Genomic DNA, 57671 nt, shown 5'->3' with positions numbered 1-57671 from the left:
TTAATATCACTGACATCATCAAAATGGCACCATCAATAAATACTAAATTAACAGCATTAAGCATATAACTAAAATTATGAATTCCCAGTATTTTACTAATTATAAAAATCAATCGTTCAAGGTATAACAAGCCTAAATTGTTCGGATTAATCGAAAAATACCAGTTACTTCTTACCCCCATTGCCGCTGCTCTTACAATTCCAGCATCGTACCCTGTCTGAAAAGAAAAAAATCGAATCAAAATCAATTGATATACGATTACCAAAGCCCAAAAAAGCCAGGCTTTATGCGTTAAAAGACTCAATTTTTTGAATTCTTTTAACACAATATCATGTTCTCTCGCAAAAATAGTAATTATACCGGCGATAAAGAATAACCACGCCACTACGAGGCCGAACTGCTGTGTATCTGTAAAATTCTTAGACGCAAAAGTGCCCGCCAATATTAATATAAACAACCCCAAAATAGTAATATCAATTGCATTTCTAATCCTATTTCTCATATTACATTCACCACCCAATTCTCATCATTTCACGCTTTATTCTGACGCCTTGCAAATCCAACTTTAAATAATCCACCAAGAAGGCGGTAAGACTCTTCCGCCACCAAGGTCGCCATTAATAAAAAGATTGGCAGAAATTGAATTAAATACCGACTTCGACCACCTTCAAACATAAGTAAAAAAAGCATTCCGCCGATAATTGCTAGTCGAAATAGCTGAACTACCATTTGCCGATTACGCCAGCTGAAGAAAATCATTCCCAGCCAAATAACCCACCAAAACTGTGCTAAAAATCGAAAATCGCCAATATGAGTTCCATACAAATAAACAAACTGTCGGAGGCTGCCAGCAAAGCCACGGTGTGCTGGATGAGTCACACCATCATTAATAAAATGACCTTCTTTAACCCAGGCAAAGGTGCCATCCGCAGTATTATTGCGTTGCTTTTTCAGTAAAAACTTTCCGTATCCCAAGACCCCCATTTTCTTCATTCGCGATACTAGCATGTTCCTTGAGTACGCTACACGAGCTTCTTTCGTAGGTAATTCGGCCATTATCAATGCATCATGGGCATTATATCCACCTTCTCCAGATACTCCCATACTCATAAAATGAATCGCCGGAATTGCCCGTTGACGATTAACAACAACGTAGTTCTGATTATTTAAATAATAGTTACCTCCAAAATACGCGCCTCCCAATGTCAGCAAAACAATCATTGGGATCATCATCCGAAATGTTAAAATTCGATCGATTCCGTGATTAATCCTTTGAATTGTAAGTTGTCTGAACGTAAATAATTTGATTGTATGATTTTGAATCCAATATAATATTTCAATCAAAATTATTGCAATTACTGGAATAATCGCAGAAGGTTTCATAAAATACGCACCAGCAATTGACAGACCTAACAAAAATGCTACAAAGTATGCTGACCTAAATCGTAAATGACCAAAGCGCAAACTAAAATAGCAAAACATGTAACAAGATACTAAAGGCAATACCCAAGTATCCGTATAGGGCACAATAATCATCGGGAAAATCGAAAGCCATATTGCATGAATATAAATGCCTAATGCCGTCTTTTGTCGATCTATAATGCGAATTGAAATAATATTTAGTAATGCTGAAAGATCAACGACGATCATGGTTACCAAATCCATTGCTAACCATGAAGTACTATGTAAGAGCTGTGCCACTCCATGTAATATCAATAGTAACGGTAAGTTATTAGGATTAATACTGAAATAGGCTTGAAGTTGACTATTCTGGGGTTCTATTAATCCCAGATGAATTGCACCAACATCAAACCCAATCGCTGGATGAACACATATTATAAACAGCAATTGCCATGCCATTACCACGCCCATTAATAAGCTCGCTGTTAACAGTTGATGCTGTACAAAAATCCGCCACGCTATGTGACGGATTTTTGGATAAACAATGATTGCAACGACAATCGTGACGACAAAAATCAAGAACATCGTGGTTACAATAGTCGTTCCCGCACCTGTTGTTAAATTATCACCAACAATTAAATTAGGAAATGTGACTGCACAAATAAACGTGATACCAAACAAAAAATTAAAAAGATATAAAATGCCCCGATTGCTAATGCGAAACAACTTCTTATTCACGGTAAAAAACTCCCCAACCAATCAAATTAAAATCTTTTACTTCCGAGTTTCTTTGACTCGCTGTAAATCCTCTTTGAAAACAGATCGGACACTTCCAACTTCATCATCAAATTTTTTCGTGTTCCAAACAGCCATCTCCGTCATCGTATTTAAAATTCCAACGAATCGAATAAATGCAACAACAAAATTATAGATTGGTAATGTCAACGCTACCCAAGCAAGTCGCGTATAAAAGCGTCGTTCTTCTGTAAAATCACGCAATAACATCCGCACACATACATAATTAAATAGTGCGACAACCACATAGAGGATATAAATAATAAAGTATGACATTGCCATCATAATGACTGAATATCGAAAAAAAAGTAACGCAATACTGGCAAAAATCCAAATCATCTTAGGAAACAAAAATGTATGATCAATAATCATGCGTCGAATTAAGAAATTACTAAAGAAATTTTTTAATTCAATATGCTTTGAATATTCCTGCGAAACTTCAATTTCTCCTCGTTGCCATCGCTGACGTTGTGTATATAATTGCGACAATCGATTAATTGGCTCAATATAAAAAATTGCATCCGAACAAATAACAACCTTTCGTTTTAGTTTTTCACGAATTTGAAAGGTCATATCGGTATCTTCGCCAACCGTTGAAGTGCTATACATAAATGTGTTGAGTAATGCTTCTTTTCTAAAGGCTGAAAAGGCACCAGACATTGTAAACATTTGGTTACTATCGGACTCGATCACTCTGCCAGACAAAAACGCCTGTGCATATTCAAAATATTCGTTTTTATTCAGTATTTTTCTAAAAAATCCCTTTTGAGTCTTAATTTGTTCCTTTTGAGTTAATATTGTGCCAGTCATCGCTGCTGCATCATAGTCATTTTCAAAACGTAGCACCATATTCATCAGTGCGTGCGATTCGAGGACACCATCGCTGTCTATGTTAAATATGTAAGTCCCAATGCTTTCATATATCGCCGAGTTAAGTGCTTTAGCCTTTCCTTGCTCGGTATGAATCAACTGCATATGCATATCACTAAAATGCGAGTGAGCACGGCTGAACACTTCAAAACTACTATCTGTACTCTGATTATCTGCCAAGATCACCTGCACTAACTCCGTTGGATACGTAGAATCATGAATTGATTGAATACAACGATACAGCGTATCCTCGGAATTGTAGACGGGGACAATTACAGAAATAAATGGCATTTTATCAGGCATCTCTAATTTTTTGTGTCGCAAATTTTTCAAAAAGAGTCTAAAAATCGAAAAAAAAGCCGGTATAATTTCAACCACGATTGGAATTAAAGCCCAAGTAAGCCAGAATCCCATTTTAAATAATGTTAAATTTAACCAGTATTCCATATTGATTTTTTACTCCCTTCTAAATCGAATCCTATGCATTCGCGCTTTAAAATTATTATATAAGCTATGCGAAATTTGTGAGTAAGTAAAAACGTTATAATACAATACGATCACTAAAACATAAAATACCATTCGTCCTATAACTGAATGAGCCAAAAAGAATAGATTGCCACCACCAAAATGTGTGATTGTAATCACAGTCATCAGACGAATGACATTTGCCAAATAAATCCATAAAATTCCCCATAAAACAAAGAAAACTTTCTCAAATTTGTTAAATAGTGGGTAAAAGACCGCCAAACTTATAAACGCAGTAGTTTCAATAATCCCTGAACATTCATAATCAATCGACATCATGACTGGGGATGTCGGATTACTAATGCTCACTAACCCATATTTGGGCATAATCGTGCTCATATGAGTAAGTCCACCCAACCATCCAATGCCATGAAGAACGGCATGTGTAAAAAACCAAACCCAGTATGGATCACTTAACGCAATTAAGATGAAAAATAGGCCCCCGCTTCCAACAATAAAGAAAAAAGCGGATAACTTTGACCGCTTTAAAACAGACAAAACATATAGCCATATAATTGTCCCAACTATAATGTATACGTTCATGGTTTTGTCACCGTATATCTCTTTTTCTTCAATTTATCACCCGTCAATCCCGTCATTTTGATAACTGACATAGATGCGATCACAAAACCAGCACCCGCTAGTACGACGGGGCCAGTGCTTCCACCAGTTGTCTCCAATGTGCCATCCCAAATAGCGCCATGACTAATCTTAATTGTCTGATCACTAGTATCGGAAAGTCCCTGCAAGCCAGATATGGGAATATCAAATTCAAGTTGTTGACTTGCATCTCCAGTACTGTCCATTAATTTTTGATAAATTTCGGCCTGACCACCGGCAACCTTGTAGTAAGACCCATCACTATTGTCATAGACCCAGATATCAGCCGTTACATTATCTCCCGATTTAATTGAATCAACATCGATCGCAGTTTCTGTTCCAGGATACACTAAATTCACTGTAAATGTTTTACCACCGACATTTAATTGGTAGTTACCGGGTTGCACCCTGTAATAACCACCTTGATGTACCTCAGAAGTATCCGGAGCCATATTCAGATAAAAGTAGATACTCTTACTATCCGCTACCAAAGCCCCTTCTTTATGATTATAGGTATCACCATTTGAATACAAATTCGACTTAGTTAAATTTGCCCAGTCATCATAATCTCCATCAATCTTAATATCAAGTTTCCCAGAAGCATTATTGTTTTCAGCCAGACTCGTTTCGGTGTTAGCATCATCTGTTGACGATTGACCAAGTGCTTGCGAAATAGCGCCACTTCCTTGAAGTGCACTAGATAAATTCGTATTAATTGTATCACCAGACTCATCACTTACGGCCGCACTATTAAATGCAGTCGATAAATCAATATTCTCTGACGTTGCATCTGGGCCACCTAATTGATTATTTGAAAAAACGACCGTCTTAACTGCAGAAGCCGCTCCAAGATCAGAAAATGATACATTCATTTTAATCGTATATGTACTGCCAGTTACCGTAATTACAGCTGTTCCAACAATGGCAGAAGTTCCATTTGATTCAACTTGTACCGTTTTTGTTTGTCCATCACTAAGATTACTAACATTTTCACTCAAAGATAAGTCATATGTTTTTTCACCAATTTTAACAGTATATCCATTATTGGGAATCCACCAACTGCTAGTTGCATAGATATAGACATTGTTAGCATCATTAGCACAAGCATATGTCTGACCGTTATTACCGTTTTGTTTATCAACACTATTCCAATAATCATCACTATTAGTAAATGTCTTGTCAGTTGAGCTCGACGATGAACTACTGCTTAGTACACCACTTGCAGAACTGCTCAAAAGCGCCTGCAGTGAACTCTCAGAAGAATTATTACTTACAGAATTATCGGACGAACTTGAAATGGCATTATTGGTTGACGAACTACTGGTTGAAACTTTTTTATTCGAAGAACTGCTCGACGATACATTATCTGAGCTTGAACTAGAACTAGAACTTGAACTTGAACTTGAACTTGAATCTAATGTTCCGTCACTATCAGCATGAATAGCTGGTGTAGCTATCGACACCACCCCCAAGCATGCCATTAGCATTATTAGTGAATTTTTCATATTACTCCCCTTACAAATCTTTTGATAACCAAGAATATCTATCTGTTAAATTCAGCCTACTTTTTACGCCATTATACATTTATAACAAATAACAGTAAATACGCTGCCACCCTTTGTCATATTTCCGTAACTATGTGCTTACTTCTATATAATACATGTGCTACATTAATTTCGATATACTTTAACGTTATTTTCTAATTTTATGTAAGAAAAAAGAGAGTCCAAGTGGATTCTCTTTTTTGAATGTATCTATTTTTCAGAAATTGAAGCAATTCCTGGTAATGTCTTACCTTCAAGATATTCAAGTGAAGCACCACCACCGGTTGAAATGTGAGTGAGGCTATCAGCAACGCCTAATTGTTGAACGGCAGCAGTTGAATCTCCACCACCAACAATGGTTGTTGCATCGCTTAAAGTACCCAAGAATTTACCAATTTCAAGTGTTCCGTTGGCAAAGTTGCTCATTTCGAACACACCCATTGGTCCGTTCCAAACAACCGTCTTAGCATCCTTCAAAACATCTTTAAACAAGTCAACTGACTTAGGTCCAATATCAAGGGCCATGTAGCCATCAGGAATATCATTATCCACGATCTTGCTTTCAGCATCGTTATTGAATTCCTTCGCAATCACAGAATCGATTGGCAATACTAACTTATCGCCGGCCTTTTCCATGATTTCCTTGGCTAAATCAATTTTGTCTTCTTCGACCAATGAGTTCCCAATCTTAATACCCTTAGCAGCGTAGAAAGTATAAGTCATTCCACCACCAACGATCACTTTATCAGCCTTGCTGAGTAAGTTGTTGATTACACCAATCTTATCAGAAACCTTTGCACCACCAAGAATGGCAACAAATGGGTGAACTGGGTTATCAACGGCGTTACCGATAAACTTGATTTCCTTTTCCATTAAGAAACCAGCAGCGGCTTGGTCCATGTTTGAAGCAATTCCCACGTTTGATGCGTGTGAACGATGAGCAGTTCCAAAGGCGTCGTTAACAAAAACGTCGCCAAGTGATGCCCAGTATTTGCCCAATTCAGGATCATTCTTTGATTCACGCTTAACATTCTCACCATCAACAACGTCTTCATAACGAGTATTTTCCATCACCAATACATCGCCATTGTTCATGTTATCGATAGCATCTTCAAGCTGTTTGCCTTCTGTTACAGGAACAAAAGTCACTGGCTTATCGAGAAGGTTTGAAAGACGTTCAGCAACTGGACGCATTGATAATGCAGGCTTGTCTTCTTCCTTCTTGATCCGGCCAAGATGTGATAACAGGATGGCACGGCCACCATGTTCCATTACATACTTGATTGTTGGGAGTGCAGCAACGATTCGGTTATCGTTACCAATCACACCGTCTTTGATTGGCACATTGAAATCAACGCGCATTAAAACTTTTTTGCCTTCTAATTCAAGGTCTTCAACAGTTAATTTAGCCATTGTATCTCTCCTATAATTAATCGATGTTTGATATTAAAAAAGTGAGAGGAGTTCTCCTCCTCCCACCTAGGTGAAACTAATCTAAATTAAAGTGTAGCAAAGTGTAACAAAGTACGGATCATGTTACTTGTGAAGCCGTATTCGTTGTCATACCAAGCAACAGTCTTAACTAATTGAGTGTCCCCAACAGTTGTAACTTCTGTTTGTGAAGGATCGAATACTGAGCCGTGTGTGTTACCAATGATATCGCTTGATACGATTTCATCTTCAGTGTAACCAAAGGCATCGTTGCTGTCTGAAGCCTTCTTCATTGAAGCATTGATTTCATCAACAGTAACCTTCTTGTCCATAACTGAAACTAATTCAGTCAATGAACCGTCAACAACAGCAACACGTTGTGCGTGTCCTTGTAACTTACCGTTCAATTCTGGGATAACTAAGCCAATAGCCTTAGCAGCACCAGTTGAATGAGGAATAGTGTTGACACTAGCTGTACGGTTGTTACGCATCTTCTTGCCACGAGGTCCATCAAGAATCATTTGAGTTGATGTGAAGGCGTGGATAGTCGTCATAGTACCAGCTTTGATACCAAAGTCTTTGTTCAAAAAGTATGCCATTGGTGCCAAGCAGTTAGTTGTGCATGAACCAGCAGAAACAATCTTGTCGTCTGAATCAAGGATGTCTAAGTTAACACCTGGAACAACGGTCTTGATGTCACCAGCTGGTGCAGAAATCAAGACACGCTTTGCGCCGGCGTTAAGGTGAGCTTGTGACTTTTCTTTTGAAGTGTAGAAACCAGTACATTCAAGGACAAAGTCAACGCCGTCATTCTTAACCCAAGGAATATCGTTAGCATCGCGTTCTGCGTAAACTGGGTATTCTTTTCCGTCAACAACGATTCCATTATCAGTGGCGCTAACTTCGCCAGGGAAGGCACCGTGTGTTGAGTCATACTTGAGTAAGTATGCCAACATTGAAGGTGTTGTTAAGTCGTTGATTGCGACCACTTCAATATCATTTGACTCTGCGCCCAATTCGTGGATGCGGCGGAAAGCTAAACGACCAATACGGCCGAAACCATTAATACCAATTTTTACAGTCATACTGCAATTTCCTCCTTTAGGAAAATAAGTTTTAGTTTAAAAACGTACTTGTTAAGTATATCACGTCATCACAAAATATAACAGGTGCAGCCAAAAAAATCCATAAACTACTCACCAACAATATCCGTACGGCGTTCCAACAGCAAGTACAATTAACACCACGTATATAATATATGAAAAAACGGCATTAGTAAAATATATTACTCAAATTTGGCAAAATTATCGTTCAAATTATAATTTTTAGTTACTTTATTGGAATTTTATTGGCTTAGTGTAATTTAACTCTTGTATTTTCATGTATTATTCGGTATCATATTACTTTGTTAGGCGCCCTTAGTGTAATGGATCGCACGTGAGATTCCGGTTCTTGAGATCGGGGTTCGACTCCCCGGGGGCGCATCAAAAGTTTTGCAAGCCATATGCTTCGGCATATGGCTTTTTTGTACACTCGAAACAAAAAAACATGCTGACAACTTTCGTATCCGTTATCAGCATGTTCTGCTTTAATCTGCTTGATAGGTAATTTGATCAAAATTATCATTTTGATGTTGTTTAACGAACGCGGTCGCCTCGCGATTAATCCGCTTCAAATCGACGCCCTGTTGTCGGGCCGCAAAGAGGCACCCACAATAGCATTGCCGATAAACATCATATTCCGCACACATTTGAACGGAGCGACGATACCCACCCCGTTTTTTAAAATCGCTTGGTAAATAAGAAACATCATACATATGTTGAACATCGAGTCCTAATCGATTAATGATCTGGGCATTTTTATGGGGACTGATGGTGAGTGCACTGCCGAAGTAATCAAACTGCCATTCTTGGGCCTTCTGAGCCACGCGATCAAGTCGATAATTGTAACACAGTTGACACCGTGCACCACCCTCTGGTGCGTCTTTTAAATCACGAACAACTTCCAACCACTTGCTAGGTTCATATGTCGCACTGACAAACGTCACCTGGTTCCCAGTTTGCGCATTAAAATCTGTAATAAATTGCTCCTGAACCAACTTGCGCCGCTCGTACTCCATTCGTGGATGAATATTAGGATTATCATAGTACACCGTTACATCCGCAAACTGCGTTAAATATTCCAACGTATACGTACTACATGGTGCACAACAACTGTGGAGTAATATTTTGGGTCGCCGCGCTTCATCTTGCCATTTTTGAACTAATTTTTGCAAGACCAGATCATAATTGATTTTCTGTCCCTTTTCAAACATCCCCTGAATTTGCTCGTATTCAAGCACACTATCATCTCCCAAGTTCAACTTTAATTTTAATTATACACGATCGCTAAACACCTATCTAACCCATCGCGTAACTAAAAGCACAAATCACCAAATTATTCTGGACTTTTTCAAATGATGATCGCTAACCGTAAAAAACCCAGTTTTCAATTACTTGGGTTGTTCATGGTCACTATAATACTCGGGCCGTGCTGACGTCACGGGGTGTTGTGCCAACCACTCACAAATTTCATCCGCTAATCGGTCACTCATTGGTGCTGAGGCCGCAATTTGATTTTGTGTAATTTGATTGACATGCACCCCCGCCAAAATCGTGGCACTTCCAATCAGGTGGGCTTGAATGCGTTGCGCAATTCGGCGAGAAATAAAATCATCCTTGTGAAACCGGCCATCGTGACTCGGGTACCGAACGGTTTCAATTTTAGTCTGTTTTGTCAGTGTAGTTACGACCCCAATATGCGGATTATCGCCACCCGTTACTGTAATTAACAGATCCGTGCCAATTTGGCGTAAATCAGCAGTGATCGTGTAATTTTCCTGGGTCGTTGTAAATCGTGCAGTCGCCATACAATCATCCTCCATACTTATGCGTTTAGGCTTTCAGTAACTTTCATTTGTATAAAATCGGCGGAAACTTGTAACTTAGCAAGTTCATCTTTCGTTAAGTCTAACTGAACGGGTGCAACAATCCCATCAGCGCCAATAATGGCTGGGTACGATAAGTATGTCGCATATTCAGGACGAAAATTTGAAACAACTAATTGACTATGCGCGTCCGTTAAAATCGCATTCATCAATCGAACTGCCGCAGTTGCAATCCCGTAGTTCGTATATTTTTTGGCATGGAAGACCCGATCGCCACCTAAAATCGATTCTTGCTTGATTAATTCCAAGTCAAGTCTCCGCATCTGTGCAACTTGCGTCATCGGGCGCCCTAAAACACGGACCGTTGACCAAGCAGTAAATTGCGAATTGCCGTGTTCGCCGAGGTTGTATCCGGTAATTGATCGTGGATCAAGGCCCAAAGTTGTCGAAACGGCCCGCTTCATACGTGCAGAATCCAATAATGTCCCGGTGCCAATCACGTGCTTTTGTGGCAACCCAGTTACTTCTTGAAAAATAGAAGTAATCACATCCACTGGATTCGAGATAACAATCATTTTTCCGTGAAATCCACTCGCCTTAATCTTCTCGGCAACAGAACGGGCAGCCTGTCGCGTAAACGGCAATTCCGCAAACCGATCATCATCAGTATTATCTTGCAATTGAATGTTACCCACTGCAGAGATAACAATATCGGCATCTGCAAGTGCAACGTAGTCATTAACCTTAATCTTGGTATAGTGCGGTAAATTCGCCATAGCATCCTGAAAATCAGTAGCTTCAGCGATCACCTTCGCCTCATTGGTATCAATTAGTACGAGTTCATCCGCAAAATGGTCAGCAATAATATAGTGTGCAACCGTCGCGCCAACGTGTCCAATTCCAATAATTGCAACTTTTCTTGGCATCCTCAACATCCCTTCAAGTTCAATTAACTTCTATTTTTTAAAATCAGAGGTATTTCTCAATTTTTTCTAACAAAAAAGCCCTTCACCGAGGTGAAAGGCATAAACATCATTACTTAGCAGGTTTTTGCTTTGCCCATGCTCGTAATGCTTCAATTTTCTTTTCTTTTTTGGCGCGATCGTACTTAGGAGCTACCGGACGGCGTCCTTGTACACCATGTGGATGTGCTTTACGCATATGAATATGCCTCCTTCTACTTCCTCTTCATTAATAATCAACATTCCAATTATATCGGTCTGCCCTCGATAAATCAACCTTTTTTAAAATCCAGCGTCATTCTCATCGAATTATGATCTATACCAATTTATAAATTATATTTTAAATTTGTTTAATCAAAAGGCTTTACAATGTATACCAATATCATTATAATGAATCTGTTGTTAAGTTACTGATCCTTAACGAAAACCATGGGAGGTGCACGATGTCAGAAAATGATACCAGTTCACTCAACCAGTTAGACGCTTTGAAAGACTTTTATGCACATGATGATCGCGAAGAGCTCGATCAATGCAGTGTTCAAAAAGAACTATCTTGGTTAAGCGAATCACTCAATCAATAAATTAAACACTAAAGTATAGCAACCTACGCTTATCATCTTGACTGGATTACGCAGCGTACCGATTATTTTAAAGTTGCTATGCTTTTTTTGTGCCCTCATATGGTAGACGGCACTCAAATCCATTATAATCTAGACGAGGTCATCATGTTTCATCTGTGATGCGCGAGATTTGAGATAAATCATTTGACCTTTATTGACCAACGCGTTAAACTACATTTACACGTTTAGCAAACGTCCTAATCAAGTGCTAAAAGGAGGCAACATTTATGAATTTAGTACCAACAGTCATTGAACAGTCATCACGTGGTGAACGCGCCTACGATATCTATTCACGACTATTAAAAGATCGTATCATCATGCTTTCTGGTCCAATTGAAGATGACATGGCGAACTCAATCGTCGCACAACTTCTCTTCTTGGATGCCCAAGACTCAACTAAGGACATTTATCTCTACATTAACTCTCCTGGTGGTGTTGTCACATCTGGGATGGCCATTTACGATACCATGAACTTCATTAAATCAGATGTTCAAACAATCGTGATTGGTATGGCCGCTTCGATGGCCAGTGTCTTGGTTTCTTCAGGAGCCAAAGGCAAACGTTTTGGGTTGCCACACTCACAAGTTCTCATTCACCAACCATCTGGTGGTGCCCAAGGACAACAAACTGAAATTGAAATTGCTGCAACTGAAATTTTGAAGACTCGTAAGATGATCAACCAAATTTTAGCTGACAATTCCGGTCAATCAGTTGAAAAACTACAAGAAGATACTGAACGTGATCACTATTTAACTGCTCAAGAAGCCGTTGATTATGGATTACTTGATGGTATCATGTCAAGTAACGACCTTAAAAAATAATGATCACCATCTAAATAAGCCACGACTCTCCAAAAGAGTCATGGCTTATTTTTTAGGCTGAAATTTCCGCATTTGGATCCGTACGTAACTTCTCAGCATAGGCATTAATTTTTCTCAATCGATGGTTAACACCAGACTTGGAAATGGGACCTCCAGGAATCAGTTCCCCCAGTTCCTTTAGGCTCACTTCTTGGTGTTGCAGTCGCGTCTCGGCAATCTCCCGCAGCTTAGGAGGAAGGACCCCCAACCCAACTGTTGAATCAATTAACTGAATGTTTTCAATCTGCTTATTTGAAGCCGTCGCAACTTTGTCCATATTGGCATTTTCACAGTTCACCAGTCGGTTAACCGAATTACGCATATCCCGCATAATCCGCACATCCTCAAACCGGAGCATGCCGCTCGTTGCTCCAATTAGTGACAGAAAATCGGCAATCTTTTCGGCTTCCTTGAGGTAGACAATAAACCCGCTGCGCCGGCTCGTTACCCGCGCATTCAGATTATACTTGTTCATCATTTCCGCAATCATCGTATTATGTTCTTCATATAATGAATAGATTTCGAGATGGTATCGTGACGTTTCCGGATTATTAACAGACCCGCCAGCTAAAAATGCGCCCCGCAAATACGAGCGAATCATGCCATCGTCACTGAGCAATTCAAGCGGTACATGCTCCTTAATCTGTAATCCTTGCAAGATTCCCAAATCATCGAGAATCTCAGCCGCATCATACCGCAGCCGTACCACGTACAGATTGTTCTTCTTTAATTTCATTTTTCGCCGCACCACCAGCTCACTTTCAGCCTGGTAAAAATCTTTCAACAATTGATAGATTCGACGGGCAATGGCTGGATTCTCGGTTTGTACATTCAATACTAACTGATGATTAGCAATATTTAGGCTGCCGTTCATCCGAATAAGGGCCATCAACTCGGCTTTGGCGTTGTTGAGATGGACTTGCAGCCCCGTTAGTTCTTTTTTAACTTCACTTGCGTATGACATCTCATCATCCCCTAATCATGCGATTGTTGGAGTCGGTTCATGAGTTCTTCAACGACTTTTTCGCTGTCATGAAACGCCCCATTATCCTGTAACTTCAAAAAATTAGTTGAAATTACGCATACATCTTGTTTTCGTAATCCTTGAAAATCATGGCGAACAGGCTTAGATAGTTCATTCCACCGCTGAAAATCCATGTAATCTTCAGGGACCGGTTCGGTATTGACTAAAATCGTATTCACAAAATTATGACCGAGATGACGATTTAAAATACGTACATGATCGGCATCAGATAGGTTATCTGTTTCACCCTTTTGCGTCATGATATTACAAATATAAATGACTTCCGCCTTAGTCTGACAAACTGCTCGACCCACATTTTCAATCATCAAATTCGGTAAAATGCTGGTAAAGAGACTACCGGGTCCAATTACAATTTGGTCAGCGTTCATAATGGCCTCAATTACTTCTGGCACGGCTGCCGGTTGGTGCCCATCCTGATCATCAGATGGTGTTACCCACACACGCTCGATCGGCTTATGCGCCGCGGTAATTTCAGATTCACCACTCAACGTCGTTCCATCCTTGAACTCGGCATTGAGTACTAGAGGTTCATTCGTCACCGGATAGACGTGGCCTTGAATATTCATCATCTGTGAAAGTTCTTGAACCGCCCCAAAAATTCCGGAATGCATCTCAGACAAAGCCGCAATTATCAAATTTCCAATGGCGTGGCCCGCTAAAAACTTATCAGAACTTTCAAACCGGTACTGAAAAACATCTAATTCTAGTTGCGGCAAGTCAGACAACGCAACTAACACGTTCCGAATATCTCCAGGTGGTACCACGTTAATATAATTTCGTAGAATTCCGGATGAGCCACCGTCATCAGCGACCGTCACAACGGCCGTGATATCGACGTTTTTATTGTGTAACCCCCGTAAGATGACGGGGAGACCTGTCCCACCACCGATCACAACGACTCGGGGTTGTCTTCTTTTATTTTTCATGACCGGTTGGTAGTCTCCTTTCTCTTTGCAACGTCCCGGTGGGTAACGTTTACGACGTATTGCTCACGAACGTCCTGTGCAATTTGATTGGCAATTGCAACCGACCGGTGTTGACCACCCGTACAGCCAATTGCGATTGTAAGATTTGTTTTTCCTTCCTTAACATAGCCCGGAAGGATATTCAAAATTAAACTCTTAAATTGATCGTAAAATTGTTGTGCGCGGGGCTGTGCAAAAACATAATCACGCACTGGCTGATCTTCACCCGTCAACGCCTTTAACTCGGGGATATAATACGGATTTGGCAAAAAGCGGACGTCCATCACAATATCCGCATCAAGCGGTAGCCCATACTTAAACCCAAACGACATCACTTCCACATGAAATGTCGTCGCATGATCCTGATTAAAAAACTCCCCGATTCGTTGTCGCAAGCTTCGTGGTGTCAGATTGGACGTATCAATTGTGATCGTTGCCCGATCCCGGATCTCACTCAACATATCACGTTCTTTGATAATGCCTGATAAGACCCGTCCCTGTGGTGCCAGTGGGTGTGCCCGCCGCGTTTCTTTATATCGTGAAACGAGTTCTTCATCACTTGCTTCAAGAAATAAGATCTGTAACGCCGTATCGGGTCGATTCTTCAACTTATCCAACGTTGGCACTACCAAGTCATAGAATCCTTTTGAACGAAGATCCATAACGAGTGCGACCTTCGAAATATCCCCATCTTCTTCAATAATGTCTAAGAACCGTACCATCAAATTCGGCAACATGTTATCCACAACAAAATAACCTAAATCTTCAAAACTTTGCACAGCGACGGTTTTACCGGCACCACTCATTCCCGTTACAATTACGACTTGTAGTTTTTTTGCCACAATTTTGCCTCCCGAATTAACTCATTCGTTCCATTGTATCATACCAGGCGTGTCATTTCTCATTAACACCCATTTAAATCAAAAAAAACAATCTAAGATTAGTTCTGATATGAAATGATAGTAATCATTTCATATCAGAACTTTTTGTTTACACTGAAAATGAAGTTAAAACCGTCCATACTCTCTGGGACTTCGAGTTCGTAATATAAAATGGTTTTCGTCATTTTCAACGCATAAATATGATTTAAGATTGAGGGCCCTAGAGGTCGTGTATAGGAAATGATATGTCGTGTTGAATGTGATGAGTAATAACTTCAAATTTTTTAAAGGAAGCGATATTTTGTCAGATGTAATTGCACTAGATGTTTCAAAAAATCATAGCTATGTTGTCTGGTATCGAAACAAGCAGTGTATGGATGAGTTCGATTGTCTTCATAATCAGGTTGGGTTTAAACACCTTAAAGCTGTTACAGATTCTGCAGATAATCCGGCAGTGTATTTTGAAGCAACCGGGGTTTATTCGCGTCCAGTAGTTCGTTTTTGCCAGGACAACCATTTACCTTATACTCAACTTAATCCATTGGAGCTACACCTTCGGTCTGAAAATTTACGACGCGTAAAAACAGATCAACTGGACGCTCATAAAATTGCCCGTTCGGTCACGGAAAATAATTATCGTCAAACTGAAATATGGTCTAGAGATTACCGACAGCTTCGTGAACTGACACGGTTTTGCGATCAGATTACTAACGATATAAAACTAGCGCAAGGCAAACTATACACTGCGCTTGAACAAACCTTTCCTGAAGAAGAACAGTTATTTAAGAATAAAATTTCCAAACTAGCTTTAAATGTGATTCTTCTGTTTCCACATCCTGATTCCGTACATGGGCTTTCACGGACAAAATTAAAAAACAAATTGATGTCGCAGACTGATAAACGGCTATCGAAAACCAAAGGTTTGAAATATGCCGAAAAATTAATAACATTCGCGCAAATTAGCTATCCAGCCTCTGACATCAATAGTATTCAAGTACAAGAAGTTCGGTACTATTGTCGGCAGTTAATTGATTTAATTAAACAAAAAGAGATATTAATTGATCAGATGCGGATGTTATCTGATCCTTTACCGGCATATCAAATTTTTATTTCGATGCCCGGTATTGGGCCGCTATCGGCATCCCAACTATTAGGTGAGTTAGGTGACATTACCCGATTCGACGACGCCAACCAACTTAATGCCTATATTGGAATTGATTTGAATCGTTACCAGTCAGGTCAATATCAACGTCAAGACCACATTAATAAACGTGGTAATCCTCATGCGAGAGCGCTTGTTTACTTGATAGTTCGTAATATGATTCGACAACAGGCTTCGGCGCCTAACCATATCGTTGATTACTATTACAGACTAAAAAAACGACCTATCCCCAAAAGAGATAAGGTCGCCATAGTTGCCTGTATGAACAGGACACTGAAGTGCCTCTATGCCATGACAATGGCTGGCACTAAGTACGTCTACGCGTACACGGACTCGAAGTCCAATAATGTTCAGGAGTAATAGATACTCCACAGTTGCATAATAGCTCATTCTTCAATATTTTTAAAGAATAATATTGAGGTTTATTTGGTATATGCAATTTTCAAAACTATCCAGCAATTTACCCACAGTATGATCTACGACGTTAAGGCGATACTGAAATTCAAAATAGGCTCTTGACTAATCGTAGGAAATGAGAGTGGGCAAAAAGGCGTTTTGACTTCGAGCATAGCCTAGAAATCCGAATGATTCGTACTTTGAATCGTTTGGTTTTCGTAGCTAAGCGGAGAAGTCAGCCTTTTTTCCCCGATTTCGGCTATTAAAGTTCGGAGACAGAAAGAGGCTGGGAGTTTTTCCCCAGCCTCTATGACTCGAAATCGTTTTAGTTGTGCTCATTAATTAATTGCTGTGCCCGTACTAAATTTTGTTTAATTTGTGCAAACCCGGTTCCACCGAGTGAGTTACGTCGCTCAACAGCAACCTTACTCTCCAGATCATGATACACATCTTCTTCAATCAGTGGTGAAATTTTTTGATATTCAGCCAACGTGATGTCTTGCAATCGTTTACCAGTCTGCAAGCCTTCTAGCACTAACTTACCAACAATTTCATGCGCTTGCCGAAATGGAATCCCCTTGCTGGCCAAGTAATCGGCTAACTCAGTGGCGTTAGAAAAATCATTTTGTGTCGCCTGCTCCATCTTTTCCTTATGGATATGCGCGGTTGCCAACATTTCCGCAAAGATTTTCAGACTGGGCATAACGGTCTTAACTGTATCAAAAACGCCTTCCTTATCCTCTTGCAAATCCTTATTATAGGCCAGTGGTAACGACTTCATAACCGTTAACAGCCCCATCAGGTTTCCAATCACCCGACCACTCTTACCACGAATTAACTCTGCCATATCAGGATTCTTCTTTTGCGGCATAATTGAACTACCTGTCGAATACTGATCGGATAATTCTAAATAGTTAAACTCATAACTACACCAAAGGATAATCTCCTCACAAAACCGCGACAGATGCATCATCATAATGGCCGAATTACTCAGAAATTCGAGCGCAAAATCACGATCAGATACCGCGTCTAAACTGTTGTGATAGACATCGCCAAAGCCCAATTCTTGTGCACTAAATTCTCGATCAATTGGAAACGTCGTACCAGCTAAGGCAGCTGCCCCCAACGGTAAAATATCAGTATGTTTTAAATTGAACTGGAACCGCTCAACATCTCGCTGGAACATATCAAAATAGGCTAACAAGTAGTGTGCATACGAAATTGGTTGTGCATGCTGTAAATGCGTGTATCCGGGCATAATGGTTTCCACATTATCTTTTGCCAGGTCAACCAATACCTGCTGTAAATGCGTTAATTCATGAATTACCTGAGGAATTTGGTTCTTGACGTAGAGATGAAAATCAGTTGCCACTTGATCATTTCGACTTCGCGCGGTGTGTAACTTACCAGCAACGGGGCCAATTTGGTCAGTTAGAATCTTTTCCAGATTCAAATGAATATCTTCATTTTCAACCGAAAATTCTAGTTTGCCCGCGTGTAATTGTTGCACAAGGCTCTCCAAACCAGCCACAATTTTATCAGCATCCGCTGCTGATAAAATACCAGTTTGCTTGAGCATCTTAACGTGTGCCAATGATCCTTGTAAGTCTTCATCAGCTAATTCTTGATCAAATGGAATTGACGCACCAAATTCGTCAACCCAGTGAGCGGCTTTTTGGGTAAACCGACCACCCCATAATTTCTCAGTACTCATAGATTAAATGCCGTCCTTTTCCTGTTTTGCCTTCTCTTGAACCTGCGCGTAAACCTGTGTTGGTAGGCCCCAAAGCTTAATAAAGCCAACAGCAGCTTGTTGATCAAATTCATCGGCAGACGTGTACGTTGCCAAATTCTTATTATAAAGTGAATTTGCCGATTTCCGTCCTTGCGTAATGACATTGCCCTTGAAGAGTTTCAAACGAACGGTTCCATTCACAACCTTTTGGGTATCCTTTAGGAACGCAATCATGGCTGACATGAGCGGTGAGAACCATAATGCATTGTAAATGGTGTCCGCCAGCTTTTGTTCGATAATGGGCTTAAAGTGCGCTAAATCCCGTTCGAATGTCAGATCTTCCAAATCTTTATGAGCGTGCATCAATACGGCTGCCGCTGGTGCCTCATAGACTTCACGAGACTTGATGCCAACTAACCGGTTTTCAATGTGATCAATTCGTCCAATACCGTGCTTGCCAGCTAATGCCTCGATCTTAATAATTAAATCAGATAAGGCATACTTTGTCCCATTCAGCGCAACTGGCACACCCTGTTCAAAATCAATTGTAATTTCATCGGGTTCGTCAGGTGTATTTTCGAGCGCATTGGTCAAATCAAATGCATCTTCTGGTGCAGCAGCCCAAGGATCTTCTAGGACGCCACATTCATTGGCACGTCCCCACAGGTTTTGATCAATTGAGTATGGGCTATCCAAATCGATCGGAACGGGTACATTGTGTTCCTTCGCATATTCGATTTCTTCTTCCCGTGACCAGTGCCAGTCACGAATCGGTGCTTCAATTTTTAATTCCGGTGCTAAAGCATGAATGGCGACTTCAAAACGAACCTGATCGTTTCCTTTTCCAGTACAGCCATGGGCCACTGCCGTAGCCCCCTCCTGCTTCGCAATTTCTACCAACTTCTTTGAAATCAATGGCCGTGATAGTGCTGAAAGCAATGGATAAATGCCTTCGTATAACGTATGACCTTGAAGTGCGATTAATGCATATTCATTCGCAAATTCTTCACGTGCGTCGATCACATACGCTTTGGTTGCGCCAACTTTCAACGCTTTATCATGAACGAAACCGTAATCTTTGCCTTTTTCACCGACATTGATACAAACTGCTACAACGTCATAACCCTTGTCCTTCAACCATGGAATCGCTACTGATGTATCTAACCCGCCTGAATAGGCTAAAACTACTTTTTCATTTGCCATAATTACTTGCTCCCTTATTCGTCATTTATTATGTTTCATATATTAGCATTGGTTTCATTAAAAAGCAAGTATTTATACACTATTTACAATAAAAAAGTTATTTTTATTCAGTTAACAGGATGAATTGAATTTTATTTTGAATAAAATCGCAAAAAAATACCGCGAAAACGAATGTTTTCACGGCTTCTTTGGCTATTCCTATTTATACAAGGACCCGTTTAAATGGATCTGAAGAAATTTTTTCTGACAAAATCTTCTTTGCCCATTCCTGTGCGGAAAATAGTGAATGGTCACGATAGTTACCACAGCTCTCGATCGTTGTTCCTTGAACATCTGACCACTTAGCAGTGGAAATAAATTCAAGTGACGATTTCAGCGCTTTAGCAACTTCCGTGGTATCATGCTCACCCCACATAATTAAATGGAACCCTGTCCGGCAACCGAATGGTGAGCAGTCAATTACGCCATCCATCCGATCCCGCAACAATCCAGCAAGCATATGTTCAATGGTGTGCAGTCCTGCAGTAGGAATCGCATTTTCATTTGGTTGGACTAATCGTAAATCAAAGTTTGAAATTTTATCACCCTGTGGGCCTTCTTCAACCGTGATTAATCGTACGTATGGTGCTAATACCTTTGTATGATCTAACTGAAAGCTTTCTACCTTTGCCAAAATAATCACTCCTTAAAATATTTTACGTGACTCATTCTACCACTATTGAGACTCACAATCATGATTTTACCTGTCGCTGCTTATCCCGTTCCAAAATTGGTTTAAGATATTGGCCTGTGTAACTTTCACTCACTTCACCAACAGTTTCCGGCGTTCCAGTGGCCACAATTTGCCCGCCGCCTGCACCGCCTTCCGGTCCTAAATCGATCAACCAGTCTGCCGATTTGATGACATCCAAGTTATGTTCAATGACAAGCACCGTGTTACCGGCGTCGACTAGTCGCTGCAAAACGTCCAGCAAACGCCGAATATCATCCGTGTGAAGGCCCGTCGTTGGTTCATCTAAGATATAAAAACTTTTACCGGTAGACTGTTTGTGCAGTTCGGACGCCAATTTCATGCGTTGTGCTTCCCCACCGGATAGTGTGGTGGCCGGTTGTCCCATTTTGACATAGCCCAGTCCCACATCAACAATCGTTTGCAACTTACGCGTAATTTTTGGAATGGCCGAGAAAAATTCCAATGCCTCTTTAACCGTCATATCAAGGACGTCGGCAATATTTTTACCCTTATATTCCACTTCCAGCGTTTCTGAATTATAGCGTTTGCCATTACAAACCTCACAGGGAACGTAAACATCGGGTAGAAAGTTCATTTCAATCTTCAAAATGCCATCCCCGTGACAGGCTTCACAGCGTCCGCCCTTCACATTAAAACTAAATCGGCCCTTTGAATACCCGCGCATTTTGGCAGCATTGGTTTGTGCAAAGAGTCCCCGTATATCATCAAAAACGCCAGTATACGTTGCCGGATTACTGCGTGGTGTCCGACCAATTGGTGCCTGATCAATATCAATTACTTTTTCGATGTTTTCAACACCGCGAATAGTCTTGTACTTACCAGGTTTCTCAGAATTATGATTCAATTTTTGTGCTAGAACCCGTTTAAGAATCGAGTTGACCAGGGTTGACTTACCTGATCCAGATACCCCAGTAACCGCCACAAACTTACCTAATGGAAAATCAACGGTAATTCCCTTTAGGTTATTTTCCGCCGCACCAGTTAATGTTAATTTCTTGCCATTTCCCGCTCGTCTTGTTTCAGGGACTTCGATAAATTTCTTCCCTGATAAATACTGACCCGTTAGTGACTTACGCGATCTGGCCACCTGTTTCGGCGTTCCGGCAGCCATTACTTGACCACCATTATCGCCCGCACCAGGACCGATATCAACGATATAATCCGCGGCCCGCATCGTATCTTCATCATGTTCAACGATAATTAAGGTGTTCCCCAAATCACGCATTTTCTTTAACGATGCAATCAGACGATCATTATCTCGTTGATGTAACCCAATTGAAGGTTCATCTAAGATGTACATCACCCCTGATAAATTTGACCCAATTTGGGTAGCCAACCGAATTCGTTGTGCTTCACCACCGGATAAAGTTCTAGCCGAACGACTCAGCGTCAGATATTCGAGACCCACGTTTTGTAAAAACTCTAATCGATCTACGATTTCCTTGATGATAGGTCGAGCAATGACTTCATTTTGTTCCGATAATGTGACCTGTTTAAAGAAGGGGAGTTCGTCACTCACTGGTTCGTCAGAGATCTGGCCAATATGCAATCCGTCAATTTTGACACTTAGGGCCTGCCGATTGAGCCGGTATCCATGACAAGTTTGACAAGTTAACTCAGTCATATATTTCCGCATTTGATCGCGAGTGAAATCCGAGTTGGTTTCCTTATAACGTCGTTCAACGTTATTCACAACACCTTCAAAAGTGGCATCCACATCACGAACCCCGCCAAATTCATTTTCATAGTGAAAATGAAAGGGTGTTTCACCGTTCCCATACAGTACCATTGATTGTTGTTTTTGTGGCAGATCTTCAAATGGTGTATCCATGTCAATGTCATTTTGCTCAGCAAATTGGCGGAGCATTTCAGGATAATACTGTGACGAAATCGGATTCCAAGGTAGTAAAGCCCCTTCGTTAAGGGTCTTATTACGATCAGGAATCACGAGATCTTCGTCCACTTCCAACTTCATCCCCAGGCCTTCACATTCAGGACAAGCGCCTAATGGTGCATTGAATGAAAACAACCGCGGTTCCATTTCACCAACCGTAAATCCACAAATTGGGCAGGCATAATGCTCCGAAAAGGCCAGGGAATCTCCGCCAATAATATCAGCAGTCGCATATCCATCACTTAACCGCAAGGCCGCTTCAAATGAATCGAATAGCCGCGACCGAATCCCAGATTTCACCACGATCCGATCAATCACAATATCAACACTATGCTTTTGATTTTTATTAAGTTCTGGTACCTCATCAATGTCGTAAATCTCACCATCAACTCGAACCCGAATAAAACCCTCACGTTTAATTTTTTCGAAATTCTTCTTTTGACCGCCCTTTTTATCTCGGACGATTGGTGACAGTATTTGTAGCTTAGTTCGTTCGGGTAGCTCTAGGACCCGATCGACCATTTGTTCTGGTGACTGACTCGTAATCGGAGTGCCATCATTAGGACAGATTGGCGTTCCAACCCGTGCCCAAAGCAATCGCAGATAATCGTTGATTTCGGTAACCGTTCCAACCGTCGAACGCGGATTTTTGGATGTCGTTTTTTGATCAATCGAGATCGCTGGTGACAAACCGTCAATCGAATCGACATCCGGTTTATCCATTTGCCCCAGAAATTGACGCGCATACGCAGACAGACTCTCAACGTACCGTCGTTGTCCCTCCGCATACAATGTATCAAACGCCAACGAACTCTTACCAGAGCCGGATAAGCCCGTTACCACAACCAATTTATTTTTCGGAATCGTCACATCAATATTTTGTAGATTATGTGCACGAGCCCCGTGAATTTTAATTTTGTCGTTAATTGCCAATCGATTTTTCCTCCTGATGTTGAATCAGTTTTACCATTAATCCATCTGTGTCTTCAGTTCCATCACCGTGTCTCGAAGAGTGGCTGCTTGTTCAAAATCCAGCCGTTTAGCAGCCGCCTTCATCTGCTCTTCAAGTTGGTGCACCATTTCCTTTTGGTCATCCTTAGCCATATCGGCAAAGTCCTGTTCCGTAAAGTCATCCTTTTGACCACTATCATCGGTTTCTTTGGTAACCGTAATCGCCTCACGAATGTCCTTCTTAATGGTGTGCGGCGTAATATGATGGTCCTGGTTGTACTGCTCTTGAATTTCACGCCGACGCTGGGTTTCATCCATCGCCGCCTGCATCGAATCCGTAACATGATCTGCGTACATAATCACGTGCCCATTTTCATTTCGGGCTGCCCGTCCAATTGTTTGAATCAGCGACCGTTCATTACGCAAGAAGCCTTCCTTATCCGCATCTAAGATTGCAACTAAGGATACCTCAGGAACATCTAACCCTTCCCGCAACAGATTAATTCCAACCAAGACATCAAATTTGCCAAGACGTAAGTCACGGATAATCTCAGTTCGTTCCAACGTCTTAATGTCACTATGCAGGTACTTGACCTTGAGCCCCAGATCCTTTAAGTAATCACTTAAATCCTCAGACATTTTTTTAGTCAATGTCGTAATAAAGACCCGTTCATTACGCTCAATACGCGCATTAATTTCACCAACTAAATCATCAATTTGTCCCATCACCGGCCGAACCTCGATCGTAGGATCCAATAAACCGGTTGGTCGAATAATTTGTTGCACAACATGATCCGTTTGCTCTTCTTCGTACGGACCAGGAGTGGCCGACATGTAGATGATTTGATTAACATGTTGCTCAAACTCTTTCAACTTTAGCGGCCGGTTATCCAACGCACTTGGTAAGCGAAATCCATAGTCTACCAACATTTGCTTTCGTGATCGGTCACCGTTGTACATGCCTCGAACCTGTGGCATCGTTTGATGGGATTCATCAACAATCATCAAAAAATCCTTTGGAAAGAAGTCCAGTAGTGTATATGGTGGTTCACCAGGCTGGCGCCCATCCATATGCCGAGAATAGTTTTCAATTCCTGATGTATATCCCATTTCACGAAGCATTTCAATATCGTATGTTGTTCGCTGTTTAAGGCGTTGGGCTTCCAATAGCTTTCCAGAATCGTTTAATACTTTTAGACGATCTTCTAGTTCCGCTTCAATTCCGTCAATCGCCTGCTCCATCATATCTTCATTTGTCATGAAGTGAGTGGCTGGGAAAATTGAGACGTGGTCACGATCACCGATGACTTCACCCGTTAAGGCATCTACTTCTCGAATTCGGTCAATCTCATCCCCAAAGAATTCGATTCGAAGGGCCCGCTCATCTCGCGAGGCGGGAAAGACTTCCACAACATCCCCATGTACACGGAAGCGGCCCCGTTGAAAATCAATATCATTCCGTTCAAATTGAATATCAACTAAATCAGTGAGTAGCTGATTACGCTCAATTTCCATACCGACCCGTAATGACAAAACATGATCCCGATATTCACGTGGATCCCCTAACCCAAAAATACTGGAAACTGACGCCACGACAATCACATCGTTACGTTCCAAAAGAGAGCTCGTCGCGGAATGCCGTAGTTTATCAATTTCATCGTTAATTGAAGAATCTTTTTCAATATACGTATCACTTGAAGGAACATAGGCCTCGGGTTGATAGTAATCATAGTAACTCACAAAGTATTCAACGGCATTATTCGGGAAAAATTGCTTAAATTCACCGTATAGTTGTCCAGCTAATGTTTTATTATGCGACAAAATCAAAGTCGGTCGATTAACATTTTTGATAACGTTAGAAATTGTAAATGTTTTTCCCGTCCCAGTTGCACCAAGCAAGATTTGAGACTTAGTCCCATCCTCAAGTCCCTTTGTTAATTCCTCAATTGCTTTCGGCTGATCACCGGTTGGCTGATAGGGTGAAACTAAATCAAACTTACGATCTGGTTGACGATAAATCACAACTGTTACCTCCTCATTGCGCGACACTAGCATAGCAAAAGAAACGGTCCTGTCATTCAATCAACACTTTGAAACCGTCTCTATTTTTTTAATTATTTTAATCGTTCACATGTCCATTCATACTATCACACGAACATGCATTCGTCTAGTCACTTGCTTACTTTGCTTGATTTTCAACAATTTGGTTCGTGATCGATCGCAACTGATCCCGATCACCGGCACTGTCTTCAATCAAATCAGGCAAAATTTCATGCAAGTAATATTGCACACTCGCTAATTCACGAAAATCCATCATTGTTTTTAGACTTTCACGATAAATATCAACGTACACCGTTTCTGGATTGCCCTTTTGAATTTCACCAAAGGATTCGTACATTAAATCAATTTTATCAGCTACCGATAAAATTTTTCCTTCCAGTGTGTCATCTTTACTTTCGGAAAAGCGCCGGCGATAGGCCGCTTGAAACTCGGCGGGAATATCATCTTCAATGAAATTTTCAGTCATTGATTCTTCTACATCGGCTAACATTTGGCGTAATTCCGGTGTTGCATACTTAACCGGTGTTTTGATGTCGCCAATAAACCGTTCAGTGTAATCATGATTCAGTGCTTTTTCGTACAATGCTCGCCAATCAACGGTATGCCCCGCATTCTCTTCAATATCTCCGAGCATCTGGGCTGCTTGGGCGACCTTAAACGAGTGTGCCGCTACCGTATGCTTTTCTAACTTAAAGTATCCGGGTGCCCGGTTCATCATTTCCAAATTACTTAAACTTTTTAAATATTGATGCATCCCCATTATAAATTCCTCCCAGATACACAAATGTCTGGGACACCATTATCCCAGACATCTCATGTAATTATTATGCAATAAATTGAGTGAGTGCTGCTTCAAAGTCGGCTAATTTTTGGTTAGCAGCCGCCAATGAATCGGCATTCGTCCCAACATAAAACTTCAATTTAGGTTCCGTACCGGATGGCCGAATTGCAATCCAGGTTCCGTCATCCAAGATGTACTTCAACACATTAGCCACCGGTAAGGACAATTCGGTCGTCTTACCATTAGTCGTAGTGGTTTGCTGACTAAAGTCTTCGGTCGTCACCACTTGATGACCAGCAAAGGCGGTTGGCGCTTCTTCCCGGAATTTCTTCATCAAGGTTTTAATCTTCTCGGGACCACCAACACCCTCGTACAACTGTGAAATTGTCTTTTCACGGAAATAACCATATTCCTTAAATAACTCTTGCAGCCCATCGTACAACGTCTTGCCCTGGTGGCGGTAGTAGGCTGCCACTTCAGCTAACAAGACCAAAGACTGAATGGCATCCTTATCATGTGCAAATGGTTTAACCAAGTAACCGTAACTTTCCTCAAAGCCAAACATGTAGGTGTGTTCTCCGGTCGCCTCAAAATGCTCAATTTGTTGGGCAATGTACTTGAAACCTGTTAACACATTGATCATTTCAACACCGTAGCTATTAGCAATCTTAGTGGCAAATTCAGTTGAAACGATCGACTTTACTACAGCAGCATTGGCTGGTAAATCGCCCGCCTGTTTGTGTGCCTCCAAAATGTAGTGTAACAGGACAGAAGCAATTTGGTTGCCAGTTAACAGTTGATACTCACCGTTTGGTTGGCGAACAGCCGTCCCCAAACGATCCGCATCGGGATCAGTGGCGATTAAAACATCAGCGTCAACTTGCTTACCAAGCGCAATCGCCAAGTCAAATGCAGCTGCATCCTCTGGATTAGGTTTCGTAACCGTTGGAAAGTCGCCATCAGGCTTAGCTTGCTGTGGTACGATCTCATAATTCGTGAAACCAGCATTTTGCAATGCCTTTTCACCCAACATTTGTCCAGTTCCGTGCAATGGTGTAAAGACCAGCTTCATATCCTTGCCCTCTTCACGGGCTAGGTCGGCATTAATGGTGACCGTCTTGACGTTTTCTAAGTAGGCTTGATCAATATCGTCACCAATAATAGTCATGGTTTGGTCAGCCTTCAATTGTGCTTCGTCTGCCACCGGAATAGCAAACAAATCCGTGGCTTTCCGAACATAACTTGTAATTAAATCTGATTCCTTCGGTGGCATTTGACCACCATCTTCGCCATAGATCTTATACCCGTTATATTCCTTTGGGTTATGGCTAGCAGTAATCATGATACCAGCATACGTCTTCAGATGACGAACTGTGAAGGACAACTCTGGTGTTGGGCGTAAGCCTTCAAACACAAAGCTCTTAATACCATGTTGGCCCAGTACCCGTGCTGCTTCATGGGCAAACTCCTGTGAGTGGTGCCGTGAATCGAAACTAATTGCAACACCGCGATCTTTCACCTGCTGATCCAACGTGTCCATAAAACTGGCAAGCCCTTCAGTTGCCTGGCGCACTGTGTAGATATTCATTCGATTAATACCAGGACCAAGTAATCCCCGCATTCCTGCCGTACCAAACGATAATGGTGCGTAAAAAGCGTCTTCTAACCGATCATCCTGACCAGCTAGTTGATCGAGTTCCTGCTTTAATCCAGCTTCAAGATTTGATTCGTTTAACCAAGTTTGATAAGTTTCTTTCCAACTCACAACTAGTTTCCCCCATCCGTTTCTTTTATCTCTCTCAGTATACCGCACTCTATTTTTAGGTGAAAGGAAAACCAAAAAATAGCTCCGGTAAGTTTTTACCGGAGCTACTTGTATTTCTTATGCACGCGCTGTTTGTGCTTTTAAGCTTTCAATGTAGTTGAAAACACCCTGTCCAGCGACACCACCGTCGCCAACAGCCGTTGTAATTTGACGCAACTTTTTATCACGAACATCCCCAATTGCAAAGATGCCAGGAACCTTAGTTGCCATCTGAGTATCCGTTTCAATCCAGCCTTGATCGTCTAAAATGCCTAAGTTTTGGAATGGTGTGGTCATTGGTAATACACCAACATAAATGAAGACGCCGCTCGCATCAAGTTGCGTTTCTTCACCAGTTTGGTTGTTCTTAACTTTGACGCCGGTCACCTTTTGCTCGTCACCCTCAATGGCAACAACATTACTATTCCAAACAAAATCCATCTTATCGTTGGAAAATGCCCGATCTTGAATAATCTTCTGAGCACGTAATTGATCGCGCCGGTGAATAACCGTTACCTTATCCGCAAGTTGGGTCAAATAAAGGCCTTCTTCGATCGCGGAATCACCACCACCAACAACGATCACATGTTTATTTTTGAAAAAGGCACCGTCGCAGACCGCGCAGTACGAAACGCCACGGCCACCGTACTGTTCCTCGCCATCGACACCGAGCTTCTTATATTCTGAACCCGTACCAATAATGATAGCCTTCGTTTCGTACGTTTCCATATCGGTGGTTACCATCTTGGTTGCACCATGGTCTTCGATTTTTTCCACCGTTCCAAAGGCGTATTCGGCCCCAAACTGCGTGGCACTATCATACATTTCCTTCGATAAATCAGGTCCTAAAATTGATTTGAAACCAGGATAGTTTTCGATTGCTGCCGTGTTATTCATTTGACCGCCATACACACCCCGATCAAGCATTAATACTGATAAGTTTGCACGTGACGCATATAGTGCCGCTGTCATTCCACCGGGGCCTGCCCCAATCACAATGACGTCATAATTTTTGGCCATAATTCAAGCCCTCCTCATTAATTTCGATAATGCGTATAAGATACACTGAAACAGCTCGTTTGTCTAATGTTTTGTTTCAAAAAGTAAGTGAATGTCCTTCATTCGTTCTCACAAACAAAAAGGCGTTTCGCGAACTCGAAACACCGTTTAGTTTACTGATTATTTTGATCCTCATCAACCAACCGGGCACTCAATTGTTTGAGATACTCACGTAATTGATCCTTAACTTCAGGGTGTTTTAACCCGTATTCGATGTTCGTTTGAATCCACCCAAACTTGTTGCCAACGTCATAGCGGGCACCCTTAAACTCGCGGGCAAAAACCCGTTGCGTCTTATTTAGCGTATTAATGGCATCTGTCAGTTGAATTTCGCCACCCTTGCCCGGCGCCGTCTTTTCCAGCACATCAAAAATTTCGGGCGTCAGCAAATAGCGGCCAATAATGGCCAGATCACTGGGTGCATCAGCCGGATTCGGTTTTTCAACAAAGTTAGCAACATTGTAAAGACCGGGTTTAAAAACGTTAGTCGGATTAATGACACCATATTTTGCGGTATCTTCATGTGGCACCTTCATAACGGCCAGCGTGGAGGCCCCAGTATCACGATAACTATCCATCAGTTGGCGTGTAAGTGGTACCTTATCTTCCATCAGATCATCCCCAAGCATCACTACGAAGGGTTCGTCACCAATAAACGCCTTAGCAGTTAGTACAGCATCCCCCAAACCGCGTGGATGAGATTGCCGAATGAAATATAAATTAATATCCGTTGTTTCCTGCACCATTTTAAGCATGGCATCTTTACGCTTTTGTTCCAAGTTGGATTCCAACTCAGGATTAGAATCAAAATGATCTTCGATTGAGCGCTTGCTCTTTCCGTCAACAACCACAATATCTTCGATTCCCGATTTACGCGCCTCTTCAACAATAAATTGAATTGTCGGCTTATCTACAATTGGTAGCATTTCTTTGGCAAGTGCCTTAGTTGCTGGTAAAAAACGGGTTCCAAGTCCAGCAGCTGGAATAACGGCCTTTCTTACTTTTTTCATCGTGTTGCTAATTCCTTTCGTCTCTTATAAGTCGATATCCTATTCAACTTCAGAAGTTACTTCACGTTGCATTAATCCGTTAATCGCCGTTTTGACGTCGGCTCCCTCATACAAAACCTGATAAATGGCCTCCGTAATTGGCATTGAAACGTTACGTTGCCGGCTCAGTTCGTAGGCTGCTTTAGTTGTATAGACCCCTTCAATGACCATTCCCATGTCATCCATCACTTCTTTAAGTGATTTTCCCTGACCAAGTTGGTTGCCAGCTCGCCAATTCCGCGAGTTCACGCTCGTCGCGGTCACAATTAAATCTCCAACACCTGATAATCCGATGAAGGTAAATGGATTAGCGCCAAAAGCCACCCCTAAGCGCCGAATTTCTGTTAATCCACGCGTAATTAGTGCGGCCTTCGCATTGTCATGGTAGCCTAACCCATTAATAATGCCGGCCCCAATCGCAATAATGTTTTTCAGCGCTGCGCCAAATTCGGCACCGATAACATCGTCATTTGTGTATACTCGGAAATAATCGTTACTAAATAGTTGTTGCACCTTTTCAGCACCGGCAACATCATTGCAGGCCGCTGTGACAGAAGTCAGGTCCCGTCGAGCAACGTCTTCAGCGTGGCTTGGCCCTGATAGAACAACAATGCCAGAGCGGTTTTCTGCTTGAATCTCTTCAGCAAGCATCTCTGATGGACGTTTATAAGTCTGTTGCTCCAGCCCCTTAGTTGCATGCACAATCAATGACTTCTGGCCCAGTTCGTTTAATAGTTGGCCGAGTCGGCCTCCGACCTCTCGAATTGCTTTAGTTGGTACCACAACCAATACCACGTCGGCACCCGCGACTGCCGATTTCATGTCACTAGTAGCTTTCAAGGCTGTCGAATAGGTAAAATCTTTGATGTACCGAGGGTTTACGTGCTCTTCGTTCAATTGACGTACTTGCTCTTCCTTATGTGACCAGAGCATCACGTCGTGACCATTTTCTGCTAATAAATTGGCTAAGATACTCCCCCAGGAGCCGGCCCCTAGCACTGCTACTTTTTCCGTCATAATGACTTAATCCCCTTTCACAACCTTCAACGATTTATCTTGGCACTATCTAAATACCATGGGTGAGACCGTGTTTTGCGACGAACACCCCATATGATGATGGCACCAACAAACAGCACCACCGATAATAACTGTGAAACCCGTAATGTATTGCCAATCATCAAGCTATCCGTCCGCATTCCTTCAATAAAGAAGCGGCCTGCCGAATACCAAATCAAGTACGTGAGGAAAATCTCTCCACGCTTGAAAAGATGTTTACGATGGCGGATCAACATAATCACAATAAAGCCCAGGAGGTCCCAGCATGATTCGTATAAAAATGTGGGAATTCGATAATGCCCACCAATATACATTTGATTAATAATTAAATTTGGTAAATGTAGGCTCATCAAGAACGCCTTACTGGTAATTTTACCGAAGGCTTCTTGATTCATAAAGTTCCCCCACCGGCCCATTGCTTGAGCCAAAATAACCGTTGGTGCAACCACATCTAGCATAGTCCACATCGAAATATGATTGTACCGGCAGAAGAAATACATCACCGCAAACGCACCGATAAGCGAGCCATAGATGGCAATACCACCATCCCAGACGGCAATAATTTCACCGGTGTGTTGTGAATAATAAGGCCACTCAAAAATGACATAGTACGCCCGTGCACTGATAATTGCGATCGGCAACGCCCACAAAATGTAATCATAAAAATGATCAGGATCAATGCCTCGACGCTGTCCTTCACGAACGGACAACGTCAATGCCACCAACACGGCGCAGGCAATAATCACACCGTACCAATGAATTTCGATTGGTCCTAACCGAAGTGCGATCGGGTTCAGAGCAGCCACCACAGTATTTGAAAGCATAAAAAGTTAGTCCTTCTTCGAATTTTCTTGAATCAACCGATTCAGATTATCATCAAATGTTTCGGTTGCGTCATATCCCATCGTTTGAGCACGATAGTTCATGGCCGCCGATTCAATGATAATTGCTAAGTTTCGACCAGTTTTAACTGGAATTGCGACACGTGGTACCACCACGTCTAAAATTTGTTGGGTATCTCCCCGATCACCGAGACGGTCAAACTGAACATCAGGCGCCCAAGTTTCTAGGTGCACGATAAGATCGACATCGTCTTCTTGCATAACCGCGCCCGCACCATATAGGGTCATGACATCGATGATCCCGATCCCACGAATTTCCATCAAGTGCTCCAAAATAGCGGGTGCCGATCCGACCAGTGTTTGTTCATCCTGTGCATAAACTTCAACTCGGTCATCTGCAACTAGTCGGTGCCCCCGTCGAACTAATTCCAGCGCAGTTTCGCTTTTCCCGACACCAGAATCACCGGTGATCAGTACGCCAACCCCGTTAATATCGACCAGAACCCCGTGGACAGATTCCCGCTTAGCCAGCTTACCACTCAGGTAAAATGTCATATTACTTAAAATTCTGGAAGAAGTTAACTTGGTCCCTAAAATAGGAATTTTGGTTTCTTCAGCCGCTTGCTTCAGCTCTTCAGGCACTGGTAAATCGGTCGACACCACGAAGGTTGGTGTTTCTGGTGCACACATTTTACGCATGACCATCAGTAATTCATCGTGAGTCATATTTTTGGCAAATGACGTCTCCGTAATTCCTAACAACTGAATTCGTGGTGCTGGATAATACTTAAAATATCCCGTGAGTTCGAGTCCAGGACGTGAGATATCGCTAGTAGTCACCGGGCGATCCAGATAATCCTCACCCTGTAGTACCTTCATGCGTACGTTTTTTACTAAGTCTGCTACCGTTACTGAATTTGCCAAAATAATCTCCTCCTTACCAACCACCTAGCTAGCCACGTCGGTTAACAAAATGACTGGAAATAATTGCATTACATACTGAAATGATAATTGCGACAATAATTGACACGCCAAATGACGAAAAATGAAAATTATTAGCGCCCACAAAGTACGATGTTAATTGCAACATAACTGCATTAAGAATAATACTAAATAGCCCCAGTGTCATTACCGTGATGGGCAGTGACAGTAGAAACAAAATCGGCCGTACTAGTGCGTTCAAGACGGCTAATACAAGACTTGCCAAAAAGGCCGCCCCGATTCCGGTGACATAAAATGCACCGCTTTGAGATAGGAACCCTGCAATTGCAATGAATAGCACCGTGTTGACGCAGATTCTCGTCCAAAACCCCATTAATTACTTATCCTCCTTATCGTCGTTTTCATCTACATCGTGCAGAACTTTCCGTCCCGACTGCCCCTTATCGGGCGTCGATTGATGATTACCAAAATTTGAAAAGAAGCTTGTCCAACTTGTTTTATTGGGATCCGCAGGCATTAAAATGGCCAGTAGAAGATACACTAAAATCCCTGGAAATCCACGTAGTAGTACGGCTAATATCACAAAAGCGACCCGCAGGTAGTTTGCATTGATTCCAAAATAGTCACCTAGGCCACCCATGACGCCCGCAATCATTCGATTACTTGCTGAGCGGGTTAACCGCTTTTTTTGTCTTGATCCCATACTTATTCCACCTTTAATTTACTAGGTTTATCTTACTGTTTTACCGTCACAAAGGCAACCGAAAGCGATATTTTTAAATTGATCTCAACTATTTGTAACTGGTCTTGAAAACAAAAAGATCGTTATTTTTTTCAAAATAGGCGACCTTTAAATTAATTATTCTGGATTTTTTTGACTCAACCGCCATTGAAGGTAAGCATCAATGAACGGATCTAAATTACCATCCATTACGGCATTTCCATCATGGGTCTCGTAATTCGTTCGGTGATCCTTAACCATCGTGTAAGGATGAAAGACGTATGACCGAATCTGTGATCCCCACCCAATATCCATCTGTTCTCCTTGAATTGCCGCCCGCTGTTTAGCTTTCTTTTCTTCCTCTAACTGGTACAACTTAGATTTCAACATGTTCATTGCGGTCTCCCGGTTTTGCAACTGTGACCGTTGAGCCTGTGACGAAACCACAATTCCCGTTGGTAAATGAGTGATCCGGACAGCTGACGACGTCTTGTTTATGTGTTGACCACCCGCCCCACTGGAACGAAAAACATCTACCCGCAAATCGTCACTGTTGACTTCAATCTCCGTCGTGTTATCCAATTCTGGCATCACATCCACAGAAGCAAACGAGGTATGGCGTCGACCGGCCGCATCAAATGGTGAAATTCGAACTAGCCGATGAACCCCCTTCTCCGAGCGCAAGTATCCGTACGCATTGTGCCCATTGACAAGGACCGTTACACTTTTAATTCCGGCTTCATCACCAGCCTCATAATCAGCGACTTCAACTTGAAATTGGTGTTGTCCAGCCCAACGTGTATACATCCGCAGCAACATTTCACCCCAGTCCTGCGATTCGGTTCCACCAGCACCGGGGTGAATTTCTAAAATCGCATTGTTGGCATCATAGGGTTCGTCCAGCAGCTGTTCCAGTCGGTACTGCTCCAACTGCTCACCCACCCGTTCAAGATCATGGTCAAACTGTCGTTGCATGTCTTCATCGGGTTCCTCTTGGAGTAGGCTTAATGTCACTTCTAGATCTTCAACGCCATCACTAAGGTGAACAAAATTATCCCGCTTAGCCTTTAATTGATTCGTCGTTTCGATCAGTTGTTGTGCTTTTTCACCATTATCCCAAAACCCAGGCTCAGCCATTTGTGCTTCGCTTTCGGCAATTCGTTCATCTAACGCATCGAGGTCAAAGCGACCTCCCGAAGTTAGCAACTTCTTGTTGCATGTCTTCTATTGTTTTTTTGACTTCACTCAGTTCCATAATTTCCTCCATTTAAAGCAACAAAAAGGCGTAGAAAGATTCCTCCCCCTATGCCTCTTTATTCAAACTACCGTGCAACATTTTGTCGAATTTCCGACTTCATAAACAGGCGGGTAGCTTCGTACTCAATATCTGCAATCATTTCTTCAAACATGTGGAATCCAGCAGTTTGATATTCAACTAGCGGATTTAGTTGGCCATATCCACGTAGTCCAACCGACTGCCGGAATTGATCCATTGCGTCGATGTGATCGGTCCAATGTGAATCAACCACCCGCAAAACAACTACTTTTTCAAACTCCAGCATTTGGGCCGGATCATAAAGCTGTTTTTGCTTCTCGGCATAGATCTTCTCCGCAAAGCCCATCATCTTATCAAGCATTTCATCACGAGAAAGACCCTTCAAATCATTTTCGGTCAACTCACCGGGTTTGGTTAATACCGCTTCTGCAAACGCAATAATATCAACCAAGTTCCATTCTGCTTGGCTCCCCAGCGTATGCATGTCAATCGTCCGCTTGATTGTCCGCTTCACCATCGGCATCAGAACGTCTTTCAAGGATTGCTTTTCAGTAATTACCTGTTGCCGTTCCTTGTAAATAATTTCACGCTGCTCACGCATAACATCATCATATTGTAAAACATTCTTCCGAGAATCATAGTTATTTCCTTCAACCCGTTTTTGAGCTGATTCCACTTGCCGGGAAAGAAGGCGACTCTTAATGACCGCATCCTCATCGTCAACGTTCATGCGTTCCAAGAAGGCTTTAATCCGATCGCCACCAAAGCGACGCATCAAATCATCCTCTAAAGACAGGTAGAATTGTGAAATTCCCGGATCCCCTTGACGGCCAGAACGGCCACGCAGTTGGTTATCAATTCGTCGTGATTCATGACGTTCAGTCCCAATCACGGCTAATCCGCCGGCTTCAACCACGCCAGGGCCTAATTTAATATCAGTTCCCCGACCAGCCATGTTGGTGGCAATTGTAACGGCACCCTTTTGACCGGCATTTTTAACAATTTCGGCTTCTCGAGCATGGTTCTTGGCATTCAAAACAACGTGAGGAATATTTTCTTCGTCCAACAAGTTGGCCAAATATTCTGACGTTTCCACGGCTACGGTCCCCACTAAAATCGGTTGTCCCTTTTCATGAAGATCTTTAATCCGCTTCGTAACAGCCGCGAACTTACTCTTTAAGGTTGGATAAAGCAGATCCGGTTCATCCACCCGCGCAACCGGCTTGTTAGTCGGAATAGCAATCGTTTCCATGTTGTAAATTTCACGAAATTCTTCTTGTTCCGTTTTCGCGGTCCCCGTCATCCCGGCCAGCTTCTTATACATCCGGAATAAGTTTTGATAGGTAATGTTCGCCATCGTTTTGTTTTCTTCTTGAATTTCAACGTGTTCCTTGGCTTCAATCGCCTGATGTAATCCATCGGAGAAACGACGGCCTTCCATGATCCGTCCGGTAAACGAATCCACAATCAAAACTTCCCCATTTGAAACCACATAATCCTTGTCAGCAAGCATGATGTAATTAGCGCGGAGGGCTTGATCTAAATGGTGGGTTAAAGCCGTATTATCAGTATCGTATAGGTTTTGCAGATTGAAATACTTTTCGCCCTTTTCAATCCCCTTATCGGTTAATGAAACCGTCTTTGACTCCCAATCAATCTTATAGTCGTCTTCTTCTTTTAATGTTTTAACAAACCGATCAGTTCGTTGGTACAACTGTGACGTTCCCGTTCCGGGACCGGAAATGATCAGTGGTGTCCGGGCTTCATCAATCAAAATGGAGTCCACTTCATCGATGATCGCAAAGTTAAGATCCCGTTGTACCTGATCTTCTTTATAAACAGCCATATTATCACGAAGGTAGTCGAACCCGATTTCACTATTGGTGGAATACGTAATATCACAGGCATACGCCGCACGTTTTTCATCTGGTGTACTTTCGGCAAGGTTAACGCCGACACTACAGCCCAACCAATTGTATAGTTCCCCCATTTCGGTTGCATCCCGTTGTGATAAGTATTCATTCACGGTAATGACGTGGGCGCCTTTGCCACTAATTGCGTTCAAATAGATCGGCATCGTCGCCGTCAGGGTTTTCCCTTCACCGGTTTTCATTTCAGCAATGTTACCTTCATGTAGCACAATGCCCCCCATGATCTGCACATGGAAGGGATACAAGCCTAAGACACGCTTAGCACCTTCCCGACTAGCTGCAAATGCTTCTGGTAAGAGGTCATCTAACGTTTCTCCTTGCTGGTAACGTTGACGAAATTCATCTGTTTTTGCTTGTAACTGTTCATCGCTCAATTTTGCCATCTGGTCAGCAAATGCTTCAACCTTGTTGGCAATTTTATTGATGCGGCGTAATTCATGGCGATCGCTTTCGATCCATTTTTTAAGTATGTTTGCCATCTATTAATCCCTTCTACACAGTTCGTATCTCTTAAAATAGCTCATATGACGCTTGATTTTAATTTATTTTACAGTATCAAATTGTATTCTATCATTATTTGTGATCAATGAAAACAAACAAGTCCATAAAAATCAATGTAAGCGGGCCCTAAAAAAGCTCGAAGCGATCAATCGCCCCGAGCCCTATTACATGATTAACTTAGTTTTCGCTTGCTTCGATCAGACCATAACGGCCGTCGTTGCGCCGGTACACAATGCTGGTACCGTTGGTTTCTGCATCTTCGAATACGAAGAAGTCATGGCCTAACATATCCATCTGTAAAATAGCTTCTTCATTATCCATTGGCTTCAAAGATACCTGTTTCGTCCTAACGATCTTCAGTTCTTCGTCATTACCGTGTTCTTCGGTTTGCTCGTTAGGCGTAAACTCAAGATTTTTATATCCCTTTTCACGGGATTTACGGTTAATCTTTGTTTTATATTTCCGAATCTGGCGTTCCAGCTTATCCGTAACCAGATCAGCACTACTGTACATATCAGGTGAAGTTTCTTCGGCCCGCAAAGTCAGATATGGTAATGGAATCGTAACTTCGACCTTGGCGTTCTTATTGGAGTAAACCTTTAAATTAATATGTGCCGTTGCTTCGACACTATTTTCAAAGTATTTTTCCAGTTTGCTAATCCTCTTAGTTACATAATCGCGAATTGAATCTGTAACCTCGATGTTTTCACCACGAATGTTGAACTTAAGCATAGAACATCTCTCCCTTCAGTACAAGTATCCACTTGTCTGATAAACTAAGGATCGCTATTGCATTTATCCTTACATTTATTATAGATTAGTTTGCATTTATAAACAATGAAAAAGCAAACGATTTCACAAATTATTTAGCGTGCCAACGTTATACTTTCAATTTGACTAGGGTGATACGACCGACATAGTGCTGCCGCGTGATACAACGTTCGTCCGGTTGTGTACACGTCATCAACTAATAACACCCTTTTCCCATTAATGGGTGTCTGTGCCAATGCCGCCCCCACCATTTCAAATGGTTGCTTGGTAGCCAATCGCTCCTGCCGATTTTTATGTGACTGTCGTTCTTGTTTATGATGGGCGCGCGTTTCAATTAGTGGTTTCCAGTCACAATGAGACAACATCCCCGTTACTTGATTGAAGCCCCGTTCTTTCCAAGTGGCCGGGGTGACCGGAATTGGCACGATAACATCGGCACTAACAGTGGCAATCATCGCCTGGAGTGGCGCGGCAAATACTTGGCGTAACCGGTAGTCTCCCACAAACTTGTACTGCTGCATAAAATCATGAAGTGCTTCATTGTAATGCAGTAAACTCCGGTTAACGAGTAAGAACCCCGTTTGTTGCTGCCATTCTTGACACTGCCCACATAGTTCAGTGGTCGTTTGTGGATGCCCACAGCCGCGACATGCTGCGCCTGTAATCCATTCAAATCGTCCCCAGCATACTTGACAGACCTGATGATCTTGAACTGGCTGCCAAGCTAATAACTGTTTCAATGTCAACTCATTTTTGATGCCACTACCACATAGTAAGCACTTCATCGTTGTAGTCTTCGCCCCTTTCGATTAACAAATTTAATCTGTTGCTGTGCCCCAGTTACGTTTTGGGCAGCACTGCCCACCCAAAATAAGACATCTCCGGTCGGGCGAGATACCGAGCGCCCCGCGCGGCCCGCAATTTGAACCAGCGCCGCGGTCGAAAAAACGGCATCGTCCGCCCCAAGAACAAGCACATCAATCTCTGGAAAAGTAACCCCCCGCTCTAAAATAGAAGTCGTTACTAAAAAGTTAATTTGCTCGTCTCGCATCGCTTGGACCTTAGCCAGACGATGATCATCCGCGGCATGCACCGTCGTCACTGGGATTCCCAGTTGCCGTTCTAAAACGGTTTGAATCGGCGCTAAGTCTGCAACGTGTGGCACAAATAACAAAAAGCGCTGATGTGAATTAAGTCGTTTCTTCATGGCTCCAATCAGCGACTGCGGCAATCGTTGCCGACCTAATTTAGTACGCCATTTGGGCACTAGGCGAACTTTGATTTCGGGCAACAAATGGCCGTGATAACGAAGTGGCAAATAACTAATCGTGAGTTGTTTCCGCCGCACCCGTTGTAGCAAAGCTTTTCCTGGCGTAGCTGTTAAGTATAGGCAACCACCGTCCGGTTTAATCGCCTGTTGTGTGGCAAAATATAACTGTGGATTACTCGCATATGGAAACGCATCAACTTCATCAACAATCAAATTGTCAAAAGCGTGGTAAAATCTTAGTAGTTGGTGTGTCGTACAAATCGTTAATTGCCGATAGGTGTAGGGTTCGGTTTGTCGGCCGTGTAGTAAGCAAATTTGTTGGTGACCAAACGCACGTTGCAATCGTGGATACAATTCTAAGCACACGTCCACTCGTGGTGAAGCTAAGGCAAGTCGCTCACCGCGCCGAATAGCCGCTGCAAGCGCACGAAACAGCATTTCTGTTTTACCGGCTCCCGTCACCGCCCACAGTAGGTGTTCTTGATGGTGTGCTAAACACTGGTCAACTTCCCTAGCACACGCTTCTTGGAGCGGAGATAACGTTCCCTCCCAAGTGAGTGGCTGACGATCTGACGGAAACTGGTTGGGCTCAGGAAGATGATAAAAACTGGCCAGGGTTGAAACACGTCCAAGTGTCAGGCACTGTGGGCAAAAGAATTGGCCGCGAGGTAACAGCGCCTCAGTTTTGTTGGTCACCGTGTTACACCGCAAGCATCGAACGTCGTGGTCCTGAATTGTCATCGTTGCCATCTCTTCAACTTGCTGTGGGGGCACAAACTCGGCTGGTAACTCTTGTCGTAGTAGTCGACGACCATAAAGTAATTCTTCCATTCTTGTTCACCTCTAATGACAAGATACGATAATTAACACCCATTTCATTTTAAAAGGAGTCATTATGAATCAGCCTTACTTAACCATCGCAGACAATCACACATTTGAACAAGTTATTAAAAAATCCCGCTTCATTTGTTCACTAGGTCGAGTTTCATCAGAGGCGGAAGCCAAACAATTCCTCGCAACGATTTCTAACCAACATGTTAAAGCTAACCATAACTGTTTTGCATACCTATTGGGCGACCACGATGAAGTTCAACGCGAGAGTGATAACGGTGAACCAAGTGGGACCGCCGGTGTGCCAATCTTGCAAGCTCTCCAACACACGGGCGTTCACGACACAATTGCCGTTGTTACGCGCTATTTTGGCGGGATTAAATTAGGCACCGGTGGCCTAATTCGGGCCTACAACGGAACCGCTGCCGCGGCAATTCACGAAGTTGGCCTCATTCAGCGAATTTTACAGGATACTGTCATCATTCAAGTGCCATACCATTTGCACGATCAAGTTGTCTATGCACTAGCACAGGATCAAATTGCTGTGCACGATCAGCAGTACGGCGTTGACGTAACGATGACTATTTTTGTCAATCATGATCAACGTGACGTCATCATTTCAAATTTGACCAACCAGTTTCACAATCAACTCACCATTCAAATTGGGGATCCCCGATTCAACGAAGTCCCCTACCAGCCGGAAAATTAAAAAGTGTCCGCATCCCTTGCAAAACTGCTTGGGTGCGAACACTTTTTTACTATTCTTTTAGATGGTAATTATAGGTTGAAACAATAATATTTTCACGTGAATTCAATAACGTTCGAAGTCGCAAACTCGTCTGGTTATGCAACGCCATTTGCCATGGTCGTCGTGGCACGAATTGCGGTACCAAAACGGTCGTCGAATAATTACGGGCCGTTGCCCGCTTAGCGATGACGTCAACAAACCGTAACGTCGGTGTCGCAATTGAACGGTACGATGAATGAATATCAACAAACCGAACATCGGGAAATTCAGCCTTAAATTCGTTCGCCGTTTTATGCTCTTTCCCCGGATTTTCATCGAAGGAAACGTGCATGGCGATGACGTAATCCCCAATTGAACGGGCATAGTTGATGGCCCCGGCCGTTACCCGTGTCACGTTGCTAACCAGCACAATGACAGTAGCACCCTCAAAGTCCTTAATCTGAACTTGTGTTTTACCAGCGACCCGTAATTGACGGGCCACCTTCTCGTAGTGCTCATGAATCTTGTGGAACATGTACAACAGGATGGGCATGATAATCAAATAAGGCCAAACGTTGGCTAAATGTTGCCAGAACAAGAAAACAACTAGCGATAACGAAATTAATGCGCCCACTAAGTTAATCAGCGACTTACCAAACCACCAACCATCGCGCGTTCGGAACCAATGAATAATCATTCCCGACTGTGATAGTGTGAATGGCACAAAGACCCCAACAGCATAGAGCGGAATTAACAGCGTTGTTTTCCCATGGAAAATAAAGATCAGGGCAACAGCCCCCAACGCTAACACGATAATCCCGTTCGAATACCCGAGTCGATCACCACGATCCATAAAGGCATGGGGCATAAACTTGTCCTTGGCCAAGTTGAAGGCCAAAATTGGGAACGCCGAGAAACCTGTATTTGCTGCAACTGCCAAAATCATGGCCGTTGATAGTTGCAAGAGATAGTAGCCAACGCCATGACCACCGAAGACTGTTGAGCCAATCTGTGACAGCACGGTGACGTGACCATTCGGAATAATTCCTAAGTAATAACTCAGGAAGGTGACCCCAGCGAAGAAGCTGGCAAGAATCAAACACATAATAACCAATGTGTTAGCCGCATTTTTCGCACGTGGTCGATTAAAGTTTGGTACCGCGTTACTAATGGCTTCCACCCCGGTCAATGAAGATGACCCAGCTGAAAACGCCCGAATAAAGAGTACCGCGGACATTCCAGAAACAGCACTCCCAACGGCTGCGGGGGCATGATACTGGATATGGCCGGTAACAATGTTAAAGAAGCCCCAAACGATCATAATAATCATCATGATCACGAAAAAATAGACTGGAATTGTCAAAAAATTAGCACTTTCACTCATTCCACGTAGGTTCATTGCCATAATTAAGAAAACAATGACCACCGAGATAATCACTGAATGCTTGTACAGTGCAGGAACCGCCGAGACTATCGCTTCAGTTGCCGACGTCGTCGATACGGCAACGGTCAACATGTAATCGACCAGCAATGAGCCTCCCGCGACGAGTCCACCATCACGCCCCCAATTGGTACTGGCAACCACGTAGGCGCCCCCACCACTTGGGTAAGCATGAATAATTTGTCGATAAGATAGTGTAATTGCAAGCAACAAAATTAAAACAACGGCAGCAATTGGCAATGAATACCACAGCGCTGCAGCAGACAACGTTACTAACACCGTCGTAATTTGTTCAGTACCATAGGCCACTGATGATAACGCGTCAGATGATAACAACGCTAATGCTTTAAATTTAGTTAGATGTTGGCCGCCTTCATCAAGCGTCTTTAAAGGCTTGCCAATTAGCAAGCGTTTCAGATAGCGCCACATAATTATTCTCCCCTCAATTAAAAAACAATCATCAGTCATTGTACTACATTAAAATTTTGAATACTACCACAGATTTAATCTCTTTCGAAAACAAAGTTCAACCCTTTACCCCTCAAAAACAGAAAAAAGCCTGAGTACAAAACTCAGACTTTCTCCAACTACTTACTATCTTAATTACATCATTCCGCCCATACCGGCACCAGCAGCTGGTGCAGCAGGTGCTGGATTATCTTCTGGTTTGTCGGCAACAACGGCTTCGGTCGTCAACAATAATGCAGAAACGGAAGCTGCGTTTTGAAGAGCTGAACGCGTTACCTTAGTTGGATCAACAATTCCGGCAGCAACCATATCTTCAAATTCGTTCGTTGCGGCATTGTAACCAATGCCTGGTTTTTCATTCTTCAAGTGTTCAACAATCACTGAGCCTTCAAAGCCGGCATTCTCAGCAATTTGGCGAACTGGTTCTTCTAGTGCGCGCTTAACAATCTTAACACCGGTAGCTTCGTCGCCTTCGGCTTCAACAGCGGCCACGTCGTTAATGGCATTAACAAGCGCTGTACCACCACCAGACACAAAGCCTTCTTCGACAGCGGCACGAGTAGCATTTAAAGCATCTTCAATCCGATACTTCTTTTCTTTCAGTTCAGTTTCGGTTGCGGCACCGACACGAACAACTGCCACACCGCCAGCCAACTTAGCCAAGCGTTCTTGTAATTTTTCTTTGTCAAAGTCTGAAGTCGTTTCAGCAATTTGACCCTTCAACAAATCAACACGTTCTTGAATTTGTTCTTTGGCACCAGCACCTTCAACGATCGTGGTGTTTTCCTTTGTCACAGTAACCTTGTTAGCTTGACCAAGTTGAGCCACAGTTGTGTCCTTCAAGTTCAAACCAAGGTCATCGGTAATGACAGTCCCACCAGTAAGGATGGCAATATCTTCGAGTTGTGCCTTCCGACGATCACCGAAACCAGGTGCCTTAACAGCAACCACGTTGAATGTGCCACGCATCTTGTTCAAAACAAGGGTTGGTAAGGCTTCACCAGTAATATCATCGGCAATAATTAGAAGTGAACGGCTTTGTTCAACAACTGATTGTAGCAATGGCAAAATGTCTTGAATGTTACCGATCTTCTTGTCCGTGATCAAAATGTATGGGTTGTCGAGGTCAGCTTCCATCTTATCGTTATCAGTTACCATGTATTGTGACATGTAACCACGATCAAATTGCATTCCTTCAACAACGTCCAAGGTTGTATCCACACCACGAGATTCTTCGATAGTAATGACACCGTCGTTACCAACCTTTTCCATGGCGTTAGCGATTAATGCGCCAACTTCTGGGTTAGCAGCTGAAATCGATGCGATTTGTGCAATGTCGTCCTTTGTCTTGACGTCGTGTGACATCTTATGGAGGGCATCAACAGCAGCCTTAGTTGCTTTTTCGATCCCGCGACGGATTCCAACAGGGTTAGCACCAGCCGTGACGTTCTTCATTCCTTCGTTGACAATCGCCTGTGTCAAAACAGTTGCGGTTGTCGTTCCGTCACCAGCAATATCGTTAGTCTTTGAAGCAACTTCTGAAACTAACTTGGCACCCATGTTTTCAAAGTGGTCTTCCAAGTCGATGGCTTTAGCGATGGTCACCCCATCATTAGTGATCGTTGGTGAACCATATGATTGTTCAAGGACAACGTTACGTCCCTTTGGTCCAATTGTGGTTTTAACAGTGTTTGCTAATTTATCAACACCCTTAAGCATCTGTGCCCGAGCGTCTTCAGAAAACTTTAATTCCTTTGCCATAATTTATTTCACCTCATAGATATTGTTTAAATTAACGTTTAAGATTAATTAGATCTGATTAGGTCTTCCCAAACTAGTCGACGATTGCGACAATGTCTTTTTCATGGACAACCAGGTACTTAACCCCGGCGTATTCCACTTCACTGCCGGCATACTTATCAAATAAGACGCGGTCGCCTTCCTTAACTGAAGGAGCAAGCTTTTCACCGTTATCAAGGACACGGCCCTCACCAACGGCAACTACTTTAGCAGTAGTTGGCTTTTCTTGAGCATTCGATGCTAATACAATCCCACCGACTGTTTTTTCCTCTTCTTGTTCAGCTTCTAGAACAACGCGATCTCCTAATGGTTTTAACACGTCTATCCCTCCATCAATTTTAATATTTTTAGCACTCGAACACTTCAAGTGCTAATCACAAAATCTACTATATCATTTTCTGAACCAAATGCAAGAAATAACCACTTAAAAAAACGAGGTTTTCGTTGATGTGCGAAAACCCCGTTATGGCAATCTTATTCTGATTTTTTATCGTCCGATGATCCATAATGATCGATGAAATAAATTAACGTTTGGAGTTCGTTGGTCAAATCGACATTTTGAACCCGCACACTTGCTGGTACTGCTAATCGGAGCGGCGTAAAGTTCATGATCCCCCGAATTCCGACTTCAACCAGTTGGTCCGTGACCGTCTGGGCAGTTTCGGAGGGCACCGTCAAAATAACAACATCAATTTGTTGTTCCTTGAGTTGCTTGCTCATCTCCGACATTGCGTACACGGGTACGCCACTTTGAACCGTGTTAATAATATCATCATTAACATCAAACGCGGCGCTAATCCGCATATTACCATTTTGATGAAAATTAAAATTAAGGAGCGCGTGGCCCAAGTTACCAACCCCGACTAGGGCAACGTTCGTCAATTTATCTTGGTTCAAAATATTTTTGAAAAAGTCCAAGAGGTCCTTAACATCGTACCCGTAACCTCGCTTACCTAATTCACCAAAATATGAAAAATCACGACGTATCGTGGCCGAATCAACCTGAATAGCTTCTGAAAGTTCCGTTGATGACACACGTTGTTTATTCGAGCTCAATAAAATATTTAAATAACGATAGTAAATCGGCAACCGCTTGGCCGTTGCCCGGGGAATCTTGCGATCTGTCATTTTTTCTCCTTCTTCCCAACTACTTTGTGAATCCCAGTCTCTTACTCATTCTAGCATAATTTAATACATTGTGAAACGATTTTCAAAACAAAGCGTGGTTTCAAAGCGGAATTGCATCAATTTGTGCTACAATTCTACTTATACTATATAAAGGAATAAATCAATGCTACTATTACAAACTAACAACGTGGCGCGCCGTTTTGGCGCCGAAACATTATTTCATAAAATTAACTTTCAAATTCAAGATCGCGGGCGAGTGGCGCTCGTTGGCCGGAACGGGGCCGGCAAAACGACACTGCTCAAAATCATTGCGGGGATTAACCCGCCCGATGATGGGGATGTCTCGATGCGCAAAGATTGTCAAATTGGTTACCTGGCACAAGACCAGGGACTCAGTAGCGATCAAACCATCTGGGATGAAATGAATGCCGTTTTTGCCAAGCTGCACCAACAAGAACGTCAAATTCAACAACTCGAACAACAAATTAGCAGTCTCGATCCCCAAGCTGCTAACTACCAAGATGTTTTAAATACCTACGATCAAGTTCAAAATGCCTTTTCTCAAAACGGCGGTTATACCTATGAAGCTAAAATTAAAAGTGTGCTCCACGGGTTTCATTTTGAAGCTGATCGCTACAAAACCGTGATTAATACCCTTTCTGGTGGTCAGAAAACACAAATTGCACTCGCAAAGCTCCTGCTCCAAGAACCCGATCTCCTCATTTTGGATGAACCGACTAACCACTTGGACATGCAGGTACTCGCCTGGCTCGAAGATTACCTGAAAAGCTACGATGGTGCTTTACTGCTGGTTTCTCATGACCGTTACTTTCTAGATCGTATCGTCAATGAAGTTTTCGATCTCGAAAATCAAACATTAACTCATTATTCGGGTAACTACTCTGCCTTTACCACTCATAAGCAAGAACGCCTAAAAGCGGAATGGAAACAATACGAAAAACAACAAACCGAGATTAATAAGTTAGAAGACTTCGTTAACCGCAATATCGTGCGGGCTTCAACCACGAAACGCGCTCAGGCACGTCGTAAACAACTGGAGAAAATGGATCGCCTTGATCGTCCAGAGGTGGATGACTCGTCCATCCATTTCACCTTCAGTGCCGATCATCCTAGCGGCAATATTGTTTTGGATGTTGCGGATGCCACCATCGGTTATCCAGACAAAGTCTTGGCCCATCCGGTAAACTTTGAAATCCGAAAACACCAACGCGTTGCCATCATTGGCCCTAACGGTGTCGGAAAATCGACGTTGCTTAAATCTATTTTAAATAAGATTTCGTTACTTGGTGGTCGTGTTAAAACTGGTGCCAATGTTCAAATTGGTTATTATGATCAAGAGCAACAAGTTTTACATCCGCAAAAGACCGTCCTTGAAGAAGTCTGGGATGACTATCCCACCGTCGATGAAAAGGATATTCGTTCCTTGCTGGGCAGTTTTCTCTTTGTCGGAGATGACGTTTTTAAACCTGTTAGCGCCCTCAGTGGTGGTGAGAAGGCACGCCTTCAATTAACCAAGCTATCATTTGAACACGCTAATTTCCTCATTTTAGACGAACCCACTAACCATCTGGATATTGATAGTCGTGAAGTTTTGGAACAGGCAATCAATGAATTCGATGGTACCGTTCTCTTCGTATCGCATGACCGCTACTTCATTAATCAAGTCGCAACCGATATTTTGGCACTCGATCAGACTGGTGCGCAACATTTTGTTGGTAACTACGACGATTACCTGATCGAACTAGCTAAGCAGGCTGGAGCAGCAGATGATACCGTAACCACCACCGTCTCCGTTGAAAAACAGCACGCCCAAAAATCTTTCCAACAGAGTAAGGAGCAACAAAAACAACTCCGAAAGCTGGCACGTGTCGTTGAGGAATACGAAACTCAAATGAATGAACTAGAGACTCGGCAAACCGCCATTGAAACCGAAATGGCACAACCCGAACTCGCTTCCGATGGTGTCAAATTGGCTGATCTACAAAAGGAACTCGATCACTTGACCGCTCAACTTGGTCAAGTTGAAGAGGATTGGACAACAGCAGCTGAATCACTTGAAATATTTCAAGAAGAACTTGATCAATAATTTAAAGCGGTCGTACGCCCATCTCCATTAGTCAGGAGATATGGCGTACGACCGCTTTTCAGTTACTATTTACTTTTAATTAAAACGATAATCCCGGCATGGCATTCAAACTCATATCGGCACGCTGACCCTTTCGATAGGCCACCTCACCCGCCGCTCCAATCATTGCCGCGTTATCACCGCATAGTTTTAAGGGCGCCTTTATCAAGGTTACCGTTGGAAATTGACGCGTTACATCTGCTTCAAGCCGCTCCCGGAGGCCTTGATTGGCAGCCACACCCCCAGCTAAAATTAATTGCTTAACTGGGTACTGTTGCAGCGCCTTGAGCGTCTTTTCCACTAATACATCTACCACACTTTGTTGGAAGCTGGCCGCTAAGTCATTACGATCAAGGGTTTCGCCACGTTGTTCAGCATTATGAAATGTATTGATAAATGCACTCTTTAAACCGCTAAAACTAAAGTCATAGTTGTGGTCTTTCTCCATTGCACGCGGAAAATGAAATGTATCGTGGCCCGCGTGAGCCCACTCATCGATCGTTTTCCCCGCTGGATATGAAACGCCTAGGACGCGGCCAATTTTATCGTAGGCCTCTCCAGCCGCGTCATCACGCGTTTCGCCAAGAATTTCAAAACTGTATTCGTCCTTCATGTAGACAATCTCAGTGTGCCCACCGGAAACGAGTAGCGCCATCTGAGGAAAAACAAATTCATTCACAAACCGTGCAGCATAAATGTGGCCCGCCATATGATTAACAGGAACCAACGGTAAGTGGTGCGCCCAGGCAACCGCTTTGGCGGCAGATACCCCCACTAATAGTGAACCAACTAATCCCGGTCCATACGTGATAGCAACCGCCTTTAAATCATCATAGGTTACGTTGGCTTGATCTAGGGCTTCATCCAAACACCGTGTGATCTGCTCAATATGATGGCGACTGGCCACTTCCGGCACAACACCACCAAAACGTTGATGACTGTCGATTTGAGTGGCAATAATATTAGACAAAATTTTATGACCATCTTCTACTACGGACACACTGGTCTCGTCACAGCTTGATTCAAACGCTAAAATTAAATTTCTGCTCGCCAACTTTATTCATTTCCCTTCAAGTAGTTTAAATTAAGTTGCATATCTAATGCATCCTCACGGTCACCAAAATAGTAATTCTTTTTAACCTTTCCAGGTAAAAAGCCCATTTTTTTGTAGAGTCGTTGTGCATCAACGTTACTGATTCGGACTTCTAAGCTCATTACTTCCATATCGAGTAGCACCGCCTTACGCATCATCTTACGGATTAAGAAACGACCAATTCCGTGACTTTGGAATTCCGGAACTACTGCAATATTGGTAATATGAGCTTCATTTTTAGTATAGCTAAACGAGCACCCCGCAAAAGCCACCAGACGGTCATTTTTACGTACGACCAAATACAACCGATCCTTGGTTCGGCGAATCTCCTGACTAAAGGCACTTTCATTCCAAGGCGTCGCACCGTAGACCTGTTGCTCAACCTGTAAAATTTCGGGAATATCCGTAATCTGCGCGTGGGCAATAAAGTATGTCTCTCCATTAATCTTTTCTACCGCATTTTTAAACCGCATGACATCTGCAATTTTTTGGCGCTGTTGTTGCCGCTGATTGTTTAAAAACCACTGCTTAAACTTCTCGAACATATGATTGTTTTAACTCTCCTGGGTGCTTTTTTTGCCAATTGGCTTCCGCTTCCGTAATTCTAAGATAGTCCGGAACAAACTCATCAAGTTGTGTTACCGGCTGGGCGCTACGCCCCAAGATGGCCAAATCATACGCTGAAGGAATCGCGTAGTTCGCTGGTAATCGCGTAATGAGTGAATGGGCGGGCGATTGTGCAACCTGTTCATCAAATTGTGCATCGAACTCCCCAACCATTGAAACTGCTTCTTGGCGTTCTTCGACCAATTGTAACAGGTCTTCAAAGCTCATATGTTGTTGTGCCAGCCACTCGTTCATTTGACCTTGTTGTGCCTGATATCCAGCCGCAAACACATTATTTCGACGAGCATTGAAAATCACAATGGTTGGGCGGCCTGCCTGTAATTGCGCTACATGAGCACCAATAACCTTCAAACTCGAAACACCAACTAAATCAATCTGCAACGTATCAGCAAGTGTTTTAGCCGTCGTGACCGCAATCCGAACACCGGTATAGGATCCGGGACCCTTAGCAACTACAATCCGATCTAGATCAGCTGGTTGCCATCCCGCAATAGCCACCAATTTTTCAATAGTGGGCATCACATAGATACTATGATTTTTGGTCAAATTGAGCGTGGTTGTCGCGATCAATTGATCATCATCCGTAATTGCGATGCTTAGCGGATGATTTGAGGTATCAATTGCTAAAATTTTCATGTTTCTCGTCCCTTCAACTCAGGTCTATCATTATTTATCCGTTCTATTTCGAGCCAGTATTCATATTAACACAATCACCGACGCAATCAATATTTTAATCCGTTTCCCGAAACTAAAAAAGCCGTCCGAATTTTTTTAATTCGAAACGACTTGTTGAATTATATTATGCCTGTCGATCGTCATAGCCGTTTGGATGGGTTGAATGCCATTGCCAAGCGGTCTTAATAATATCGTGAACGTCGTCAAATTGTGGTTTCCAGCCAAGAATTTCACGGGCGTTCTTACTTTCAGCTACCAACGAATCCGGATCACCGGGACGCCGTGGTGCTAATTTTGCTGGAATTGGTTGACCAGTCACTTCACGCGCTGCTTCTAACATCTGCTTATTTGAAAAACCAGTTGACGAACCGAGATTAAATGCCCGACTGTCGTTTCCTTCAGCAAGATACTTCAAAGCAAGGATATGAGCATCTGCCAAATCCATCACATGAACGTAATCACGTACATTAGTCCCATCCGGCGTATCATAATCATCGCCGAAAATGCTTAACTCATCGCGCTTTCCTTGAGCTACTTGCATGATAATAGGAACAAGGTGTGTTTCAGGACCATGATCTTCACCAATCGTTCCATCCGGCTTAGCCCCAGCAACGTTAAAGTAACGCAATGCAACAAAGCGAATGCCATAGGCGACATCCGCCCAATGCATCATTTTTTCCATTAGTAACTTACTTTCCCCGTATGGGTTAATTGGTTCCTGTGGATCAGTTTCCTTGATTGGAATTGATTCTGGCACACCATATGTGGCAGCAGTTGATGAGAAGACAATCTTCTTCACATCATGATCATGCATGGCTTCAAGTAAGGTAATCATACCACCCGTATTGTTATCAAAATACTTAAGTGGTTTTTCCATTGATTCTGGTACGATAGAAAATGCTGCAAAATGAACAACTGCATCAATGTCTTCACTATCAAATACTGAATCTAGAAATTTTCGATCACGCACATCACCTTCATAAAACTTAGCCTGTGCGTTAATTGCCTTTCTGTGCCCCGTTGATAAATTATCTACTACGACAACGTCTTGTCCTTGTTCAACTAAGCGAGCAACCATATGAGAACCAATATAACCAGCCCCGCCTGCTACTAAAATTGACATACTATCCCTCCAACCAATTGATAACACCAGTGTACCACAAAAAGCAAGTTATGCGTTTTCATTCCACCAACAATTTGCTTGAGCGTGCAATTCTTGATTGACGAGGATTTGATGTTTAGTCATGACTTGTCCCTGATCACTGCTTATCGCCGGCGTAACCTGACTGGTTACTAGATCACCATAACGCACTTCACGCTCATATTTAATCGACATTTTGGTTAGCGTATGGGTCTTCAAGAAATCAGCATCCAGCGCATCCAACATCCAATCGAAATAGTGGGCATTATTAACGTGCAGATTCGCATCAATATCAAAGTAGCGTACTTGGTACTGCTTTTGCGTCACCGCTTCTTCAGTCTGAATCTCATCCGGTCGATGCAACCGGGGAATGCGTTTTACGGGTGCCGAATGATACGGATAAATGACTTCATCCGGAATTCTAACCATCTTTCGGGTGGCCATATCCATGAAGACAAACACCCCATTAATGTGGGCCAACTCATTACCCGCCAGATCCTTAACCCAAAATTCACGAAACGCAAAATACTTATTGTACGACGTTGCACGGGTCCCCAGTAGGACCTGCTCTCCAATCTTTGGAAAATGGTCAACAAAAATATCATAGCTAGTGATCACCCAGCCACCACCAACTTCTTTCACGGCCGCCTCACCAATTTCAAGCGCTTCCGACTGCGAACCAGATGCCAATACGGCCAAGTTAATCAGCATTCCGAGGGTCAAATAGCCCTTTGGGTCACACTCGTAGTATGTAATTTGGTGCTGCATTTCAAACTCGTTGTCCTTTAAGACCATTTTTTCACCCCTTATAGTTCATGGTAGTCTCGATAAACGTCCTGCCGATTCAGGCCATTTTGTTTCGCCACTTCTTTAATCGCAGCATTCACAGGCTTCCCGGCTTCAATCAGTCGATCAATCTGTTCATTGATCGGCAACGCGATCTCCGGACTAGCTGATAAAACCTGATCGAAACCGGCCACCATGATGACAAATTCACCACGAATTTGGGTATCCTGCGTCCATTGTTTGATCTCACCAAGCGTCCCCCGAATAAATTCTTCGTATTTCTTCGTTAGTTCACGAGCCAAAACAACTTGATGGTCATCACCAAAAACGCTCGCCATATTACTAATTGTTTTTTTCAACCGATGCGGTGCCTCGTAAAAAATCATCGTCTCTTGATGCTGCTTTAGGGCTTGCAACTCATCGACTTGCAAACTATTCTTACGATCTAAAAAGCCATAAAAGTAAAACGGCTGTGGCACTAATCCCGATGCGATTAAGCCGGTCAAGCCAGCATTAGCCCCTGGCAGTGGCACAACGGCAATTTGGGCGGCCACACAAGCCGCCACTAATTCCTTGCCGGGATCGGAAATTGACGGCATTCCAGCATCACTCACCTGAGCAATCGTGGTACCAGCTTGCATTTTCTCGATGAGTTGTGGAATCCGTTGCGCAGTATTATGTTCGTGAAAACTAATTTGTTTTGTCTCAATTTCAAAATGATTCAATAGTTTTTGCGTGTTGCGCGTATCTTCCGACGCAATTAAATCAACTTGTTTTAACGTTTCAACGGCCCGGTAGGTCATGTCACCCAAGTTGCCAATCGGGGTTGGCACCAAGTACAGACAACCCGTGGCTGTTTTTTCAAAGCTTTTCTGTGACTGCATATTTTCCTCCGAAACGGCTAATTACCACGGCGACCAAAGATTGCATCCAAGCAAAACGTGCACGATTCATGGTGATCCAACCGTTTACCATAGTATTCGTTGCACACATGAAATCCCTGTTCGTACAACTTTTGCAGGTTTTGCCGGGAAGTCGAAAGTTCATTAGATTCTGATTCTTGGTGACTTTCAGTGATAATTTCGTGTAGATGTTCGTTTTCAATTGAAAGTTCCGCATTTTCCTCCAGAACTTCCGTAATCTGAAGCTGCAACTGTTCCATTCTATCCAACAAATCCTTTGTTTGTCGGGTAACCCGTTCAAAATGATCATAGATCTGACTCTTATCTAACTTTTCACTCATTTCACACCTCCGAACCACCACTAAGTTCATTAATGATTTTAATCGTTAGTTCTTCTACAATATTCTGAAACCCAATATTTTGATCAAGCGCTCGTCTGGTCTGCAACGTCAGCTGGGCGGCTCCCGTAATGACAGCACCCGAATACTTCTGCCCGATTTGCTCAATGGTTCGCGCCGCCATTTTGAAACTCACACGCTCGGTGTTTTGGTTCACCGACATCATTGTGTCCCGCCATACCAACATCAACATGTCCAGAATTGTTTGCTGGTGATCCCGGTTATCGGCAACCGGCATAATTTGCTGACCAACGGCAATGAACGCCCGCATATCACCAATTGCAACCAGCCGATACCAGTCCAAAACTGCAGTCTGAGCCTGCTTTAACCAATCATTTTCCATCCACTGCTGGACCATCTCAAGCGAATTAGTCAATCCACTCGCGACATCAATCACTTCACGATCAATACCGTTAGCTGCCAACAGCTGTTTAAACTCCGCTAGCGGCAGTGGTGGAAATTCAATCACCTGCGTTCGCGATTGAACCGTCGGTAAAATCGCCCCTTTGTTTGTGGTGATTAAGAACGCCACAAAACTACTGGTTGGCTCTTCTAAAAACTTCAGCAAGCTATTAGCAGCACTAGTTGTCATTTTATCGGCTTCTTGGACGATAAACACTTTTTGATTACCTTCCACGGCACTTTTACTGAATTCTGATTTCAAAAACCGAATTTGATCTACTTTAATCTGTCGACCATCCGGTGCAACCATAATCACATCCGGATGAATTCGGTGTTTGATCCGTTGGCACTCTTCACAGGTCCCATCTGGATTCCCGTGATCATCCACATGCAGACAAAAAAGACGCATTGCCACCCATTGGGCTAACTGTGTTTTCCCCGCACCAGATGGTCCCACTAGCAGATAAGCATGCGCTAATTCTTGTTGACCGATCGCCGCCTTAAATCGCGCCACAATTGGTTGTTGCAACGTCACTTCATGTTCTTCTTGCGTACTTGTCATCTCGATCACACTCTAAAATTGATGAAATTGTTCAACTGGCAAGACAAACACCGTTGCGCCACCAACCTGAACCTCGACCGGATATGAAGCCGATGCATCCATTGACGCATCCATTCCCACTTGAGGGGTCATAAATTGACCACGTGAATGTGATGTCGTTTTGATAATATCCAAGACTTCTTCAACCCGTTCATCGTCGACACCAACTAAAAACGTCGTATTTCCAGACCGTAAAAAGCCGCCGGTACTCGATAACTTCGTTGCACGAATATTAGCCTCAATAAACGCGTTACTTAATACGTTACTGTCCTTATCCTGGACAATTGCAATGATCATTTTCATCACTTATCACTCCCAACGTTTGACTTAATTAAAACAGGTTCGGATATTTTTGCAAGATTGTTTTTTTCACCATCGAGATTACAACGTCTAATGGTTGACTGGCATCAATCAGCTTAATTCGTTGCGGATAAGCCCGTTGTAGATGCAAATATGACTGCCTTACCCGTTGATGAAATTCAAGTTGTTCCACATCGAGGCGGTTGATCTCCCCCGTCCGGTGTTCCATAATCCGGCGAATGCCTTCTTCCGACTTAATATCCAAGTAGATGGTTAAGTCTGGTTCTAGTCCATCAATCGCAAACTGGTTCATATTCCAAACCTCTCGTTCGCCAATTTCTCGACCTGCGCCTTGATATGCGATTGAGCTGTCAACATATCGATCACATAACACCACTTGGCCTCGATCAAGCGCTGGAATAATCTGTTCCACTAAGTGTTGTCGACGTGCTGCGGCATATAACAGGGCTTCAGTTCTCGCATCCATTTGGGTGTTTTTAGGATCCAAGATGATCTGCCGAATAGCCTCTGAAATCGAATTACCACCCGGTTCCCTCGTTAGCATCAGTTGGTTGCCTAACTTGGCTTGCAACTCATCACCTAAAATTTTGATCACACTCGTTTTGCCGGCGCCATCGGGGCCTTCAAATGAAATAAACTTCCCTGCCATGTTATTCTCCCAACTACATTACTGTTTAACAGATATATTTCGTTCCAACTGACCATGCACCTGTCGCCGGCGTGCTTCACGAAACAGGTACAAAAACTTTTGTTCCTGTAACTTAGTTTGCATCACAAGTTCAGTATTGACATCACTTTCGTAAACCGCCAGTTGTGTTTCTTTCGCATGATCCCAGTCGGCCTTCACCGCATAGATTAAATCTAATAACTGTTGATCGTAAGTTTCTTTTACTTTTCGTGCCCGCTTTTTAAACATCCGTTATCTCCCTAGATCTCTGTACGTCCTTCAACGGCCTTATATAATGTCATTTCATCGGCATAATCAATATCGGCACCGACCGCCAAGCCATGGGCCAACCGCGTCACTTTAATCCCCGCTGGTTTGATCAGCCGTGAAAGGTACATCGCGGTTGCTTCACCCTCAGTTGAGGCATTAGTGGCCACAATAACTTCTTTGACTTCATCGTTAGTTTGCAAACGCGTCAGCAAAGATGAAATATTAATATCTTCTGGGCCCGTTCCTTCAATTGGCGATAGCACCCCATGTAACACATGATAAAGGCCGTGGTATTCCTTCATTTTTTCCATTGAGATAACGTCTTTGGACTCTTCAACCACTAAAATCGTACTCTGGTCGCGCTGCTTGTCGCGACAAATTGAGCAAGGATCTTCTTCCGTCAAATTGCCACAAATACTACAAAAATGCAGATCACGTTTCGCGGCTAATAATGATTTAGCAAAATTGGTCACATCATCACTATCCATACTAACCGTATAAAAAGCTAGTCGGGCAGCTGTTTTGGCACCAATCCCTGGTAATTTCATATAACTATCAATCAATTGTGCAATTGGTTCTGGATACTGCATCTAACTACCTTCTTCTACATTCCTGGAACGCCTTTAGTGTACTTTCCCATCGTTTGCTGTGTTGCATTGTCGATCTTTGATAGGCCATCATTAACAGCAGCCAATACTAAATCCTGTAGCATATCAACATCATCCGGATCAACAGCTTCTGGGTTGATTGTTAAATCTTTCAACTTCTTATCACCTGTAAATGTTGCTTTAACCATATCGTCTGGTGCAACCCCCACAAATTCTTGGGCGTTCAAAGTTTCTTGTTCCGCCATCATCTGTTTTTGCATCTTTTGTGCCTGCTTCATCATTTGTTGCATATTTCCCATACCACGCATCATAATTAATTTCCACCTTTACTTTTTATTAGTCGTCTTTAACTTCTACCAGGTCATCACCGAAAAACTTCTTTGCTTCATCTACCATTTTATCATCGATCGGTTCTTCTGTGCCGGGATTGTCATCGTCTTCATCATTTCTTTTTAATTGGTCTTCTTTTGCAGCGTCAGAATGGTCACCCAAGTGATGTTGATCGATAAAATCACGACGAATCGTTGGCCATTGCTCCTTGGGAACAAACACAACGGTCCGTTCCGACCCACTCAATCGATTCAAGTCTGCTTCCATATCATCTTCAAGTGACTGATCATCGGCTGCCTTTTGATATAGCAAACTATATTCAAAGGCCACAATCACCCCGTCGTGACTTGCTGCTACCGGTTGCGAAACATGCAGCAATGCTCGCTGAGGCACAGATAGCATGTTCAACATGTCATCCCACAGATCACGAAGATTGACCAAATCGTCCTTCGTTGCCGCCTCCAAGATTGGATAAACCTTAGTCAGGTTAACCTGAACCTGACGGGTAGTAGCCTTTTTCTTTGGCTTTCGTTCCGTCGTCTCGTTACGCCCAGTTGCTGGTCCCTGTTGCAGTTGCTTAACAACTTTTTGTAGCTCTTGAACTTGTTGCTGTAACGCAGTCACATCCGGCGTAGGTTCAGTTGGCGCAACCACGGGCGTCGCCGTTTGGGCACTGACCGTTTCACCGGTCAGTTGCGCTAATTTGACCGTCAACACTTCGAGGT

At 42.9% G+C, this 57671-nt stretch carries 57 protein-coding genes and 1 tRNA gene (2 of these 58 running past the window's edge); 7 read left to right on the top strand and 51 right to left on the bottom strand.

All coding sequences use genetic code 11. The features are described from left to right. The 5 genes in view from FC26_RS11070 to FC26_RS11050 are tightly spaced (at most 36 nt apart) and all read right to left on the bottom strand, a layout consistent with a single transcriptional unit that may run on beyond the window. Window positions 1–502 carry the start of a glycosyltransferase family protein gene (locus tag FC26_RS11070; RefSeq protein ID WP_057780640.1) on the bottom strand. 1064 nt of this gene lie to the left of the window's left edge, so 502 of the gene's 1566 nt are visible here — the first part of the coding sequence; it begins with the start codon at window positions 500–502; its stop codon lies off the left edge, out of view. Window positions 503–531: 29 nt separating this feature from the next. Continuing rightward, on the bottom strand, window positions 532–2139 hold the full coding sequence (locus tag FC26_RS11065) for a TIGR03766 family XrtG-associated glycosyltransferase (RefSeq protein ID WP_057780637.1): 1608 nt from the start codon (window positions 2137–2139) through the stop codon (window positions 532–534). 36 nt (window positions 2140–2175) lie between these two features. After that, window positions 2176–3513 carry a TIGR03111 family XrtG-associated glycosyltransferase gene (locus FC26_RS11060; RefSeq protein ID WP_057780634.1) on the bottom strand — a complete coding sequence of 446 codons (1338 nt, stop codon included), beginning with the start codon at window positions 3511–3513 and terminating at the stop codon, window positions 2176–2178. A 9-nt stretch (window positions 3514–3522) separates the two neighbouring features. Next, window positions 3523–4134 (bottom strand): exosortase family protein XrtG, encoded by a 612-nt coding sequence (xrtG, locus tag FC26_RS11055; RefSeq protein WP_057780631.1) that lies wholly within the window; start codon window positions 4132–4134, stop codon window positions 3523–3525. Next, window positions 4131–5426, bottom strand: coding sequence for a Firmicu-CTERM sorting domain-containing protein (locus tag FC26_RS11050; protein WP_057780628.1), 1296 nt, complete (start codon window positions 5424–5426; stop codon window positions 4131–4133). Before FC26_RS11050 ends, xrtG begins: the two co-directional genes overlap by 4 nt. 61 nt (window positions 5427–5487) lie before the next feature. Between FC26_RS11050 and FC26_RS12820 the strand changes: the two genes are divergently transcribed. Beyond that, window positions 5488–5631 (top strand): hypothetical protein, encoded by a 144-nt coding sequence (locus tag FC26_RS12820; protein WP_157061205.1) that lies wholly within the window; start codon window positions 5488–5490, stop codon window positions 5629–5631. A 314-nt stretch (window positions 5632–5945) separates the two neighbouring features. Here FC26_RS12820 and FC26_RS11045 read toward each other — a convergent pair whose 3' ends face one another. Beyond that, on the bottom strand, window positions 5946–7148 hold the full coding sequence (locus FC26_RS11045; RefSeq protein ID WP_057780625.1) for a phosphoglycerate kinase: 1203 nt from the start codon (window positions 7146–7148) through the stop codon (window positions 5946–5948). 86 nt (window positions 7149–7234) lie between these two features. Beyond that, window positions 7235–8251, bottom strand: coding sequence for a type I glyceraldehyde-3-phosphate dehydrogenase (gap, locus tag FC26_RS11040; protein WP_057780622.1), 1017 nt, complete (start codon window positions 8249–8251; stop codon window positions 7235–7237). 327 nt (window positions 8252–8578) lie between these two features. Here gap and FC26_RS11035 point away from each other — a divergent pair. Then, window positions 8579–8650: transfer RNA gene (locus FC26_RS11035), tRNA-Arg, on the top strand. Between the two features lie 104 nt (window positions 8651–8754). Here FC26_RS11035 and FC26_RS11030 read toward each other — a convergent pair. The 4 genes from FC26_RS11030 to FC26_RS13165 all read right to left on the bottom strand — a co-directional run bounded on the left by FC26_RS11030 (window position 8755) and on the right by FC26_RS13165 (window position 11253). Then, complete coding sequence (locus FC26_RS11030) at window positions 8755–9507, bottom strand: epoxyqueuosine reductase QueH (RefSeq protein WP_420835231.1); 753 nt, start codon at window positions 9505–9507, stop codon at window positions 8755–8757. Window positions 9508–9657: 150 nt separating this feature from the next. Continuing rightward, window positions 9658–10074, bottom strand: coding sequence for a prenylated flavin chaperone LpdD (gene lpdD / locus FC26_RS11025; RefSeq protein WP_057780619.1), 417 nt, complete (start codon window positions 10072–10074; stop codon window positions 9658–9660). 17 nt (window positions 10075–10091) lie between these two features. Next, entirely contained in the window at window positions 10092–11018 is a 927-nt protein-coding gene (locus FC26_RS11020; protein ID WP_057780616.1) for an L-lactate dehydrogenase, read from the bottom strand. Between the two features lie 109 nt (window positions 11019–11127). Next, window positions 11128–11253 carry a hypothetical protein gene (locus FC26_RS13165; protein WP_268872664.1) on the bottom strand — a complete coding sequence of 42 codons (126 nt, stop codon included), beginning with the start codon at window positions 11251–11253 and terminating at the stop codon, window positions 11128–11130. Between the two features lie 244 nt (window positions 11254–11497). Here FC26_RS13165 and FC26_RS12815 point away from each other — a divergent pair, with 244 nt between their 5' ends. Beyond that, window positions 11498–11635, top strand: coding sequence for a hypothetical protein (locus FC26_RS12815; RefSeq protein ID WP_157061204.1), 138 nt, complete (start codon window positions 11498–11500; stop codon window positions 11633–11635). Between the two features lie 266 nt (window positions 11636–11901). Next, window positions 11902–12495 carry an ATP-dependent Clp endopeptidase proteolytic subunit ClpP gene (clpP, locus tag FC26_RS11015; protein WP_057780613.1) on the top strand — a complete coding sequence of 198 codons (594 nt, stop codon included), beginning with the start codon at window positions 11902–11904 and terminating at the stop codon, window positions 12493–12495. Between the two features lie 52 nt (window positions 12496–12547). Here clpP and whiA read toward each other — a convergent pair whose 3' ends face one another. The 3 genes from whiA to rapZ are packed head-to-tail and all read right to left on the bottom strand — an operon-like array spanning window position 12548 to window position 15386. Continuing rightward, a complete protein-coding gene (gene whiA / locus FC26_RS11010) occupies window positions 12548–13498 on the bottom strand; it encodes a DNA-binding protein WhiA (protein WP_057780610.1) in 951 nt (316 codons plus the stop codon). Window positions 13499–13509: 11 nt separating this feature from the next. After that, entirely contained in the window at window positions 13510–14505 is a 996-nt protein-coding gene (locus FC26_RS11005) for a gluconeogenesis factor YvcK family protein (RefSeq protein ID WP_057780607.1), read from the bottom strand. Beyond that, the gene (gene rapZ, locus FC26_RS11000; RefSeq protein ID WP_057780604.1) at window positions 14502–15386 is read right to left on the bottom strand and encodes an RNase adapter RapZ; all 885 of its coding nucleotides are present in this window, start codon (window positions 15384–15386) and stop codon (window positions 14502–14504) included. Before rapZ ends, FC26_RS11005 begins: the two co-directional genes overlap by 4 nt. 340 nt (window positions 15387–15726) lie before the next feature. On the opposite strand from rapZ, the gene FC26_RS10995 reads away from it, so the two are divergent. Continuing rightward, on the top strand, window positions 15727–16947 hold the full coding sequence (locus FC26_RS10995; RefSeq protein ID WP_057781022.1) for an IS110 family RNA-guided transposase: 1221 nt from the start codon (window positions 15727–15729) through the stop codon (window positions 16945–16947). A gap of 361 nt (window positions 16948–17308) precedes the next feature. On the opposite strand, the gene argH is transcribed toward FC26_RS10995, so the two are convergent. From argH to FC26_RS10900, 19 genes are all read right to left on the bottom strand, one after another. Beyond that, on the bottom strand, window positions 17309–18697 hold the full coding sequence (argH, locus tag FC26_RS10990) for an argininosuccinate lyase (protein ID WP_057780601.1): 1389 nt from the start codon (window positions 18695–18697) through the stop codon (window positions 17309–17311). A 3-nt stretch (window positions 18698–18700) separates the two neighbouring features. After that, window positions 18701–19921 (bottom strand): argininosuccinate synthase, encoded by a 1221-nt coding sequence (locus FC26_RS10985; RefSeq protein WP_057780598.1) that lies wholly within the window; start codon window positions 19919–19921, stop codon window positions 18701–18703. 202 nt (window positions 19922–20123) lie between these two features. Beyond that, window positions 20124–20594, bottom strand: a complete 471-nt coding sequence (locus FC26_RS10980; protein ID WP_057780595.1) for an S-ribosylhomocysteine lyase — start codon at window positions 20592–20594, stop codon at window positions 20124–20126. Window positions 20595–20652: 58 nt separating this feature from the next. After that, a complete protein-coding gene (gene uvrA / locus FC26_RS10975) occupies window positions 20653–23502 on the bottom strand; it encodes an excinuclease ABC subunit UvrA (protein ID WP_057780592.1) in 2850 nt (949 codons plus the stop codon). 36 nt (window positions 23503–23538) lie between these two features. Further along, a complete protein-coding gene (uvrB, locus tag FC26_RS10970; RefSeq protein ID WP_157061203.1) occupies window positions 23539–25575 on the bottom strand; it encodes an excinuclease ABC subunit UvrB in 2037 nt (678 codons plus the stop codon). 124 nt (window positions 25576–25699) lie between these two features. After that, window positions 25700–26341, bottom strand: a complete 642-nt coding sequence (locus FC26_RS10965) for a YfbR-like 5'-deoxynucleotidase (RefSeq protein WP_057780585.1) — start codon at window positions 26339–26341, stop codon at window positions 25700–25702. 64 nt (window positions 26342–26405) lie between these two features. Next, a complete protein-coding gene (locus tag FC26_RS10960) occupies window positions 26406–28127 on the bottom strand; it encodes a phospho-sugar mutase (protein ID WP_057780580.1) in 1722 nt (573 codons plus the stop codon). Window positions 28128–28244: 117 nt separating this feature from the next. Beyond that, window positions 28245–29186, bottom strand: a complete 942-nt coding sequence (gene trxB / locus FC26_RS10955) for a thioredoxin-disulfide reductase (RefSeq protein ID WP_057780577.1) — start codon at window positions 29184–29186, stop codon at window positions 28245–28247. Window positions 29187–29338: 152 nt separating this feature from the next. Then, window positions 29339–30235 carry a UTP--glucose-1-phosphate uridylyltransferase GalU gene (gene galU / locus FC26_RS10950; protein WP_057780574.1) on the bottom strand — a complete coding sequence of 299 codons (897 nt, stop codon included), beginning with the start codon at window positions 30233–30235 and terminating at the stop codon, window positions 29339–29341. 39 nt (window positions 30236–30274) lie between these two features. Next, window positions 30275–31291: an NAD(P)H-dependent glycerol-3-phosphate dehydrogenase gene (locus FC26_RS10945; RefSeq protein ID WP_057780571.1), complete on the bottom strand. Its 1017-nt coding sequence runs from the start codon at window positions 31289–31291 to the stop codon at window positions 30275–30277. A gap of 26 nt (window positions 31292–31317) precedes the next feature. Beyond that, a complete protein-coding gene (gene lgt, locus FC26_RS10940) occupies window positions 31318–32154 on the bottom strand; it encodes a prolipoprotein diacylglyceryl transferase (protein WP_057780568.1) in 837 nt (278 codons plus the stop codon). A gap of 6 nt (window positions 32155–32160) precedes the next feature. Continuing rightward, a complete protein-coding gene (gene hprK / locus FC26_RS10935) occupies window positions 32161–33096 on the bottom strand; it encodes an HPr(Ser) kinase/phosphatase (RefSeq protein WP_057780565.1) in 936 nt (311 codons plus the stop codon). A gap of 28 nt (window positions 33097–33124) precedes the next feature. Continuing rightward, window positions 33125–33487, bottom strand: a complete 363-nt coding sequence (locus FC26_RS10930; protein ID WP_057780561.1) for a phage holin family protein — start codon at window positions 33485–33487, stop codon at window positions 33125–33127. Between the two features lie 3 nt (window positions 33488–33490). Next, window positions 33491–33817 (bottom strand): PspC domain-containing protein, encoded by a 327-nt coding sequence (locus FC26_RS10925; protein WP_083483844.1) that lies wholly within the window; start codon window positions 33815–33817, stop codon window positions 33491–33493. Window positions 33818–33973: 156 nt separating this feature from the next. Next, window positions 33974–35090 (bottom strand): peptide chain release factor 2 gene (gene prfB / locus FC26_RS10920; protein ID WP_157061202.1). Its coding sequence is split into 2 segments (ribosomal slippage): window positions 33974–35017 and window positions 35019–35090, totalling 1116 coding nucleotides; the frame shifts between segments, so codons are not numbered across the junction. Between the two features lie 67 nt (window positions 35091–35157). Then, the gene (gene secA, locus FC26_RS10915) at window positions 35158–37521 is read right to left on the bottom strand and encodes a preprotein translocase subunit SecA (protein WP_057780555.1); all 2364 of its coding nucleotides are present in this window, start codon (window positions 37519–37521) and stop codon (window positions 35158–35160) included. Between the two features lie 199 nt (window positions 37522–37720). After that, entirely contained in the window at window positions 37721–38275 is a 555-nt protein-coding gene (gene hpf, locus FC26_RS10910) for a ribosome hibernation-promoting factor, HPF/YfiA family (protein WP_057780553.1), read from the bottom strand. 134 nt (window positions 38276–38409) lie between these two features. Beyond that, window positions 38410–39099 carry a ComF family protein gene (locus FC26_RS10905; protein ID WP_057780550.1) on the bottom strand — a complete coding sequence of 230 codons (690 nt, stop codon included), beginning with the start codon at window positions 39097–39099 and terminating at the stop codon, window positions 38410–38412. Next, window positions 39096–40415, bottom strand: coding sequence for an ATP-dependent helicase ComFA (locus FC26_RS10900; protein WP_057780547.1), 1320 nt, complete (start codon window positions 40413–40415; stop codon window positions 39096–39098). The genes FC26_RS10905 and FC26_RS10900 overlap by 4 nt, the downstream gene beginning before the upstream one ends. A gap of 64 nt (window positions 40416–40479) precedes the next feature. Between FC26_RS10900 and FC26_RS10895 the strand changes: the two genes are divergently transcribed. Beyond that, on the top strand, window positions 40480–41124 hold the full coding sequence (locus tag FC26_RS10895) for a YigZ family protein (RefSeq protein WP_057780544.1): 645 nt from the start codon (window positions 40480–40482) through the stop codon (window positions 41122–41124). A gap of 49 nt (window positions 41125–41173) precedes the next feature. Here the strand turns inward: FC26_RS10895 and FC26_RS10890 are convergent, their stop codons facing one another. The 4 genes from FC26_RS10890 to FC26_RS10875 all read right to left on the bottom strand — a co-directional run bounded on the left by FC26_RS10890 (window position 41174) and on the right by FC26_RS10875 (window position 45979). Next, window positions 41174–43012, bottom strand: a complete 1839-nt coding sequence (locus FC26_RS10890; protein ID WP_057780542.1) for an APC family permease — start codon at window positions 43010–43012, stop codon at window positions 41174–41176. Window positions 43013–43186: 174 nt separating this feature from the next. Further along, the gene (gene groL, locus FC26_RS10885) at window positions 43187–44812 is read right to left on the bottom strand and encodes a chaperonin GroEL (RefSeq protein ID WP_057780539.1); all 1626 of its coding nucleotides are present in this window, start codon (window positions 44810–44812) and stop codon (window positions 43187–43189) included. A 73-nt stretch (window positions 44813–44885) separates the two neighbouring features. Next, entirely contained in the window at window positions 44886–45170 is a 285-nt protein-coding gene (groES, locus tag FC26_RS10880) for a co-chaperone GroES (protein WP_057780535.1), read from the bottom strand. A gap of 155 nt (window positions 45171–45325) precedes the next feature. Further along, window positions 45326–45979 (bottom strand): redox-sensing transcriptional repressor Rex, encoded by a 654-nt coding sequence (locus FC26_RS10875; protein ID WP_057780533.1) that lies wholly within the window; start codon window positions 45977–45979, stop codon window positions 45326–45328. 163 nt (window positions 45980–46142) lie between these two features. Here FC26_RS10875 and FC26_RS10870 point away from each other — a divergent pair, with 163 nt between their 5' ends. After that, entirely contained in the window at window positions 46143–48086 is a 1944-nt protein-coding gene (locus FC26_RS10870; protein ID WP_057780531.1) for an ABC-F family ATP-binding cassette domain-containing protein, read from the top strand. Between the two features lie 79 nt (window positions 48087–48165). Here FC26_RS10870 and tsaD read toward each other — a convergent pair whose 3' ends face one another. The 14 genes from tsaD to dnaX all read right to left on the bottom strand — a co-directional run. Beyond that, window positions 48166–49179, bottom strand: a complete 1014-nt coding sequence (tsaD, locus tag FC26_RS10865; RefSeq protein ID WP_057780529.1) for a tRNA (adenosine(37)-N6)-threonylcarbamoyltransferase complex transferase subunit TsaD — start codon at window positions 49177–49179, stop codon at window positions 48166–48168. 2 nt (window positions 49180–49181) lie between these two features. Continuing rightward, on the bottom strand, window positions 49182–49763 hold the full coding sequence (rimI, locus tag FC26_RS10860; protein ID WP_057780527.1) for a ribosomal protein S18-alanine N-acetyltransferase: 582 nt from the start codon (window positions 49761–49763) through the stop codon (window positions 49182–49184). Continuing rightward, window positions 49747–50481: a tRNA (adenosine(37)-N6)-threonylcarbamoyltransferase complex dimerization subunit type 1 TsaB gene (gene tsaB / locus FC26_RS10855; RefSeq protein WP_057780525.1), complete on the bottom strand. Its 735-nt coding sequence runs from the start codon at window positions 50479–50481 to the stop codon at window positions 49747–49749. The genes rimI and tsaB overlap by 17 nt, the downstream gene beginning before the upstream one ends. Window positions 50482–50644: 163 nt before the next feature. Beyond that, the gene (gene galE / locus FC26_RS10850; RefSeq protein WP_057780523.1) at window positions 50645–51643 is read right to left on the bottom strand and encodes a UDP-glucose 4-epimerase GalE; all 999 of its coding nucleotides are present in this window, start codon (window positions 51641–51643) and stop codon (window positions 50645–50647) included. A 48-nt stretch (window positions 51644–51691) separates the two neighbouring features. Then, entirely contained in the window at window positions 51692–52456 is a 765-nt protein-coding gene (locus FC26_RS10845; protein ID WP_057780521.1) for an acyl-[acyl-carrier-protein] thioesterase, read from the bottom strand. Between the two features lie 11 nt (window positions 52457–52467). Further along, window positions 52468–53331: a 16S rRNA (cytidine(1402)-2'-O)-methyltransferase gene (gene rsmI, locus FC26_RS10840; protein WP_057780519.1), complete on the bottom strand. Its 864-nt coding sequence runs from the start codon at window positions 53329–53331 to the stop codon at window positions 52468–52470. A 17-nt stretch (window positions 53332–53348) separates the two neighbouring features. Further along, complete coding sequence (locus tag FC26_RS10835; RefSeq protein ID WP_057780517.1) at window positions 53349–53690, bottom strand: DNA replication initiation control protein YabA; 342 nt, start codon at window positions 53688–53690, stop codon at window positions 53349–53351. A gap of 1 nt (window position 53691) precedes the next feature. Further along, window positions 53692–54711, bottom strand: coding sequence for a DNA polymerase III subunit delta' (holB, locus tag FC26_RS10830; protein ID WP_057780514.1), 1020 nt, complete (start codon window positions 54709–54711; stop codon window positions 53692–53694). 12 nt (window positions 54712–54723) lie between these two features. Continuing rightward, window positions 54724–55053: a cyclic-di-AMP receptor gene (locus tag FC26_RS10825; protein WP_057780512.1), complete on the bottom strand. Its 330-nt coding sequence runs from the start codon at window positions 55051–55053 to the stop codon at window positions 54724–54726. Window positions 55054–55081: 28 nt separating this feature from the next. Further along, window positions 55082–55720 (bottom strand): dTMP kinase, encoded by a 639-nt coding sequence (tmk, locus tag FC26_RS10820; protein ID WP_057780511.1) that lies wholly within the window; start codon window positions 55718–55720, stop codon window positions 55082–55084. A gap of 18 nt (window positions 55721–55738) precedes the next feature. Next, window positions 55739–55987 (bottom strand): YaaL family protein, encoded by a 249-nt coding sequence (locus FC26_RS10815; RefSeq protein ID WP_057780508.1) that lies wholly within the window; start codon window positions 55985–55987, stop codon window positions 55739–55741. Between the two features lie 11 nt (window positions 55988–55998). After that, window positions 55999–56598 (bottom strand): recombination mediator RecR, encoded by a 600-nt coding sequence (gene recR, locus FC26_RS10810; RefSeq protein ID WP_057780506.1) that lies wholly within the window; start codon window positions 56596–56598, stop codon window positions 55999–56001. 14 nt (window positions 56599–56612) lie between these two features. Next, entirely contained in the window at window positions 56613–56927 is a 315-nt protein-coding gene (locus tag FC26_RS10805; protein ID WP_057780504.1) for a YbaB/EbfC family nucleoid-associated protein, read from the bottom strand. Window positions 56928–56952: 25 nt separating this feature from the next. Continuing rightward, window positions 56953–57671, bottom strand: the 3' portion of a protein-coding gene (dnaX, locus tag FC26_RS10800) for a DNA polymerase III subunit gamma/tau (RefSeq protein WP_057780502.1). Its footprint extends 1045 nt past the window's final position; only the last 719 of its 1764 coding nucleotides appear in the window; its start codon lies off the right edge, out of view — the gene reads right to left on this strand; the stop codon is at window positions 56953–56955.

It is taken from the genome of Paucilactobacillus vaccinostercus DSM 20634 (assembly GCF_001436295.1).
GTDB classification, from domain to species: Bacteria; Bacillota; Bacilli; order Lactobacillales; family Lactobacillaceae; genus Paucilactobacillus; species Paucilactobacillus vaccinostercus.
This window is presented reverse-complemented; position numbering and strand designations above follow the sequence as displayed.

Bases quoted from the DNA above. Each gene is read 5' to 3' on its own strand.
- lgt (WP_057780568.1), bottom strand. From the start codon at position 32,154: ATGCTTTCAAATACTGTGGTGGCTGCTCTGAACCCGATCGCACTTCGG.
- FC26_RS10845 (WP_057780521.1), bottom strand. From the start codon at position 52,456: ATGGTCTTAAAGGACAACGAGTTTGAAATGCAGCACCAAATTACATAC.
- FC26_RS10805 (WP_057780504.1), bottom strand. From the start codon at position 56,927: ATGATGCGTGGTATGGGAAATATGCAACAAATGATGAAGCAGGCACAA.
- secA (WP_057780555.1), bottom strand. From the start codon at position 37,521: ATGGCAAACATACTTAAAAAATGGATCGAAAGCGATCGCCATGAATTA.
- galU (WP_057780574.1), bottom strand. From the start codon at position 30,235: ATGAAAAAAGTAAGAAAGGCCGTTATTCCAGCTGCTGGACTTGGAACC.
- holB (WP_057780514.1), bottom strand. From the start codon at position 54,711: ATGACAAGTACGCAAGAAGAACATGAAGTGACGTTGCAACAACCAATT.
- FC26_RS10925 (WP_083483844.1), bottom strand. From the start codon at position 33,817: ATGGGATCAAGACAAAAAAAGCGGTTAACCCGCTCAGCAAGTAATCGA.
- FC26_RS10875 (WP_057780533.1), bottom strand. From the start codon at position 45,979: ATGACAGATCGCAAGATTCCCCGGGCAACGGCCAAGCGGTTGCCGATT.
- FC26_RS10895 (WP_057780544.1), top strand. From the start codon at position 40,480: ATGAATCAGCCTTACTTAACCATCGCAGACAATCACACATTTGAACAA.
- uvrB (WP_157061203.1), bottom strand. From the start codon at position 25,575: ATGCTAGTGTCGCGCAATGAGGAGGTAACAGTTGTGATTTATCGTCAA.
- FC26_RS10870 (WP_057780531.1), top strand. From the start codon at position 46,143: ATGCTACTATTACAAACTAACAACGTGGCGCGCCGTTTTGGCGCCGAA.
- tsaB (WP_057780525.1), bottom strand. From the start codon at position 50,481: ATGAAAATTTTAGCAATTGATACCTCAAATCATCCGCTAAGCATCGCA.
- FC26_RS11060 (WP_057780634.1), bottom strand. From the start codon at position 3,513: ATGGAATACTGGTTAAATTTAACATTATTTAAAATGGGATTCTGGCTT.
- FC26_RS10945 (WP_057780571.1), bottom strand. From the start codon at position 31,291: ATGACGGAAAAAGTAGCAGTGCTAGGGGCCGGCTCCTGGGGGAGTATC.
- rsmI (WP_057780519.1), bottom strand. From the start codon at position 53,331: ATGCAGTCACAGAAAAGCTTTGAAAAAACAGCCACGGGTTGTCTGTAC.
- xrtG (WP_057780631.1), bottom strand. From the start codon at position 4,134: ATGAACGTATACATTATAGTTGGGACAATTATATGGCTATATGTTTTG.
- whiA (WP_057780610.1), bottom strand. From the start codon at position 13,498: ATGTCATACGCAAGTGAAGTTAAAAAAGAACTAACGGGGCTGCAAGTC.
- clpP (WP_057780613.1), top strand. From the start codon at position 11,902: ATGAATTTAGTACCAACAGTCATTGAACAGTCATCACGTGGTGAACGC.
- FC26_RS10905 (WP_057780550.1), bottom strand. From the start codon at position 39,099: ATGAAGTGCTTACTATGTGGTAGTGGCATCAAAAATGAGTTGACATTG.
- lpdD (WP_057780619.1), bottom strand. From the start codon at position 10,074: ATGGCGACTGCACGATTTACAACGACCCAGGAAAATTACACGATCACT.
- FC26_RS10825 (WP_057780512.1), bottom strand. From the start codon at position 55,053: ATGAAAATGATCATTGCAATTGTCCAGGATAAGGACAGTAACGTATTA.
- hpf (WP_057780553.1), bottom strand. From the start codon at position 38,275: ATGCTTAAGTTCAACATTCGTGGTGAAAACATCGAGGTTACAGATTCA.
- FC26_RS10890 (WP_057780542.1), bottom strand. From the start codon at position 43,012: ATGTGGCGCTATCTGAAACGCTTGCTAATTGGCAAGCCTTTAAAGACG.
- groL (WP_057780539.1), bottom strand. From the start codon at position 44,812: ATGGCAAAGGAATTAAAGTTTTCTGAAGACGCTCGGGCACAGATGCTT.
- FC26_RS10930 (WP_057780561.1), bottom strand. From the start codon at position 33,487: ATGGGGTTTTGGACGAGAATCTGCGTCAACACGGTGCTATTCATTGCA.
- FC26_RS11005 (WP_057780607.1), bottom strand. From the start codon at position 14,505: ATGAAAAATAAAAGAAGACAACCCCGAGTCGTTGTGATCGGTGGTGGG.
- FC26_RS10900 (WP_057780547.1), bottom strand. From the start codon at position 40,415: ATGGAAGAATTACTTTATGGTCGTCGACTACTACGACAAGAGTTACCA.
- argH (WP_057780601.1), bottom strand. From the start codon at position 18,697: ATGAGTACTGAGAAATTATGGGGTGGTCGGTTTACCCAAAAAGCCGCT.
- FC26_RS10835 (WP_057780517.1), bottom strand. From the start codon at position 53,690: ATGAGTGAAAAGTTAGATAAGAGTCAGATCTATGATCATTTTGAACGG.
- rimI (WP_057780527.1), bottom strand. From the start codon at position 49,763: ATGTTCGAGAAGTTTAAGCAGTGGTTTTTAAACAATCAGCGGCAACAA.
- FC26_RS13165 (WP_268872664.1), bottom strand. From the start codon at position 11,253: ATGCGTAAAGCACATCCACATGGTGTACAAGGACGCCGTCCGGTAGCT.
- trxB (WP_057780577.1), bottom strand. From the start codon at position 29,186: ATGGCCAAAAATTATGACGTCATTGTGATTGGGGCAGGCCCCGGTGGA.
- galE (WP_057780523.1), bottom strand. From the start codon at position 51,643: ATGTCAATTTTAGTAGCAGGCGGGGCTGGTTATATTGGTTCTCATATG.
- FC26_RS11020 (WP_057780616.1), bottom strand. From the start codon at position 11,018: ATGCCAAGAAAAGTTGCAATTATTGGAATTGGACACGTTGGCGCGACG.
- FC26_RS11045 (WP_057780625.1), bottom strand. From the start codon at position 7,148: ATGGCTAAATTAACTGTTGAAGACCTTGAATTAGAAGGCAAAAAAGTT.
- FC26_RS12820 (WP_157061205.1), top strand. From the start codon at position 5,488: ATGGCATTATTGGTTGACGAACTACTGGTTGAAACTTTTTTATTCGAA.
- FC26_RS10815 (WP_057780508.1), bottom strand. From the start codon at position 55,987: ATGTTTAAAAAGCGGGCACGAAAAGTAAAAGAAACTTACGATCAACAG.
- FC26_RS10965 (WP_057780585.1), bottom strand. From the start codon at position 26,341: ATGGGGATGCATCAATATTTAAAAAGTTTAAGTAATTTGGAAATGATG.
- recR (WP_057780506.1), bottom strand. From the start codon at position 56,598: ATGCAGTATCCAGAACCAATTGCACAATTGATTGATAGTTATATGAAA.
- FC26_RS10985 (WP_057780598.1), bottom strand. From the start codon at position 19,921: ATGGCAAATGAAAAAGTAGTTTTAGCCTATTCAGGCGGGTTAGATACA.
- FC26_RS12815 (WP_157061204.1), top strand. From the start codon at position 11,498: ATGTCAGAAAATGATACCAGTTCACTCAACCAGTTAGACGCTTTGAAA.
- tmk (WP_057780511.1), bottom strand. From the start codon at position 55,720: ATGGCAGGGAAGTTTATTTCATTTGAAGGCCCCGATGGCGCCGGCAAA.
- gap (WP_057780622.1), bottom strand. From the start codon at position 8,251: ATGACTGTAAAAATTGGTATTAATGGTTTCGGCCGTATTGGTCGTTTA.